The 57671-nt window shown below is 64.3% G+C and carries 44 protein-coding genes and 4 pseudogenes (2 of these 48 cut by a window edge); 24 read left to right on the top strand and 24 right to left on the bottom strand.

Going from position 1 to position 57671, the window contains the following annotated elements:
- Window positions 1-1023 carry the 3' portion of a cyclic peptide export ABC transporter gene (locus HAV18_RS20530; RefSeq protein WP_166959097.1) on the top strand. Its footprint begins 681 nt before the window's first position, so only the last 1023 of its 1704 coding nucleotides appear in the window; its start codon lies off the left edge, out of view; its stop codon occupies window positions 1021-1023.
- Between the two features lie 424 nt (window positions 1024-1447).
- Here HAV18_RS20530 and HAV18_RS20525 read toward each other — a convergent pair whose 3' ends face one another.
- Window positions 1448-2281, bottom strand: a complete 834-nt coding sequence (locus HAV18_RS20525) for a response regulator transcription factor (protein WP_166959095.1) — start codon at window positions 2279-2281, stop codon at window positions 1448-1450.
- A 908-nt stretch (window positions 2282-3189) separates the two neighbouring features.
- Between HAV18_RS20525 and HAV18_RS20520 the strand changes: the two genes are divergently transcribed.
- Window positions 3190-4938: a cholesterol oxidase substrate-binding domain-containing protein gene (locus HAV18_RS20520; RefSeq protein WP_166959094.1), complete on the top strand. Its 1749-nt coding sequence runs from the start codon at window positions 3190-3192 to the stop codon at window positions 4936-4938.
- Between the two features lie 425 nt (window positions 4939-5363).
- Window positions 5364-5483, top strand: a pseudogene (locus tag HAV18_RS20515) (ABC transporter substrate-binding protein); the annotation flags it as partial.
- Window positions 5484-5697: 214 nt separating this feature from the next.
- Here the strand turns inward: HAV18_RS20515 and HAV18_RS20510 are convergent.
- Window positions 5698-6807, bottom strand: coding sequence for a DNA alkylation repair protein (locus HAV18_RS20510; RefSeq protein WP_166959093.1), 1110 nt, complete (start codon window positions 6805-6807; stop codon window positions 5698-5700).
- 195 nt (window positions 6808-7002) lie between these two features.
- Window positions 7003-7962: a hypothetical protein gene (locus tag HAV18_RS20505; protein ID WP_347814778.1), complete on the bottom strand. Its 960-nt coding sequence runs from the start codon at window positions 7960-7962 to the stop codon at window positions 7003-7005.
- A 282-nt stretch (window positions 7963-8244) separates the two neighbouring features.
- On the opposite strand from HAV18_RS20505, the gene HAV18_RS20500 reads away from it, so the two are divergent.
- Together HAV18_RS20500 and HAV18_RS40205 are read left to right on the top strand one after the other, a co-directional pair.
- On the top strand, window positions 8245-8799 hold the full coding sequence (locus tag HAV18_RS20500; protein WP_243771737.1) for an alpha/beta hydrolase: 555 nt from the start codon (window positions 8245-8247) through the stop codon (window positions 8797-8799).
- 242 nt (window positions 8800-9041) lie between these two features.
- Window positions 9042-9167, top strand: a complete 126-nt coding sequence (locus tag HAV18_RS40205; RefSeq protein ID WP_279573937.1) for a hypothetical protein — start codon at window positions 9042-9044, stop codon at window positions 9165-9167.
- Between the two features lie 421 nt (window positions 9168-9588).
- On the opposite strand, the gene HAV18_RS20495 is transcribed toward HAV18_RS40205, so the two are convergent.
- The 3 genes from HAV18_RS20495 to HAV18_RS20485 form a co-directional block, all read right to left on the bottom strand.
- Window positions 9589-10608, bottom strand: coding sequence for a 3-keto-5-aminohexanoate cleavage protein (locus tag HAV18_RS20495; protein WP_166959090.1), 1020 nt, complete (start codon window positions 10606-10608; stop codon window positions 9589-9591).
- Window positions 10609-10634: 26 nt separating this feature from the next.
- Window positions 10635-12092, bottom strand: coding sequence for a DHA2 family efflux MFS transporter permease subunit (locus tag HAV18_RS20490; RefSeq protein ID WP_166959088.1), 1458 nt, complete (start codon window positions 12090-12092; stop codon window positions 10635-10637).
- Window positions 12093-12207: 115 nt separating this feature from the next.
- A complete protein-coding gene (locus tag HAV18_RS20485; protein WP_166959086.1) occupies window positions 12208-14724 on the bottom strand; it encodes a phosphoenolpyruvate carboxylase in 2517 nt (838 codons plus the stop codon).
- Between the two features lie 783 nt (window positions 14725-15507).
- On the opposite strand from HAV18_RS20485, the gene HAV18_RS20480 reads away from it, so the two are divergent.
- The 7 genes and pseudogenes from HAV18_RS20480 (at window position 15508) to HAV18_RS20455 (ending at window position 22189) form a co-directional block, all read left to right on the top strand.
- The gene (locus HAV18_RS20480) at window positions 15508-15747 is read left to right on the top strand and encodes a hypothetical protein (RefSeq protein ID WP_166959084.1); all 240 of its coding nucleotides are present in this window, start codon (window positions 15508-15510) and stop codon (window positions 15745-15747) included.
- Window positions 15744-16151 carry a hypothetical protein gene (locus tag HAV18_RS20475; RefSeq protein ID WP_166959082.1) on the top strand — a complete coding sequence of 136 codons (408 nt, stop codon included), beginning with the start codon at window positions 15744-15746 and terminating at the stop codon, window positions 16149-16151. The genes HAV18_RS20480 and HAV18_RS20475 overlap by 4 nt, the downstream gene beginning before the upstream one ends.
- Entirely contained in the window at window positions 16148-17272 is a 1125-nt protein-coding gene (locus tag HAV18_RS20470; protein WP_166959080.1) for a D-isomer specific 2-hydroxyacid dehydrogenase family protein, read from the top strand. Before HAV18_RS20475 ends, HAV18_RS20470 begins: the two co-directional genes overlap by 4 nt.
- Before the next feature lie 1569 nt (window positions 17273-18841).
- Window positions 18842-18994: pseudogene (locus HAV18_RS40400) on the top strand (double zinc ribbon domain-containing protein); the annotation flags it as partial.
- Window positions 18995-19492: 498 nt separating this feature from the next.
- Entirely contained in the window at window positions 19493-20248 is a 756-nt protein-coding gene (locus tag HAV18_RS40045) for a hypothetical protein (protein WP_243771736.1), read from the top strand.
- A gap of 19 nt (window positions 20249-20267) precedes the next feature.
- Entirely contained in the window at window positions 20268-20951 is a 684-nt protein-coding gene (locus HAV18_RS20460) for a hypothetical protein (RefSeq protein WP_243771735.1), read from the top strand.
- Between the two features lie 29 nt (window positions 20952-20980).
- The gene (locus HAV18_RS20455; protein WP_166959074.1) at window positions 20981-22189 is read left to right on the top strand and encodes a hypothetical protein; all 1209 of its coding nucleotides are present in this window, start codon (window positions 20981-20983) and stop codon (window positions 22187-22189) included.
- A gap of 223 nt (window positions 22190-22412) precedes the next feature.
- On the opposite strand, the gene HAV18_RS20450 is transcribed toward HAV18_RS20455, so the two are convergent.
- From HAV18_RS20450 to HAV18_RS20425, 6 genes are all read right to left on the bottom strand, one after another.
- Entirely contained in the window at window positions 22413-23027 is a 615-nt protein-coding gene (locus HAV18_RS20450) for a pyridoxamine 5'-phosphate oxidase family protein (RefSeq protein WP_347814777.1), read from the bottom strand.
- Window positions 23028-23168: 141 nt separating this feature from the next.
- Window positions 23169-24302: a TIGR03364 family FAD-dependent oxidoreductase gene (locus HAV18_RS20445; protein ID WP_347814776.1), complete on the bottom strand. Its 1134-nt coding sequence runs from the start codon at window positions 24300-24302 to the stop codon at window positions 23169-23171.
- Between the two features lie 482 nt (window positions 24303-24784).
- Complete coding sequence (locus HAV18_RS20440) at window positions 24785-25756, bottom strand: nitronate monooxygenase (protein ID WP_347814775.1); 972 nt, start codon at window positions 25754-25756, stop codon at window positions 24785-24787.
- A 4-nt stretch (window positions 25757-25760) separates the two neighbouring features.
- Window positions 25761-26315 (bottom strand): cytochrome b, encoded by a 555-nt coding sequence (locus HAV18_RS20435; protein ID WP_166959070.1) that lies wholly within the window; start codon window positions 26313-26315, stop codon window positions 25761-25763.
- 534 nt (window positions 26316-26849) lie between these two features.
- Window positions 26850-27731 carry an endo alpha-1,4 polygalactosaminidase gene (locus tag HAV18_RS20430; protein ID WP_166959068.1) on the bottom strand — a complete coding sequence of 294 codons (882 nt, stop codon included), beginning with the start codon at window positions 27729-27731 and terminating at the stop codon, window positions 26850-26852.
- Window positions 27732-28305: 574 nt separating this feature from the next.
- Entirely contained in the window at window positions 28306-29592 is a 1287-nt protein-coding gene (locus HAV18_RS20425) for a CdaR family transcriptional regulator (RefSeq protein WP_243771734.1), read from the bottom strand.
- A 478-nt stretch (window positions 29593-30070) separates the two neighbouring features.
- Here HAV18_RS20425 and HAV18_RS20420 point away from each other — a divergent pair, with 478 nt between their 5' ends.
- Entirely contained in the window at window positions 30071-30544 is a 474-nt protein-coding gene (locus HAV18_RS20420; RefSeq protein WP_166959066.1) for a MarR family winged helix-turn-helix transcriptional regulator, read from the top strand.
- A 92-nt stretch (window positions 30545-30636) separates the two neighbouring features.
- On the opposite strand, the gene HAV18_RS20415 is transcribed toward HAV18_RS20420, so the two are convergent.
- From HAV18_RS20415 to HAV18_RS20365, 11 genes are all read right to left on the bottom strand, one after another.
- Entirely contained in the window at window positions 30637-31569 is a 933-nt protein-coding gene (locus HAV18_RS20415) for a LysR family transcriptional regulator (protein WP_166959738.1), read from the bottom strand.
- Window positions 31570-31709: 140 nt separating this feature from the next.
- Entirely contained in the window at window positions 31710-32393 is a 684-nt protein-coding gene (locus HAV18_RS20410; protein WP_166959064.1) for a membrane integrity-associated transporter subunit PqiC, read from the bottom strand.
- Entirely contained in the window at window positions 32390-34012 is a 1623-nt protein-coding gene (locus HAV18_RS20405) for an intermembrane transport protein PqiB (RefSeq protein ID WP_166959063.1), read from the bottom strand. Before HAV18_RS20405 ends, HAV18_RS20410 begins: the two co-directional genes overlap by 4 nt.
- A complete protein-coding gene (locus HAV18_RS20400; protein ID WP_166959061.1) occupies window positions 34005-34634 on the bottom strand; it encodes a paraquat-inducible protein A in 630 nt (209 codons plus the stop codon). The genes HAV18_RS20405 and HAV18_RS20400 overlap by 8 nt, the downstream gene beginning before the upstream one ends.
- Complete coding sequence (locus tag HAV18_RS20395; RefSeq protein ID WP_166959058.1) at window positions 34631-35275, bottom strand: paraquat-inducible protein A; 645 nt, start codon at window positions 35273-35275, stop codon at window positions 34631-34633. Before HAV18_RS20395 ends, HAV18_RS20400 begins: the two co-directional genes overlap by 4 nt.
- Before the next feature lie 48 nt (window positions 35276-35323).
- A complete protein-coding gene (locus tag HAV18_RS20390) occupies window positions 35324-35728 on the bottom strand; it encodes a MarR family winged helix-turn-helix transcriptional regulator (RefSeq protein WP_243771733.1) in 405 nt (134 codons plus the stop codon).
- Window positions 35729-35802: 74 nt separating this feature from the next.
- Window positions 35803-37287 carry an MdtP family multidrug efflux transporter outer membrane subunit gene (locus HAV18_RS20385; RefSeq protein WP_166959054.1) on the bottom strand — a complete coding sequence of 495 codons (1485 nt, stop codon included), beginning with the start codon at window positions 37285-37287 and terminating at the stop codon, window positions 35803-35805.
- Window positions 37284-39380, bottom strand: a complete 2097-nt coding sequence (locus HAV18_RS20380; protein WP_166959052.1) for an FUSC family protein — start codon at window positions 39378-39380, stop codon at window positions 37284-37286. Before HAV18_RS20380 ends, HAV18_RS20385 begins: the two co-directional genes overlap by 4 nt.
- Before the next feature lie 7 nt (window positions 39381-39387).
- Window positions 39388-40440: a multidrug transporter subunit MdtN gene (gene mdtN, locus HAV18_RS20375; RefSeq protein WP_166959050.1), complete on the bottom strand. Its 1053-nt coding sequence runs from the start codon at window positions 40438-40440 to the stop codon at window positions 39388-39390.
- Between the two features lie 15 nt (window positions 40441-40455).
- On the bottom strand, window positions 40456-40857 hold the full coding sequence (locus HAV18_RS20370; RefSeq protein WP_243771732.1) for a YtcA family lipoprotein: 402 nt from the start codon (window positions 40855-40857) through the stop codon (window positions 40456-40458).
- Window positions 40858-41105: 248 nt separating this feature from the next.
- On the bottom strand, window positions 41106-42188 hold the full coding sequence (locus HAV18_RS20365; protein WP_166959048.1) for a porin: 1083 nt from the start codon (window positions 42186-42188) through the stop codon (window positions 41106-41108).
- Window positions 42189-42916: 728 nt separating this feature from the next.
- On the opposite strand from HAV18_RS20365, the gene HAV18_RS20360 reads away from it, so the two are divergent.
- The 11 genes and pseudogenes from HAV18_RS20360 (at window position 42917) to HAV18_RS20310 (ending at window position 57541) form a co-directional block, all read left to right on the top strand.
- The gene (locus tag HAV18_RS20360; protein WP_166959046.1) at window positions 42917-45739 is read left to right on the top strand and encodes a LuxR C-terminal-related transcriptional regulator; all 2823 of its coding nucleotides are present in this window, start codon (window positions 42917-42919) and stop codon (window positions 45737-45739) included.
- 106 nt (window positions 45740-45845) lie between these two features.
- Entirely contained in the window at window positions 45846-47087 is a 1242-nt protein-coding gene (locus tag HAV18_RS20355; protein WP_166959044.1) for a helix-turn-helix domain-containing protein, read from the top strand.
- Window positions 47088-47380: 293 nt separating this feature from the next.
- Window positions 47381-47734: a DUF3331 domain-containing protein gene (locus tag HAV18_RS20350; protein WP_208102047.1), complete on the top strand. Its 354-nt coding sequence runs from the start codon at window positions 47381-47383 to the stop codon at window positions 47732-47734.
- 110 nt (window positions 47735-47844) lie between these two features.
- A complete protein-coding gene (locus HAV18_RS20345; RefSeq protein WP_166959040.1) occupies window positions 47845-48648 on the top strand; it encodes an enoyl-CoA hydratase/isomerase family protein in 804 nt (267 codons plus the stop codon).
- A 90-nt stretch (window positions 48649-48738) separates the two neighbouring features.
- Window positions 48739-49971: a CaiB/BaiF CoA-transferase family protein gene (locus tag HAV18_RS20340; RefSeq protein ID WP_166959038.1), complete on the top strand. Its 1233-nt coding sequence runs from the start codon at window positions 48739-48741 to the stop codon at window positions 49969-49971.
- 86 nt (window positions 49972-50057) lie between these two features.
- Window positions 50058-50813, top strand: coding sequence for an acetoacetate decarboxylase (locus tag HAV18_RS20335; RefSeq protein WP_166959036.1), 756 nt, complete (start codon window positions 50058-50060; stop codon window positions 50811-50813).
- 24 nt (window positions 50814-50837) lie between these two features.
- Window positions 50838-52043 (top strand): acyl-CoA dehydrogenase family protein, encoded by a 1206-nt coding sequence (locus tag HAV18_RS20330; RefSeq protein ID WP_166959034.1) that lies wholly within the window; start codon window positions 50838-50840, stop codon window positions 52041-52043.
- Between the two features lie 29 nt (window positions 52044-52072).
- Window positions 52073-53008: a 3-hydroxyacyl-CoA dehydrogenase NAD-binding domain-containing protein gene (locus HAV18_RS20325; RefSeq protein WP_166959032.1), complete on the top strand. Its 936-nt coding sequence runs from the start codon at window positions 52073-52075 to the stop codon at window positions 53006-53008.
- Between the two features lie 450 nt (window positions 53009-53458).
- Window positions 53459-54928 carry a cyclic nucleotide-binding domain-containing protein gene (locus HAV18_RS20320; protein WP_166959030.1) on the top strand — a complete coding sequence of 490 codons (1470 nt, stop codon included), beginning with the start codon at window positions 53459-53461 and terminating at the stop codon, window positions 54926-54928.
- Window positions 54929-55411: 483 nt separating this feature from the next.
- Window positions 55412-56653 (top strand): CdaR family transcriptional regulator, encoded by a 1242-nt coding sequence (locus HAV18_RS20315; RefSeq protein ID WP_166959028.1) that lies wholly within the window; start codon window positions 55412-55414, stop codon window positions 56651-56653.
- 184 nt (window positions 56654-56837) lie between these two features.
- Window positions 56838-57541, top strand: a pseudogene (locus tag HAV18_RS20310) (response regulator transcription factor).
- An 87-nt stretch (window positions 57542-57628) separates the two neighbouring features.
- Here the strand turns inward: HAV18_RS20310 and HAV18_RS20305 are convergent.
- Window positions 57629-57671 (bottom strand): annotated as a pseudogene (locus tag HAV18_RS20305) (transposase); its annotated part runs 446 nt beyond the window's last position; the annotation flags it as partial.

The following is a 57671-nucleotide window of genomic DNA, read 5'->3' as shown; positions in this document are numbered from 1 at the left end:
TCACGGCGCGTGGCGGGCTACAACTTCATCGAACGCTTCTGGTTCATGACCGGCGACAGCATCGGCCAGGTCACCGTGGCGGTCCTGCTCGGATTCCTGCTGTTCGGCGTGCCGTCTCTCGGCGTCGTGGATCCCGCCGTACTCATGGCGAGCATCCTGGCCGTGCTCTACATGATGGGGCCGCTGACCATGCTGATCAACATTCTGCCGATCGTGGCCGAGGGCAAGACCGCCCTCGCCCGACTCGCGGAATTCGGTTTCCTGATCGACGACACGCCAGATTCATTCGGCAAGCCGCCCTCGCCCGGCATGGGGGAATCCACGCCGATCAGGTCATGGCAGCGTATCGAGTTGCGCGACGTCAAGATGACCTACCGTGACAACGCGTCGTCGGTCGACTTCGTCCTGGGCCCCGTCAACCTGACGATTCACGCCGGAGAACTGATCTATGTGATTGGTGGAAACGGCAGCGGCAAAAGCACACTGGCGAAGGTGCTCAGCGGCCTCTATGCGCCAACCGAAGGCCATATTGCCCTGGACGGAGAGGTCATCGACGACGATGCGCGGGAGCCGTACCGGAATCTGTTTTCCACCGTATTTACCGATTTCCATCTATTCAATCGCATCATCGGGCCGGACCATGAAAGCGCGAGCAGCGAGCGTGCGCGGGAATACCTCGAAACCCTCAAGCTGGCCGGCAAGATCGAAATTCACGACAAGACGTACTCGACGACCACGGCCTTGTCGACGGGGCAGCGCAAGAGACTGGCGTTGCTTTGCGCCTACATCGAGGATCGCCCGATTTATATCCTGGACGAATGGGCTGCCGACCAGGATCCGGTTTTCAAGAAATTCTTCTACGAAGTGCTGGTGCCCGATCTGCAAGCGCGGGGGAAATGCGTGATCATCGTGACCCATGACGATCAGTATTTCAGGCTGGCCGGTCGGGTCATTCGCCTGGATAGCGGTCGCATCTTCTCCGATTCGGCCAGGTGTCCCGTCAGCGCCGACATGGCAGGATGACCGGTGACCCGGGCCGCCGGGTGTCATCGGAGGCGGCGACGATGCGATGCGGGTGTTCGCGCGTACGACTGTCGAACCCTCCGTGCAACGAGCGGGCGTCCGGACGATGCCGCTTCGTCACGTGACGATCCCGTTTTCAACGAACGGCGGATCGCCCGGGCCGGCGACCGCTTCAAGGGCCGAATGCGTCGATCCGACCCGCGGCGCCGCGCATCGCACCGGATTCGATGGCCGGTGCTTCGTCGGTTTGCCCCGGATATCCGCGACAAATGGATGAGCGGCACGATGTTCGGATCATGTCGGCGCGCGGCGCGCGCGAGCGCAGCTTCAACGCCTCGTCAGGCGTCTTCCGACAGAGTTGAACAGAGGGTCGATGAAGCAGCCGAAGCCGGGACCGCGATCCGATTCGCGAAAGGAAGCGGCGTCATGCCGCCGATGCGCACGGCACGCAATTGTCGATCATCCATTTCGTGAGCCCGTGCCGGCCGCTGATGCCGAGCTTCACCGCGGCACGCTTGATGTACGTCTCGACCGTGCTCTCCTTGACGCCGAGCTCGCCGGCCATTTCGCGCAGCATCTTGCCCGCGAGCAGGCCGAGACACACTTCGCTTTCGCGCGCCGACAGCACGACCGAGGCGCGCGCAAGCCGCGATTCAAACTCGTGGCGCAGCGCCTCGACACCCGACCCGAGCGCCATCGCACCGCGCGGCGTCCCGCTTTCGCGCACGCCCTGCCGCCGCGTCGATGCATGCCACTCGACGAGCGGCAGCAGCGTATCGGCGAAATTTCTCAGGAACGACATCTCCTGCAACGAAAAGTCGTCATGCGACGCCGCACGATGCAACGAGATCACGTAGCGGCGATTCGCCTTGCGCGACACGAGGTGGCACTGGAATCCCACGCCCGCCCCACGCGGCGGCACGACCTCGCCGCCGTTGCCGCGCCGCATCAGCGGATCGACGTGAATGAGCTGCCGGTCGCAAGCGGCCACGATCCGGTTCCGCAGTGGATGCGTCGCCGGTTCCCGCTCGCCGTGCGCGACCGGTGCGCCGCCGCGTCCGTCGTCGCGCGTCGCGCCGAACGCACCGAGCGATTCCACGTGGACCACTTCGCCCGCCGGCTCATCGAGCGTCCATTCCGTCATCCTGGTGGTTGCGACCGGAATCGATCCGACCAGCAATGCATGCATGTCGGATGCGAACCGCTCACTGCCGGCGCTCGAAATCACCTTCCCGAGCTTCGCGAAGATCGCGACCATCTGACTCTCCTTGTTGTGCGTGCTTGAGGACGGCGGCGCAGGGATTGACGATTGCTGGCGAACCCTGCCATAAGCTGGAACATTTATTTCAGTCATTGAGTGTGGCGGAATAAAAGCGCGCTCTTGGCGTGTTTACCGAATAAAACGCAACAAAAAACGTCGAAACGATTCCTCTCATTGATTTGATGCACGAATACCCTAGCTGCGTATGATATCTACGATTTAAGATATTTTGCAGTCAATTGGATATTTTCTTCAGGCGCTTCGTTCAACAAAACTGAAATCGATTGATGTACCAGTTTTGAATGAATAGATTCGCCATTATTTGCCACGATATTTCGCAACAATCCAGCCATGCATTGCGCGCGGGAGCTTTAGTTTCTGTTTCAGTTCCGTTTGCGAAACATCGTTCGAGAGAAGCTGGGGTGGATTTCATCCAGGATTATTCGTTCTCCACCATGCTTTTGGCATCGAGCGCCGCTTGTCACACATCGAACAGATTGATACCATTTCGGCGCTGCAAGGGGTGAATCATCAACCGATCTTAAATTGCGAGTGATTTTATTTAAAAATGTGAAACATGAGAATAAATATTCACGCGCAATCGTCCTTTATTGATCGTCGCGGCTAGCGCTTCGTCACGCGATATTCAGTCGAATTCCCCTACTCGCCTGCCGACAGGACAGGCCGGCGCCAGTTGAATAAGAAACCGGGCAACTTCTGGATTTCCTTCCAGAGGTCCGCGGTGATGCGCGTCCGCGAATCGCCGAACCGGTCGCCTTTTCAATCCTGACCGGCCAACGCTTTACCTCGCATCGCTGCTGTTCGAATTGCCGCATCCCGGTATCAACGCGTCATCAGTCGTCTTTCCGATTGTCAAAACCATTCCGAAAAAACTGGAGCACACCATGAGTCAAGACTTCCGAGACGAACCTGCGTCGCGCCGCGCTTTCCTCGCCGATATGGCGAAGCTCGCGGCCGCAGGCGTCGTCACCGGCTGGACGCCGCTCTACCAGATTGCGGCCAACGCGCGGACCGCTGACGCGACGCCGCCCGGCTTCCCGGCCGATATCCCGCTTTACAAGCAGGCGTTCCAGAACTGGAGCGGCGAAATCGCGGTGCAGGACGTATGGACCGCCGCGCCGCGCTCTGCCGACGACGTCGTCGCGGCGGTCAACTGGGCGCGCGCGAACGGCTACCGGATCCGCCCGCGCGGGTACATGCACAACTGGTCGCCGCTGACGCTGGATCCGGCCGCCGGTGCCGCGAACCTGGTGCTGCTCGATACGACGAAGTCGCTGACGGCCGTCTCCGTCGACACGTCGGCACGTCCGGCGCGCGTCACCGCCCAAACGGGCATCTCGCTGGAGTCGTTGCTCGCGACGCTCGAGCAGTATGGCCTCGGCGTGATTGCCGCGCCTGCGCCAGGCGACATCACGCTCGGCGGTGCGCTCGCGATCGATGCACATGGCACTGCCGTGCCGGCGGCCGGTGAAACCTTGCAACCGGGCCACACCTACGGCTCACTGAGCAACCTCGTGGTCGCGCTCACCGCGGTCGTGTACGATCCGGCCCGGCAGCAATACGTGCTGCGCCGGTTCGAGCGCAGCGATCCCGAGATCGGCGCGTTCCTCACGCACATCGGGCGGGCGTTCGTCGTCGAAGTCACGCTGACGGCGGGCCCGAACCAGCGGCTACGCTGCCAGAGCTACGTTGACATTCCGGCATCCGAACTGTTTGCGCCGGCCGGCACATCGGGCCGCACGATCGCGTCGTATCTCGATCGTGCGGGCCGGGTGGAAGCCATCTGGTTCCCGTTCACCTCCAGCCCGTGGCTTAAGGTCTGGACGCCGACGCCCAGCAAACCGTTCCTGTCGCGCGCCGTCACGCAGCCGTACAACTATCCGTTCTCCGATTCGATCCCGCAGTCCATCTCGGACCTCGTCAAACGGATCGTGATCGGCGGCGAAGGCGCATTGACGCCGCTGTTCGGCCAGACGCAATTGGCCATCACGGCCGCCGGTCTCGCGCTCACGCTTAGCGGGGATATCTGGGGCTGGTCGCGCACCGTGCTGCAGTACATTCGACCGACGACGCTGCGCGTCACCGCGAACGGCTACGCGGTACTGGCGCGGCGCGCCGACGTGCAACGCGTGATCAGCGAATTCGTGCAGTTCTATCAGAACCGCGTCGACACGTACAAGGCGCGTGGCGAGTATCCGATGAACGGTCCCGTCGAAATCCGTATCACCGGTCTCGACAAGCCGGCCGATGTCGGCGCCGGCGCAGCCGTGCCCACCCTGTCCGCACTCAAGCCGCGCCCCGACCGGCCGGATTGGGACGTCGCCGTGTGGTTCGATATTCTGACGTTACCGGGCACGCCGTCTGCCGATCGCTTCTATCGCGAGATCGAGCAATGGATGCTCTCGAACTACACCGGTTCGTATGCGACGCTTCGCCCCGAATGGTCGAAGGGTTGGGGCTACACCGATACAGCTGCCTGGCAAGACGACACGATGCTCACCAGCACGATTCCGAACCTGCATCGTGAAGGACAGCCGGCGCAGAGCACGTGGGATGCGGCGCGCGCGACCCTCGAACGCTACGACCCGAACCGGATCTTCCGGTCGCCGCTGCTGGATCGGTTGATGCCGTAGCGATCCCGGCGGATGCCGGAGTCGAAATTCGTGGATTGTGCCGATGGCGTTCGCTTGAACGCCAATCGTGGCTGGACAGTCGCGACCCTGCCTCGATTTCACGTACGGCGCCTCATGCGGCGATCGACCCGGCCTTGTAGTCGACGGGGGTAAGGTGGTTGACGAGGGTCCGCTGTTGTCCGGATCCTGATTCCATCACCTGACACCCGCGCACGGGCATCTGCGGGCGAGGTATGCGGATTGCACGGAACAATTTCGCGGTCGTAGCGACTCGCCGACGTCGGAGACAGCGCTCACGGTTACATACACCACTGTCGGCCATTTTCATTCCAGTCGATGTGCTGGCCACATCACCCCGCGGCCAGGCCCGCAACGATCATTCGGCCCTGCCCATCCCGGTCTACTCGACGTTGTCCGACACATCCGTCAATTCGATCTATGGCTCGACGCGAAACGCGAATGCGTTCAACGTGCGCAATGGCGTGTACAAGCAGTCTCAGGACGTCGATGCGTATATTGATCCACGCTTCAGCGGGCTGCATTGACCATAGCGGCACGCTTGCAGGCCGAGCCGGGTATGCCGGTGGTTGATCCGGTTCGGCGACTGCAGATATCAGGGCGGACGTATTGCCGATGGAAGCGGCGGTACACGGCCGAGTCAAGCAATTGGCTACTCGCGACAACGAGACAGAACTCTGTCGACTCGGTCGCCCTCGCGCTGGAACGCACATGGCAACTTCCACCGAGCCCGCCCCCCACTCACACGGCGAGCTCGAAAAACGATCGCGCAACGACCTGGCCATTGACGATCAGCTCGACCTCATGCCGGCCCGCATAGTGCCGGCGCGTCGTGAAATCGCGCATCAGGCGACTATGCCGCAGCGTGATGCGCTGGCCGGGTTCGAGCGTCAGCCCCTTCAGCTTGAACACCTTCGGCGACGCGTCGCCATTCTGCTTCACATACGCGATACGGTAATCGACGACGAGCCGCTGCGCGGCTTCGGCCGTCGATTGCAGCTCGCAGGCAAGCGTGATCGACTCGCCGAGCACTACCTGCGCGGGCGTCACGTCGAACGGGCCGATTTCCAGACGCGGCGCACTGTCGGCACCCAGTATCGCGAGCGCTCGCGCATCGCCCTGCTTCACGAGCGTGCGGAGCGCATGACGGACGATCCATCGCGTATGCGGATGGTCGCCGCCCCATCGTTCGGCCCGATCGAGCACCCACGCCGGATGCGTCTTCGCCACATCGTTCAGGTGATTCGCGACCGAGCGGCGCACATACGCGCTCGAGTCCGAGCGAAGGTTGTCGAGAATCCGCGCGGCCAGCGCCGGGTCGGCCTCGATCTCACGGAGCCGGAACGACCAGGGCAGACGCGGGCGACTTCCCTCGCTTGCCAGCCGGCGTACGGCATCGTCCGCATCCTGCGACCAGGCTTCCATCGTTGCGAGCGCCCGCGCCTGGTCGATGCGCAGGAATTCGCGCACCGCGAATTCCGACGTGCCGAACGGCGTGAAGTATTTCAGCGCGGCCATCGAACGGTCGAAGGCGTGACGACCGTACTGCCCGACGTAATCGGGGGCGATCAGCGATATGAAACCCCGGCCCAATCGAGGCGCTGCCTCCTCCAACAAGGCCAGCACGGCATCGTACCCGCCCGGTAGCGGTCGTGCGCCCGTGTCGATCGCGACACTGGCGCGCCTGACGCGCTCCATCAGCGTCAAGCCGTCGAGGCCGTCGAGCGCCGTCGCCAGAAATGCCGGCCGGTCGAAGGCAGGCTCGATCGAATGCAGCACGTCGGACAGCGCGTGGAATTGCTGCTTCCCCAGCGATTCCTTCAGCGGGACGGGAACTTGAGTGGTTGTCATGGCGAGGGGATCCGACATGCGCCGCGGATCATCGGGTGCGAAAGCGCACAGTATCGCCGAAGCTCCTGCCAGACTCTGTCAGCAGACTTCGCGTGGCCGGCTTGCGCCGATGCCGGTGCCGGTGCCGGTGCCGGTGCAGCCGACGCGCGCGGATGGCGAACCGCGAGCGGGCGTGCGGTATTCATGCGTTGGTTCTTACCGCGGCTCACGGAATGGATCGTGCGAACCACCGCCCCAGAGCCGGTTTCGCAACTGACCGCCGGCGAAGGCAATCGCAATCAGCGCCAGATAACCGGCGACGAGGAGATGCCGCCAGCTGTCGAGCGCGGCGCGATGCGCAACCAGCGCCGCATCGGGCGCCGGTACGGCAAGACTTTCCGGCACGATCGCGCGCGTCATCTGCACGAAGCCCGCCGCCGACAGCACGGGCAGCAGGACGAGCATGGCCAGCAGCACGAACCTCGCGCGACGAAACAACGCATGCCGGCGCAGATGAAACCACAACCCGAGACTGCCGTGGACCCACCCCGGTGCGAGCAGCGCGATCTGCAGCCCCTGCGTGCCGCTCGTGAGGAGCGACACGATGACCCGTTCGTAGTTCGGCTCGAACCCGTAGAACGAGGTCGCCACACGGGTCCCGACCACATGGCGGATCAACAGCATGGGCAGGCTGAGTCCCGCCCAGAGACGCAGCCACTCAGCGGGCGGTAGCGACCAGTGCCGGCGGCCGTAAATGGTGCGGATCGCCAGCGCGAAATGCAGGCCGGCCGCGCCGTACAGCACGATCGTTCCGGGCACGCTTTGCCAGAGCCCGATCGCCAGGTGCAGCCCGCGCTCGGCGATATCGATCGACCAGATGCCGAGCGCGTGATTGACCATGTGAATGGAAATATAGAGCCACAGCAGGATGCCGGACCCGAGCTGCAGCCTTCGCGCGGTCTTGCGCATCCGGTCATGCGCCGACGCCGGTGGACCGGCATCGGGGCCATGCGTGTGCGGTGCGGGACGCGGTGCACGATTGCGCCGCGGCGGGCGCATGCCGGCGCCCTCCTGCAACCCCGATGACCGTTGGGCCTCGCCCACGTTCAGGGCGCCCTCGCGATCTCGCTGCGCCCGGCCCGCCGCGTCCCGGGCCTGTCGCTCCCTGTAGTGCATTGGCGCCTCCTCTCGATGCCTCCGGTGCGTGATCGACATACCGGGAAGCAGGCCCGTTTATTCCCGCGATGGTCGACATGTCGTCCGGGAAATACATCGATCTCGACATACGCGAGCCAACGCCGCACTGCGTCCGGTCTCGCACGGTCAACGTGCATTACGCCGGAATCCGTATTGACGCGTGACCAGTACAGGTCAGCCGCTTTGAACCAGTCTGTCTCTTTCCGGGGTATCGGGTGCGACCGACAATACGGCCAATGTTCACTGCAAGGAGTCACCGTGTTGACCGACGCGTTCGACATCCTCACACTCCCGGGTTGGCAAAACTCCGGTCCGGACAACTGGCAAAGCCATTGGGAGCTGGCCTTTCCGTCGATGCAGCGGGTCGTCCAGGATGACTGGGCGAAGGCCGACTACGAAGCGTGGGCGAAGCGCCTGTCCGGTCAGGTGGCGCAACGCACGCGCCCGGTGATTCTCGCTGCCCATAGTCTCGGAACATCGCTGGCAACCCGATGGGCACTGACGGAAAAGAGCGCGCTAGTGGCCGGTGCCTTTCTGGTCGCACCAACCGACCGGGACACGGACGCTGCATTGGCGAATCCGGCTATTACCGGTTTCACGCCAACGGCACTCCAGACGCTGCCGTTCCCGTCGATGGTCGTTGCCAGCAGCAACGATCCGCACGTATCTGTTGAACGCGCACGACAGTTTGCCGACGCATGGGGTTCACGATTCATCAACGCCGGTCGGCTCGGCCATATCGGCGCCTCCGAAAAATTGGGGATGTGGCCCCAGGGCCTGGTTCTCTTTGGCCGGTTCCTGGCCGATCTCGCGTAGCGTTCATGGCGGTTCTCGACGACCACCTTCCCGATTCGGTTTCGTGACGCAAGGTCCCAGCGGGGATATTCGCGCGATCACCCGGCGCGCACATGCGACGTATCGCGGGCGAATCGGCCCGAGGTAATGATTCAGCAAATCGCGCAGCGGTTAAGCCGCTAAAGCGAATGCCTCGGCCGGTGCCTTCATTCTCACCGCCCGGCGGGACCGCCGATGGTCGTAGCGCTGAATCCGTCCCGGCCATGGACGAACTCGCCCTGCCGGCGCTGCTGAAAGACGTGGAAACAGTCCCCGCCGGTAACTCGAACGTTTGCTCGGGCGCATTCTGCAGGCCTGTCGCAATCGCCGCCTACCAGTCGACCGATTGACCGTCATGCAACGTAATTCGGGCGTATGGCATCTCGACACCCTCCGTTATTCGGGCAACGCGGCCAGCGCATCGACCGCGGATGTCGTGGCAGGCCAACCGGCGTAGAGCGCGATACGGATTGCGTACGATCACGACATTGGCGATTACGGATTGCCGCCGGGTCGGGCCGGCGCACGACGGCGCGATGGAAATGGACGTCAGCAAACCGCTGCGCGCGGAGGCACTGCCCGAAGTTCGGCGCCTTCCGCGCGAACTGAAGCGAGTCACGACGGTGCGCGACATTCCCCAGAAAATCGCTCGGCTACTGCCGGAAGGTCCCGGCGTGAAGTACGCCTGGATTGCACGGCAGCGTGGCGGCGACGATTCCGCCGACAACACAACAGCGTTCAGCATGTCACGCCCCGTGCTCGTTCCCGGCGTTACGCGGCGGCAGTCGAAGCGGCCGACGTGTACGGCAGTGCTTCGGTCCCGATACGGATCGTGCCGCCGCTTCGCTCGATCAGCGCCAGCGTCCTGAGCACGATCTCGCGATTGCTTGCCGGCTTGCCGTCAAGATACGGAGCGTCCTCGAGCCCGATGCGGATCGCATCGATATGCGGATGCTCGACCGCGAAGCGGACAAATCGCTCGCGTTCACCGTCGGCGCCGGGCGTCGCTGGCGGCAATACGCAGCCGAGCGTGAGCATGCCGCCACCTTCGTTGCGTTCGATCACGCGGCGCGCACGCCGCACGATCTCGGCGAGCTGTTCCGGAACGAACGGAAACGACCGCGTAAAGCCCGGCAACAGAACAATGCTGACCGGAGCACGCAGGAACGACTCGTGCTGCAGTCTCTCGATCACGTCGATGCTCTGCGGCGTCGTGATCTCGATTTCCTGAAGCACGCGTTTCGCCGTGGCCACCGCGACGAGACGATGATAGAAATCGCGCGTGATCCGCGCACTGCGCGCCTCGGCAACGTGCCCGATCTCCGCATCCTCGGCATAGATGCGGACTTCGGTCGCGGTAAACGCCGTCAACAGGTCCGGAAGTTCGACCGGATCGTCCGATGCAACGCACGCGAGCCGGACACCTTCGGCGTCGAGCCTGGCATCGGCTTCGTCGAGCTGTTCCCGCAACACGCTCTCCTTCGCCCGGATCTGGTCGATCACCTCGCCGGAGCGGCTGGTCGCAAAACAGATACGTGCGTCCGGAAACCGCTGCCGGAATTCACGTGCAAATGCCTGATACCACGCCGGGTCGGCAACATGCTCGCCATTTTCGCCACGCGAATGCACGTGGAAAAACCGGGCACCGAGCGCGTGGCAGGCCGCCACATCCTCGAGCGCCTCGTCGACGGTGTACGGTAACGCAGGCAGCCCGTGCGGCACGACAGCCGAGGCGTCGCGACGCCATTTCGAACCGATCGACGCGATGTAGAGATGCAATTGCTTGCTCATGTTCCTGTTCTCCGGTTGGGTAGGTTTTACGAAGGCGACGACGCCGTGCGTCGATGTCCGCTCGCTGCCGCGCCGTCGCTGGCGGCAAGGCGTGCGAACCAGACGGCGGCGACGACGGGAAACAGGCCGAGTACCAGAAAAACGACGGAGAAGTCGCGCGGGCCGGGAAGGCCGTGGTCCCCAGCAAGCGCCGACAGCAACGTCGTTGCCACGGCGACGCCGAAACTCGGAAACAGCTGTTGGGCGATGCCGCCGAGTGTCGTCCCCTGACTCTGCATCGCGTGCGGCAGGTCGGCATAGGCAAGCGCATTCATCGTGGTGAACTGCAACGAACGCAAAAAACCGTAGACGCAGAAGAGCAATGCAAGGATCCAGTGCGCTGTCACTGAAGAGAGCGCCGACAGGCTCATCGTCAGTGCGCCCAGCAGCACACCGTTCGCACACAGAATGCTGCGCAAGCCGAACCGCGCGCTGATGATCGTCACGGTCGTCTTGAGTCCGATCGACCCGGCGGCGATCAGGAACGTCAACGAACCCGATTCGATTGGCGAAAGCCCGAAGCCGGTTTGCAGGTAGAGCGGCAACAGGAACGGTGTCGCCCCGAGGCTCACGCGGCACAAGCCACCCGCCAGCGTCCCGATCCGGAAACCGCGCTCGCGGAACAGGCGCAGGTCGACGATGGGATTCGCATGTCGCGGCATATGCCGTGCATAGAGCACCATGCAGGCCGCCGCCGCGAGAAACGCGGCGACCGGCACCCCGGCCGTTGCCGGCGAATTGCCGGCGTGGCGATGTACCGACTCGAACCCCGTCTGCAGTGCGCCGAGTCCCGCCGCACACAGCACGAAGCCGGGGAAGTCGAGCGGCTCGCGCGGCCTTCCCGGTTCGTCGTCGAGGTAACGCCATGCCAGGATGGCGCCAGCGAGTCCGACCGGCAAATTGATGTAGAAGATGCATCGCCATGATGCATAAGTCGCGATCGCACCGCCGACCAGCGGCCCGACGACCGGGCCGACCAGCGCCGGGATGGTGACGTAGCTCATCGCACGGATGTACTGCGACGCCGGAAATGCTCGCAGCAGGATGAGCCGGCCGACCGGAATGGCCAGCGCGCCGCCGGCACCCTGCACGATCCGGGCGGCGACGAGTTCAGGCAGCGTGTGCGCCGCTCCGCATGCGACCGAGCCGAGGGTGAACAGTACGCACGAAGCACAGAAAACCTTTCGCGTTCCGAACCGATCGGCCACCCAACCGCTTGCCGGAATAAACACCGCTACGCTCAGGAGATAGCTCGTGATCGCAAGATTCAACCGCAGCGGTGTCATCGCGAAATCGGCGGCGATCACGGGCAGTACTGTCGACAGGACGCTGCTGTCGAGCTGCTCCATGAAGAACGCACACGCGACGACGAACGGGACAAGTCGCGCATGCCGCGACAATACCCCCGGGGCGGCTCCATTGCGGCCAGTATCCTGTTGGTTCACTACGCGTATCTCCGGAGAAAGCGTTGCGACGTGAAATGTACCGCCCGCGAATCCGCTCGTTCCCCACGAGCGACGGGCGGCGGCGTGGCCGATCGCGACGGACGCCGAAGGCGCGTCAATACCAGCCCATGGCGTCGACGGCGTGCGGATGCATGATGCCCGTGTCCGTATTGGCGGCCGCGAGCAATCCGCTATAGAAATCGTGTACGGCATCGGAACGCAGGAAGCCCGGAGCGCGGCGCAAGTAAGCTAACAGCAGCCGGTAGATGCGCAGGTTGTCCTCCTTCCACGCCACTTCCTGCTGGAGCCCCGGCCAAGGGGCGAGCAGTGTGATCGCGGCGAGGCTCCACGCGTCGTCATAAGGTTCGTGGCCGTTGAGCGCCTTGTAGACGAAGCGCTTCGCGCGCACGACCTCGACATGGAGCGCCGCGAGCATTCGATGTGCCGGCTCGTCGATTCCCTCGCCCAGCTCCGCGCTCCATCGTTCGACGGCTTCGCGGCCCGGGATTTCGCCGAGCACCGTGAGCCACGCGCAATCCATGTCCGTGCGGGCGAGCGCATAGGCAATGTTCTTCACGTAGGCGCCGAACGACCGATTCGCGCGGCACGTGTTCGCCAGACGTGCGGGCGATTCGTCGGCCAGCATTCCGGCGCCGATCAGTTCGCTGTGAATGCCGCCGACGAGCAGCGCGCGCGTCCAGGGTATCGCCCGAATCGCGTCCGGGCGTGATTCGAAGTTCTGGATGTTGAAGATCCGCGACGGCGGCCGCGTGCCTTTCGCAGTCGCGCCGACGACATCGAAACGAGCCAGCACTTTCAGCAGATTCGGCAGCGCCGGATGCGCGAAGAAGGTCTTCTGGTAACGGTGCACGATGCTCGTCCAGAATCCTCGCTCGCGTTCGAGTTCGGCAGGAGACGCGTGTGATCGACGTGCATCGAGATGCATGTTGAACAACGACTTCAGGCAATCGACGGTTCGTTCGGGCGTCAACAGATGACTTCGCATTTCTGCGCAACCGGCCATCATGAAACGCGTTTCCCCGCTGTCGAGCGCGCCGTATTCGCGCATCGCCTCGTCGACCGGACCGTTGCAGCGCGCGTGCTCGTGGCCGAGGATGACATGAAGCACCGCCTCCACCCCGTGCTCGGCGGCGATGGCCTGATGCAGATTCGCGATCCGCATATTGGCCTTGTGCATCGCCTTGCCACCCTGCTTGCCCGTGTCGCTCGGCCCGAACGTGATGTACTGCCTTGCGCCACGCAACCGCAGATGGGTCTTGTAGACGGGATTCTCGTAAAGCTCGCGAATATTCGCGAGCGTCGTCTCCGCGCCGTGGATGTCCTCGGGTTGCAGCGCGACGTCGATGCCGTTACGCAGACCGGCAACTTCCATAAAAAACAGGACAGCGAGCGGACCGTCGATGCCGTCCGATTCGGCGATGCCGTGGATCGGCATGCGCTCGACGCCGTCCCGGATCATTTCGAAACGCTCGACCGTCGTGCGCGCATCGAACATTCGAATGTAAGCCGGGTCGGCCTTCAGCAGCTCGAGATAGTCGCCATGTTGATACTGCTGCCGCTTCGCATCGAATTCGGCGTCGGTCTTCTGCCGATATGCCTGCCAGATCGCGGCCGGACGCCGCTCGCTGCTCCCGTCCTGCAGATCCGTGAGCAGACGAACCTTGTCGCGCGTATCGAGCGCCGCGTAACGACCCGGCGCGCACCCGAGCGTAGCGCCAACCACCTCCGGCGCGACAATCTCGTCGAGCACCGCATCGAACATCCCCGCGTTCTCCCTGAACTCGAGCTTCGCGAAGAAGAAACCGAACGTGTTGATTCGCAGCACGAGGGCATCGAAGCGCGCGTCGCCGCGTGCACGCGAATCCTCGACGAGCCGCAACAGTTCGGCCGGTTCCTCGAAGGCATCGGATTCGGCACGATCCAGCCGCCGCAGCGCCTCGCCGAGGCTCGCATCACCTGGATAGGCATCGAGCAGGGCCGCGAGATCTTCGTGATAGCGTCCGCGCACCGCATCCTCCATCGCCAGGACGAGCCTGGCCGTGTGTGCGTTCGTGTCGTATGGCCTTCCGTCCTTGTCCGCATGGAGCCAGGTAAACGGATGAAGCCACGCACCGAGTTCGACCGGCTTGCCGGCTGCCGCCTCCAGCCGCTCGCGCAATTCGCGCGTCGCGCGCGGCAGGTGATCGTAGAGGCAATGCGCGTAGAGAATCTGGAAATCGGTATCGGTACCGTCGACCTCGTCCCATACGGCGTCCCAGAGCTCGCGCAACGCCACGTCGACAGCCGCGGCGGGCGCCTCGCGCTCGACCAGCGTTTCCAGTGCCTGCAACGCCTTTACCACGCCGAAACGGAGCTGCTCGGTTTCCTTGCTGAGAATGCCGAGGTTCAACCGCACGCTCTCCGGCGCCCTTGCCCAGTCGCCCGGCACACCGGGCGAATCGGCATCCGCTTGGCCACTGTCGTGCAGCACGACCGATGCTCGCAACGCGACCTCGGTGAGAAGTTGCTTGACGAGCAGCGCTTTCACCAGCGTGCGGCGCTCGTCGGGTTCCTTCAGCGTGAAGAAATCACGGCCAACCTGTTCGACGAGCTGCGCATTCTTGCCGCGCAAGAAATCAAATGCTCGAATATCCTGAAGCGCCCGTCGGCAATGAATATTTCTCTCGTCGCTTCTCACGATTTCCTCGAACGCAAACCATAGCCGCGCAAACATCTCTCGCGGCTTGACGATATGTTCAATCGACAAATCGTCGCAGAAATACCCTTGGAGCTGCAAATTGTCAGCAGTCATGATTCACCCGTTTAAATAGCTTCCATCCCGAGCCGAATTTATTCGGCACCCCACCGCGTAAAAACCATTAAGGGAAAACTAACACACGGGAAAAATTAACTCCACAAATTTTGCAAAACAATATATATCTATATATCAATATATAAATTTATTAATCTATAAATTAATCGTGAAATTAGCGAACGACGAGCGTTCAGGGGACACGGACAGCCGCCATCGATAATCCCTTCCCTGGTGCTTTACGACACTTCCGTACCAAGCCCATCGCCGCACTCCGACGGACAACCGGCTCGACCGGAGAGAGCGGCAGCCATATTCGCCCCGTCATTTCATTCCGAGCCCACACCAGGCGTCGGAACAACGCCCGAATCCTCTTCATATCGACTATTGGATTTGATATAAAGCACCGCGCAATTGACAGAAGCCACCATCCCCAATACGATTTATCCGCACGATCGTCGACTGACCTGCAGTTTTTCCACATACAACAGAGAGGGCACCATTTCAGTGCAAGCCCTCCCGGACAATCTCCAATTGAAAGCAATATGAAATGAAAGCGCACCAAATCCATTGGAATCGATTCATTTTTTACGGGGCCAAAACGTGAATCTCGAACGTGATATTGCTGCACCGATACTCTCCTCTAAACCGATCGACTCGTCAGGACGGAAGATGTCGACGACGATGGTGCAAAAGAATTTCCGGCTGCCATACGACCTTGCCCAGAAACTGAAGCTGTACGCGGTACAGCAATCCGTATTGCAGGGGAGCCGCGTGACGGAAACGGATGTCATCGAGGCCCTGCTCCGCGGCTATCTGAGCGACGGAATGAGTTCCGTATGACGGCCCTCCCTCTTCTGACGAGCACCGATCTCGATCGGCTGGCGACGCGCGCACCAGATTCGGGCCATCCGTGCACATGCCGGGGGACTGTGGCCGCAGGCTGGCAAAGCATGCCGCTTTCGTTGCCGGACACCCAGTTGCGCGACATCGGAACCCTGATCGACGGAGATCCGGAGGAGGCGTCCTACGCCGAGTTTCATCCTGCCGGCACGCGTTACTGGTCCGAGACGGCCCCGATCGCACCACGCTACTTTCCATACAACCGCTGCACGGTTTCCGAATGCGTCGCATGCAGTCGCGTATTTCTCCGCTATATGGAAGGCGGCGGTTACTTCGTCGACCGGCGTATTCGCGCACTCGACGCGAATCTGATCGTTGACGCCCCGCTCGGACAACACCCATGACTGCATCCTTCCTTGCTCGCGCGCTCGTGGTCGATGCATCGCCCGGGCCGCTGCTCTTCGACGAGATGAATGCGTTCCTCGACCACGGATTCGTCGTCACGTTGAACCTGAGAAACGTGCCGGAGCGAGACGCCGTCCGGCAGCACTATGGAGAGCGGCTGTCCTACGCCGATTTCGACGCTTTCGAGCCGGCGTCGGTGCTTGATGCCCTGATCCAGGACGGCATCGGTCACGCGGTGTTGAAAACGCGCGCCAATGTGCCGATCGACCGCGCGCTGATCGAGGGCGCCACCGCACACACGTTGCGGCACCCGCTTTCGGTGATCAGCCAGGCCGGCGTCGGCGTCGACCACATCGACATCGCCGCGGCCACCCGGCAACGCGTGCTCGTCACCAATACACCCGGCTCCAACGCCAACGCCGTCGCGGAGTTTGCGCTCGGCCAGATGCTGGCGCTGACACGCCGGATCGTCGCCTACGACACCGCGAGCCACGGCGGCGTCTGGGCGAAATCGAATGCGGGCCCGGTTGCGTCCGAAATGCCGGACCTCACGCTCGGGTTGGTCGGCATCGGCAACATCGCTCGCCGGTTTGCCGCTAAAGCACAACTGCTCGGCATGCGCGTAATCGGATACGGTTCTCCGCGCTTCACGGAGGAACTGGCAGCCACGCTTCACATCGAGCGCAAGGAAACGCTCGACGCGTTGCTCGAGGACGCCGACGTCGTGTCGCTGCATGCGCCGCTGACCGCGGCGACGCGCCATCTGATTGGCACACGTGAACTGGACTGCATGAAGCACGGCGCAGTTCTCATCAATACGGCGCGCGGCGGCCTAGTGGATGAACAAGCCCTCGCGGATGCCCTGTCCAGCCCGGACAGCCCGATTGCCGGTGCCGCGATCGATACCTTCGCGCTGGAAAAGACACGGTTCTCGTCGCCGCTTGTCGGGATCGACAGAGCCTTGCTGAGCCCGCACATTGCCGGCACGACAGGAAGCGCGATACGCTCGGCGGCACGGCAGGCCGTCGAGAACGCCGCGACAGTGCTCGTGGGCCGCGCCGGTGCATCGATCGTGAACCCGCAGGCACGGCCGGAGGCGTCACTACCGTTCTCGCATTGACGCCGCCCGCCGCGTGCGGCTTATGCCACCCCACCGTCACGCCGATCCCATACAGCGCGCTCCGGTACATCGGCATCGAGGCCGATGCCCGTCCGAAGTCTCGTCGTCGATCAGAATGCGCGTGATCCCGGCGGGTACTCGGAGCACCTGCGATTACCCAGGAAACGCTTCGCCTGTTGCAACGCCCCGGCACTCGCGACCGATCCTGTCCGGCACCTCGGCCGCAGGCAGCACCCTGGCGTATCTGCGAGAAGGGCTTCGGGCGGTCGCACGGGGAGAAACTTCCCAACGCCTTCGCGCCAGCGAAAGGCTTCGATGAGCCGGTCCGATCGAGGAAGAACGCGATGCCTACTCCGCGTATGGCGCGGTCGCGACGGATTTCCGCCCGTAGTTGTTCGTGGAAACCCTCTGCGAAGCGTCGATGTCCATGTAGGTCGCCAAATACATCAACACCGCGTCGAACTTCATGAAGGGCGGGCCCGTGGGCACATGTCCGCTGCCCACGTACGATGCCGAACGGCACGCTGTGGAGGACTTCATCACGCACCGGGTTAGACGCGCGCCCTGCCGTCGGCATCGACATGAAGATGAAAACCGTGCGCTGCTGCCTGCCCGGACATGCCGAAGCCCGGCCGCCCCGCGCTGCGCGAGCGGCTGGCCGCCCGGACCTGCTTGACGCCGCGGCCAGCGGTACTGGAGGCCATTCCGAAGGACCACAATATCCCCCGGGGCCCGCGGCAAACCCGAGCGTGCCTACAGCGGCCGGGCGATGACGAGCGCCGAGGTCGCGGGCTTCGTCTATCACGCGCAGTCAGTCGGTGAAGTTACGTGCGCCGGGACGAACTTGCCGCCTGCCACGCCCGGCGCACGGTCTGGCGCTCGCGATGCGCGCGGCGAACAGCAGGTTGGATGACGGTGATGCGCGGGCCCTGCGACATCGCGGGCGCCGGCTGCGGCACGGCCAGGGCGTTCCTCGGGTCAATGTCGGTCGTTGATCGACACGCCACTTGCGGTCGGACGCGAACTACCGGTCAGCATCTGTCAGTCGAGCACCGGGCGCAAGGCCAGCGGCCACGCAACCTGCCGCGCCCTCCGATCGACGCAGGATCTCGTTGCAGCCGCCTCGTCACGATCGGCGCATCCGGTCAGTTTTGCGTACGACAGCACGCCCCGTCACACGATTGGCGGATGGCAAAACCTTGTAATTTCAGTGTAATATCCGCTGCATAAGACCATTTGTATTATCAATCGAAATAATGAAAACAGTCTGCCGGATTCAACCTGGCGACTGAAACGGGGAAAGCTTGAACTCGCCATTCAATACCGGGGCATCCGGATCCGTTGGGCCGTACGTGCCAATTCACGTCGGCCGGATCTCTTCTTCTCTACGCCGCACTTCCTGTGCGGCCGTCCCGATTCCGACTGATATCCCGCGCTGAGCGGCCCGTTCCGCGTCGCGCGCCTTCGTAGCACGCGTCCGGTACGCCGCCATCCCGCGATTCGACAAACGTGCGCATGCCCGCACGGCACCCTCACGTCGATCGACAAAACGAAGAGGATTACTGAATTATGACTGCGTGTACCCACTGCGGGACCGATCTGCCCGGCGGTCTCAAGTTCTGCAGGCAATGCGGAACACCGGTTGCGGCCACCCGTAACGAAGCGGCCGGCACACCATGCCGGGGCTGCCATGCCCTTCTGACGCCAAACCAGCGTTTCTGCAACAAGTGCGGGACGCCCGTCGCATCCGCGAACGACGTTGGCGCGATCGACATCGATGTGCCCGCGCCGCCGGCCGAGTCGGCACGGCAACCCGCATACGCGGCCGCGGAATCGGCTCACGAGCCCGCGCACGGCATCGCAAACGCACAAAGTGCGCAAACGGATATCGACGTCGAATCACCGGCGGCGAACACCACCCCGAATGAAATCCCGCACGTCGCGAGCATCGCCGATCCGGAATCTGGTCGCGCGAGCGCACCGCTGCAATCGCACGACACTGCGGCAAACGCCACGCACACGGCAGCGGCGGACCATCGAGGCAACGCGGCCGCTGCATCGCATGTCGCGCCCGTCGTCACCGATGTGCAGTCCGGGCCTGCGGGTGCATCGGCAAGCATCGACGCGGCGCTCTCCGCCGACGAAATGAACGCCGTCGAAGCAGTTGCCGAATCTCAAGACGTACCGGATGCCGATACCCCGCCGGCGTCGGCCGAACCCATGCGTCCGGAATCCGACGCGGTACCCCGGCCGATCACACAGCCCGCGACGACGAACGACGATCCGTCGGCAAAACTCAAGATCATTGCAGCGGGCGTCGCGGTCGCCGTCGCCTGCGCGGGCGGCGCATTCTGGTGGCACGGCCGCCAGGCGAGCACACCCGCAACGCCCGAACCCGTCGTCGCATCCGCGGTTCCGGCCGTCACGGCCAACGCCGCATCCGACATTGCAGACGCGAGCTCCGTCACCGCCAGCGCGGTCGTTGCGACGACGCCGGCCGACGCACCAGCGTCCGCGCCGATCGATACGGCCACCGCCGCCGCAGCCACGACCTCGCCCGCGTCGGGCCCGGCCGTCGTCACGAATGTCGCGACGGCTTCCGCACCCGCGACAGCACCGTCGTCGAACACGGCGCCGGCCTCTGCGAACGCACAGCAAACGTCGCCCTTCGCGAAACTGCAGGACGACACGCCCGCGCCGCCTGCACCTGCCGCCGTTGCGGACGCATCGCGCAGCAAGCCGCGCCCTACACCGCCCGTGCGCCCCTCTACGGCGGCCAACCCTGCATCGCCCGCCGTCGACGGCCTGCTGAAACGCGCGCAGGGCGACCTGTCGCGCGGCCAGTACGACAAGGCCGTCGCGACAGCGGAAAGCGTCCTTGCGATCGAGCCCGGCAACCGTCCGGCGAAGACGCTCATCGACAAGGCGAAGGCGCGGCAGATGGATGCACTGCGCAACAACAGCACACTTGAATGAAGCGCCGGAGAACACCGACATGACCATCCAGAAAACCCTCGCCGCGGCCTGCGCGGTAACCCTGCTCGCCAGCGGCTGCGCCACCCAGAACGGGGCCGGCGGGATCTCGTCCGAATCCGTGCTGCGCTGTACGGCGCTCGGCGCCGGCGGCGCACTGGTCGGTGCGCTGATCGGCGGCACCAAGGGCGCGATCGGCGGCGCGGTTGCCGGGCTCGCCGCATGCGCCGTGATCGAAGTCGCGACGCGGCAAACGAAGACGGCGGCCGAAGTCGATCGCGATTACCGCGCGAACAACCGCAACAACCTGCCGCCCTACGCGAAGATCGACGCCTACACCACGGTCGTGACGCCGCGCTCTGCCGTCAAGACCGGCGAGCCGATCAAGCTGGCCTCGCAGATTCGCGCGGTGTCCGGCACGAACGAACCCGTCCAGGAGGTCAAGGAAGTCGTGACCGTTTATGCACCGTCGGGCGAGCAGTTCAAGCGTGGCGAGAAGGTCGTCAACGCGGCGCCGGGCAGCGGCGAATTCGACAACAGCTTCACGCTGAAACTGCCGTCGGGTGCGCCGCAAGGCACCTACACGCTGAAAAGCCAGGTCTACCTGAACGGCAAGCCGGGCTCGGTCCGGCAGTCCAGCATCCAGCTCGCGCAGGTCGACGGCGTCACCGTCGTCGCGCTGCTCGACGCCCCCACCGCACACTGACCGGCCCGCACCTGCAAGGAGATTCAACGATGTCAACGCTCGATCAAGCCCCCGTGTCGGGGAAGTTCGGACTACTGCGCGCTGCCGAGGCGGTCACGAACTGGCGCGCACTCGCGATGTGCGCTTTCGCGATCGTCGCCAGCATGCTGATGGCCATGCTCACGATCCAGGTACTCCGTCACAGCCCCGTGCTCGGCCTGCTGTTCATCATCGCGACCTTCGCGATCTCGCTGATCGGCTATTCGGCGGTCGGCATCGTGCTGATGCGCGATGCGCAGGGCGAGCCGGTCGGATTCGTCGACGCGCTGCTGCAAGCGACGTTCACCGTCCACCGCCTTCTCGGGATCGGCGTGCTGCTCGCGGTCGGCTGGATACTGTTTCTGCTCGCGCTGCTGATCGTGTTCCTGGTCTGCAAGATCCCGGGCCTCGGCCCGCTGCTGTATGCGATCGCGTATCCGATCGCGGCGATCGTCGCGGGCGCAATCTTCGCCGGCATGTGGTACGTCGGCTATCCGCTTGCCGCGCCCGCCATCTGGCAGGGCAACTCGACGCTGCAGACCGCCGCGCGCCTGCTGCAGATCGGCCGCCGCCAGTTGCTCGGCGTGATCGTCAGGATGTTCGGGCTGCTGCTGCTCGTCGGCGTCCTGTCCGCGATCGTATTCGGCATTCTCGGCACGGGCGCCGCGATCGCGTCGTCGATCTCGGCGGCAACCGGCACCAGCCCGTTGGGCGGCCTGATGGGCTCGCTCGGCGGCCTGGGCGGCCTCGGCCGGCACGCCGGCGCCTACGGCCTCGGCGCGGATGCAGCGGAGGGCGGGCTCGGCGGCCTGGGCGGATTCGACTACCGCAGCATGGCCTATCTGGGCGCGTACGGCTTCGGCAACGGCCTGCTGTTCGCGATCGGCCTCGTGATTCCGTTCCTGACCTTCGTCAACGGCACGTGCCTCATCTATCTGCAGACGGTCAGCGGCGTCGATTTCTCCGCGGCCGAAGAGAAACTGAGCCAGCACGTCGCGGACGCAAAACGCCACGCCGAACAGGCACGCGAGCGCGCCGCCGATCACCTCGCGAAGGCTCGCGATTCGCACACGGCCGGCGCGACGGGCACGGCTTCGCTGCCGACGCCGGATACGGGGTCGCCCGCTGCGGACGAAGCCGCAGCGTGTGCGCAATGTCACAAGCCGATGGCCGCCGACGACCTGTTCTGCGGCGAATGCGGGGCGCGTCGTCACGCGTGACGGCTGCATGATCGCGGATCAACGCGCGGCCCGCGGTCAGGTATTGCCGCGGGCCGCGGGCCTCGCGCAAACGACAGGCACGCTCCGGCGCCTGACGTAGCCGTTCCCGGCCTGCGCCGCGGGCTCTCGTACGACTTCAGTCGTGCAACGCGGCCGTGCAATGCGACGTGCGATCCGCGCCGTCGATCTGCTTCGATGCGCGCGTGGATCGCCGTCGCCGCGCTCAGTACAGCCCAGCGACGGTGCGAGCCGGGAGTTCGCGATCGTACGATTCGCCGTCGAACGTGCCGCCGCTCAGCCGCCGATGCATCGCACCCGCGCTCGGCAGACTGTCACGTTCGATCCGCGCGCCCGGATCCCAGAGACGCGAACGCACGAGGGCCTTCGAGCAGTGGAAATAAGCCGCGTCGATATGAATCAACAGCACCGTGCGCGGCATTTTCCCGTCGACGGCAAGGCGCGCGAGCAGGTCGGGCTCGGCGCTGATCGTCGCGCGGCCGTTCACGCGCAACGTCTCGCCGACCCCGGGAATCAGGAACAGCAGCGACACGCGCGGATCGGCCACGATATTGCGCAGCGTATCGATCCGGTTGTTGCCCGGCCGATCCGGCAGCGCGAGCGTTTTCGGATCGACGATCGACACGAATCCCGCGCGATCGCCGCGCGGTGAAACATCGGTGCCGTGCGGCCCGACCGACGACAGCGCGACGAACGGCGACGCGCGCACAAATGCCTGATAGTCGTCGTTCAGGTGATCGATTTCCTTCCACATCGCACGTTCGTGCGGTGTCCCGTAGATCGCCTCGAGTTGCGCGATGGTCGTGATCTCGTGATTCACATCAGCATCCTTGCGTCGACGTTGCAGCGCGGGGATGAACCGGACGCGCCGTGCTGCCATCGTACACGCGCTGCCCGCTCGCCGTTTGCCCGTTCATGCCGTCGCGATTCCCCGGACTGCGCAACGCGCCTGTCCCCGCCCTCACCACGCGGCAAACACGTCCTGCGCGATCCCGAAGCCCGTGCTCATCCCGGCGCCGCTCGTCACGACGACGACGCGCGTGCCGTCGTCCGGCGCTTCGATCACGCAATCGGCATCGGATGCCGACGGATAGCTGCCGGTCCAGCGTTCGACGACATCCAGTTCCGGCACATCGAGCGTTTCGTGCAGCAGGCGCAGGACCTGCGCATCGATCTCCTGCGTCGCGAACGGCAGCGGTGCGGCGCCGTATTCATGCGAATCGCCCACCACGAGACTGCCGTCGGCGCTTTGCACCGCGATCAGGTGGATGCCGTAACCGAGGCACACGGGCTCCTCCGCGTTCAGGCGCGTTCGCAACGCGCCGGCTGCGGGCAGCACCGCGAAACCCGAATACCGCAGCAGGCTCAGGTCGCTCATCACCGCGGCGCGCAGCGCCAGCGGGCGGCGCGGCCGCACGCGCAGCATCTGCAACTGGCACAGGCGGACCTCGTGCTTCGCGAACCAGTCGCCGTACAGGTGTCGGCTGTCCGCATTGCCGCAGACGATCACGCGCTCCGCGTGCAGCACGCCACGCGACGTACGCACGGACGGCGTGCGCACCTCGTGCACCATCTCGCCGTAGCGAAACCGCACGCCGAAACGTTCCGCCAGCCATGACGCCAGCAACCCGATCGCGGTACGCGGCTCGATGCGCAATTCATGCGGGCTGTGCAGGACGCCTTGCGCGCCGTCCAGCCGCAGTTCCGGCGCCACGGCCGCCGCTTCGCCGGGTGTCATGACCCGGCAGCCGTCGGCCATGCCGGTCTGCATGAAAGCGTCGATCAGGTGCATCGCCTCGGGGCGACGCGCAATCAGGTGAAGGCCCTTGTGAAGCACATCGATGCCGGCTTGCGGCGCCACGTCCGCCCAGACCTCGCGGCTCGCCCGCGCACGCCGCCAGCTGTGTTCGGCGTGCTGCCCGGTGACGGTGACGAAGCCGAAATTGCGAATCGACGCGCCCACGCATGCGGCATCGCGTTCGATCACGCAGACGCGCAGTCCCTTGAGTGCCGCCGTATAGGCATGGGCCAGGCCGACGATGCCGGCGCCGACGACGATCACGTCATAAGCATCTGCCGCTGCGATGGCGTTCACGATTGCATGCTCCTTCTGTCGAGATGACACGCACCGCCCCTTCGGGGCCGGTGCGTCGGTTGCCGCTCGCCGCGCCCCATGGACGGATTCCCGGGAGCGGGGCGAACGGGCCGGCTCGCGCCGTTCAATCCCGGGCCTTGTCGCCCGATCCCGCACTATCGCGACACGAGATGACACTCGCGTGAAATACCACAAAACAGCATGAATTGGCACATTTCGCCATCGCATGACAAGGCGGAAATTCGCACCGACGTGTCGGTGCGGCGCATTCGCATGCGCTGTAATCACGTTGATGAAACCCCGTGTCGGCATACGGATGACGCGCCGAAAGACAGCGACGTATTGCGCAAACGCGATTCGCACGCACATCGGAACAGCATTCCGCGCACCGCGCGCCTTCCCTTGCCGCGCGTCCGTACCGGATCTCCGCAGCCCGCATGACGACGTGGCCATTCAAGCCACTTCTGCTGTTTTGCGGTTTCTCAGCGCGTGTCACCGAGGATCGCGACGCTGTCCGGCAACGGCGCGAGCCCGGCCGCAAGCTCGGCCACGCGTTCGGCCGCCGGCACGATGCACGCGATCTTGCCTACCCCCTGCCCCGCATAGAGCGACAGCTTGCGTGCCATGCGCGGGGGGTCGATCGCGCGTGCGCCACCGCCGATGAAACGCAACAGGTTCCATTTGTCCCGGTTCGGGATCACGCGATGCGGGGTGCCGTAGGCCCAGCCGTACGAGTAGCCGGTCCGGTATTCGGTATCGTCCACCGTGGCGTCCACGATCTTCTGCTTGTACAGCGGATGCGCAATCGATTCGTCGGTCGCGACGAACGCCGTGCCGACGAGCACGCCCGATGCCCCGAGCGCCATCGCCGCCCGCACGTCGTCCCGCGTCGTGATGCCGCCCGCCGCCAGTACGTGCCGCCCCTCGGCGATCTCGCGAATCGCCGGCAGCAACACAGTCAGCCCGATCGCGCCGCGGTTCATGTGTCCGCCGCTCTCGCTGCCTTGCGCGGCGATGATGTCCGCGCCGCACGCGATCGCCTTGCGTGCCAGCGCAACCGACCCCACCTGAACCATGACCAGCATGCCCGCGTCTTTTGCGCGCGGAATGATGTCGGCCGCTTCGTCTTCCGCGTAGAACAGCGACAGGAGCTTGGGCCTTTGCTCGAGCACCACCCGGAACTGGGCCTCGAATACGGCGGGGCCTCCGAATTGCGGCACGAGATTCACGCCGAACGGCTGGTCCGTCAGTTCGCGGGTCTGCCGGATCCACTTGCGCAGCGCGAGCGGCGGCAGCCGCAACCCGCCGAGGATGCCCAGCCCACCCGCATTGCATACCGCACTGACGAGCTGCGGCCCCGAGAGCGCGGCCATGCCGGCCAGAAAGACCGGATAGCGCACGCCGCACAAGCGCTCGATCGTGGGCGCGCCGGAGGATTGTTCGATGGATTCCACGGCGTCAAAGCTCCACGTGTTTGCCAAGCATCCGCTTCAGCGTGTCATTCTTCTTCACGACATGATTCTTGAGCGCGCCGAACAGGTGCAGCGCCAATCCGGCAAGAAATGCGACGGCGCCGATGCCGAACAGGATGTCCACCACATGCCGCACACGCGGGCTGGGCGCGATCAGCGCGGGCACCGCGTACCCGAACGGCAACGCAATCACTTCCCCGCCGGCCGATCGTGCGAGCCAGACGGCGACAGGCAGCAGCACCATGGCCAGCGCCAGTGCCACCGCCACGGACCGGCTGACGATCACCTCGACCGGATTCGGCGTACCAAGCGGCAACGGATGGAAGGACGACAGGCGCGCCCACAGTCGATGGATCGACAGCACGAACAGCACGACGCCCAGCAGGTTCTGCCACTGCATCATGCGCATGCGTTGCGCGACGTCGGTCGCGTGGGAAATGCCGATCGCCATCCCGATGATCGAGAACAGCAGGATCGCAACCGTCCAGTGCAGCGCGATCGTCATGGGCGAGAAGCGCAGGCCGTTGTCTCGAAGTTGCATGCTCCGTCTCCTGATCTGACGCGGCGAATGGCGGCGCGCGGTTCACGACGGGGCGCATCGCCACGCTCCGCTCGAACATGCGGCGGCGGGAACCCGGCGACTCGTCGCCCGGCACACCGGCCCGTTGCGCGTGTGCCCGACCTGCGCACGACGTCGTCTGTGTTGGCTATGACGATAGGCGCCGTGCAGGGTCACTTCAAATGAATATTTGTGATCCAGATGATCTGTTTTGGTGAACACTGATCGTCACGACGAAAGCCGGTCTTGAATCCCGGCCGTCATCGCTCGTTCACCCGGCGCCGCATCGAACGACGCCTTCTCCCCGTCGACTGCCTTGCGATATCGTCCCGGCGCGATGCCGGTCGGGTACTCGAACGCAGGGCTGAACGCGCGTTCGGACGTATGGCCCACGGACCGTGCGGCCTGCGCGCATCCGGACGCGGCCACCCGGGTCGGGCAACGATTCACCACGCCGGACGGGGACGATCGCGCGCCCCGTCGTCGCGCCGCGCGACGATCCGCGCGGCCCGCCGCTCACTCGAACCGGCAGGCCGCGCGCGGCAGCGCCGAGAGCGTGTCGCTCGACAGTTTCAGAATGCCGTCGAAATTGGCCTGGTTGTCCGCAGGACAGAAATCCGCGAGCGTCATGCCGTCCGGACGCGTGTACTCGACATTGAACACGGCCTTGTTCAGCGCGACGAAGCTCGCGTAGCTACCGCACTCGTGAAACCTGTTGCATTGCTCGTTGAGCGCCCAGTCGGCCACTTTCGCCATCGCGGCAGCGATACCCGAGCCGTTCTTGAGGCCCATCGACATCCCGCGATCGTGCGCGGCGGCGATCAGCGCCGTGTTGTATCGCAGCTGATCGTCGCGCGTCAGCGGAAAGCCCGTTTCCTGGCGATAGCTGTCGTCGAGATCCGGCTCGATGCCCTCGCAGCCCTTTTTCTTCGCCATGTCGAGACGCGCCAGCATCAGGGGCATCAGGATCGCGGTCTGTCGAATGTCCAGCCAGCGTTCGTGATCCTCGTAGCCTTCGACGGGGTTGCCGAGCACGCTGTCCGGAAACTTGCCGGCATCGCCGCGGGTGTCTTCCCGCCCGCCCACCTCCATGTAGCACACGACGGTGATGCCCTTCGCCTTCAGGCGCCGGATCGTATCGGCATCGGTCAGTTCCATGTCGACGTCGATCATCTTGCGGGGGTTGTTCACGCCGTCCAGCACCTTCTCGTTGATCGTGTTGCCGTCGATCTGCCATTGCCAGCTCGTGCCGGGCACGAGCGGTTTCCACGCGGCGGCTTGCGACGTGCGCGCCGAGGCCGCCGCGATCATGCTGCCCGGCACGGCCGAATCCGAGTCGCCTCCGCACGCCGCGAGCAGCAGCATCAGCACGAATGGAGCGAATGATCTTGCGGACATGGCGAATCCTTTGCCTGTTGGCGGCTTGTCAGGATGCGAGGGTGCGAGGAAGTCACGTGCAGCGGAATGCGGGCGATGCATCTGCCGATGCTGCGGCGGTACGGGAATGCGCGAGGCACGTCGGGATGGTAGGCGGGAACACCGCGCCCATCTGTTCCGTTTTGTCGATTTTTGTTGTCAGGGCACGCAGCCCCGGCTTGCGGGCGATCCGCATCGCTACCTGCCGGCAACTGCACCGAGCACCCGCCCGGCCCGATACATCCGCACGTCGACGAAGGCCATCACCCCATGCACATCCTCATCACGTCGACTTGCGCTGCGGACAGCCGCGCCCTCAAGCAGCACCGCCCCCTTGTCCGCGCTCGCTCAACGCATCGCCCGGGTTTCTCGGCGGGCAATCCTTCATCGACAGGCACGCATCAACCGATGCACCCACCCATCCGGTCACGCAACCGGGTAAGCTTGCGTAGCCGCGATCTGATCCAGAAATCCTGGACACAAATGAGTGTTCGCGTTTCGGAGGCAATTTTCCCAACAGGGACGGGAGGCCGACGCGCCGAACCCGAACGCACGCTCATCGGCTCCGCTCGCCCATCCCCTGCAGTTTCAAGGCGATTTCCAGCTTCGCGATCCACGCTGCGTCGTCGAGCCTGGCACCCAGGATTTTTTCAATCCGCTCGAGCCGGTGATCCAGCGTATTCGGATGAATGCCGAGCGCGGCGGCGGTCACTTTTCGGCGCTGCAGGTTCGAGAAAAAACTCTTCAGTGTCAGTATCAGGTCCTGCTCGCCGGACAACTCCTGCATCAGCGACAGCAGGTAGTTGAGTGCACTGTCATCGCTTCGGATGCACTCGCCGATGACGATGTCCGAGTAGCGGTGCAACTTGCCGTCGCCGCCACGGTGCCGGCCGAAGTCCAGTGCCCGAATCGCCTCGTTGGCCGACGTTGCCCACCCTTTCGCGCCGGCACCCGCCAGCCCCATGCCGACGGCGCCGATCCCGCCCGCGCCGCCAAGCCATGACGTCATGCATTCCTCCAGGCGCCGGTCGCTCGCGCTCGCCGATTCGCCGCTATGGCATGGCGCCCAGATGACGAGGCAATCGCGATGCCAGACATCGACCAGATCGTCCTTCCGGCACTTCAGGTATCGCGCCACCGACAACACGACGCGTTCGAGCTCGCTGTCCGATCGCATCGCCCCGCGATCGAGCCGTTCGCATTCGATCGCGAGCGCAATTCTCGACGAAGCGGGGTCCAGGCCCAGTGCCTTGATCGCCTTGCGGAACGCATCGTCATCCGTAGCATGACTGAAGACGATCTCGTGCAGTTGGTGACGCAGCGCGTCGCGCCATCGCGCCTGCTGATATTGCTCATCGAGGTAGGCCCGCGATATCAGCTGCACCATGAAGTCGAAGTATTCCATCAGATAGGGCGACAGCGCGAACAGCAGCTCGTCGCGCAATTCGTCGTGCTGGCTACCGAGTTCCGCGCAGACTCGCCACAGCTCGCGCGGCCCGACCCAAAAGGCCCGCACCAACGCGGACAACGGGATGCCCTGGTGAACGCGTCGACGCCCGAATTCCTGAAGGCCTTCCAGGTCGGCGGATGACGGAAACTGCCCCGTCGACACCGATTCGAACCACAACCGCTGCGACACCTCGATCGAGTCCATGATGTCTTTGCGCATCGAGGAAGTCAGGCCGTCGTAGCCTCCGATCCGGGTCAGTGCCGCGTACGTGCGTTCGACGACGGCCGATGGGTCCGCGCCAAGTTCTCGCACCTTGTCACGCATCAGCGCCGACGTGACCGGAACGTCGACGGGCCTCATGGTCGATTCAGTACCTCTGTTTTCAGCAGCCATCCGCCATCCTCATCCATTTGATTCACCACGCGACAGGCGGCGCTTCACGAAACATCGTCCGCACCCCGCATGACGCACCGGCGCGCACGTCGCATCACGTCGCGTTCACGCCCCTCCCGGGCCTCGACAGGAGGTGTCGCCCGGGGATTGTGAAAAACCACATCGTTGACCCCAACCTTTCCCATATCGCGCATCCCGACGCTCGGATAACGTTGTCGGCATCGACATGAGCGCTCCGCACCCTGACCCGCCGCCGCAGGCGCAATCGGCCCGGTGCGCCAGCCATTCAGGCCGCATGCCGTTCCGGCGATCGGCGGTTTTTCCCGATGCGGCGCCGCCCCGGCGGAGACAGTGATTTTTTCAGAATTCGGCGCCCCGGTCATGGCGCCGGATATCGACACGAGCGGCACGCATCGCGCTGTCGCTACGTCAGAACCCGCTTCAGCCGGGTCACGCAACGAACCGGAGCCGCCACGTCATGAACCATGCCACCCCACCCAACGACTCCGGTACAGGAACGCGGCCGGCCAGCGACGGGCTCGGCCATCTGCTGAAACGAACCAAGGCCGTCATGTGCCGCACGATCTCGCGGCGCACTGAAGCCGAACTGGGCATGACGGACACTCAGGCGCGCATGCTGCTCTTGCTCGCCAACCAGTCCGCCCGCACGGCGGCCGATCTCGCCCGGGAATGCGATGTGGATGCCAGTGCCGTCACGCGAATGATCGACCGCATGGAGCAACGCGGCCTGCTGACGCGCACGCGTTGCGACGAAGACCGGCGAATCGTCAGACTACACATCACCGAACCGGCCCAGGTGCTTGCCGACCGCGTTCCGGCGATCGTCTCGGCGGTTTCCGACGAGTTGCTGTCTACCTTCGACGCGGACGAGATCCATTCGCTCAAGTGTCTGCTCGGCCGCATTGTCGCGAACGGAATGCGTCACGCCTAGCGCGCGGCGGGTGAACGACGTGGGGCAAACCGGTTTCCTTCAAGAGCGCCACCGCGCCGACAACCGCGCTCGCACGCGGCCCGCCCAGGCGTTCACGCCGCCACATGCTCCGGACATCGAAGGGTTGCTTCATCGGCACTCAGCAATGCAGGAAACGCGTCCTCGATGAAGTCGATCCAGGTTCGAATCGTGTCGTCTCGATAGCGCTGCGGCGGATACAACGCGTAAGCGTTCGTCACACACGCGCGGTAATCCGGCATGATCCGCACGAAGTCGCCGTTGCGTAGCCCGGCAGCCGCCGAGCCCATCGGCAACACCGCGACACCCATGCCTTCCCGAACGCCCGTTGCCAGCGCTTCCGCGACGTTGGTTTGAAATGCCGGCCGCAGCGGCACCGTCGTCTCCGTGCCGTCCGGCCCGGCAAGCACCCACTCGTCCGGCCTGAAACCCGGCATCGTGATGCCCAGGCAAACGTGATCGGCCAGATCGCGTGGACGTTGCGGCACACCCTGCCGTGCGATGTAGTCGCGCGACGCACAGACGATGCCGAAAACTTGTCCGAGACGCCGCGACGCCAATCCCGGTTCGGGCACGTTCCGTCGAAGCGCCAGGGCCGTGCATGCACCTTCGCCGAACAGGTCCGGCAGCGCGTGCGTCAAGATGAGTTCGACCCGAACGTCGGGATAGCGTCGCCGGTAGCGAGCGATCAGTGACATGAGGTCATGCTGGCCCAGTTCCGGCGAAGCATGGATCCTGAGCTTTCCGGCCGGACGCACGCCACCGCCTGCGGCTTCGGCTTCGGCTTCCGCCGCGTCCACGCTATCGAGAATCTGTTTGCAGTGCCGGATATAGCGTTCGCCGGCTGGCGTGAGCAGCACGCGTCGAGTCGAACGATCCAGCAGGCGTGCACGCAGCGATCGCTCCAGCGCGGCAACGATGCGGGAGACCGACGTGACCGAAACGTTCAACTGTCGAGCGGCCTCGGTAAAGCCGCTGACCTGCGCCACCCGCACGAAGATCCGCATCGCTCGCAGCGTGTCGAAACCCCGCTTCCTTGCTCCGTCACGACTGGTTGGCTCGACGAATGCGTCGGCATCGATATCGCGGAGCGCCGGCTGTGCGTCGGCGACGGACCCGTGCCCCACGCCGGACGAATGCAGGGTCATCAATTTCGGCATGACTGCCCCGGCACCGGCGAGGATCGGCCCGGCGAGCCGGTCGCCGCGGCATGCGCGTGCGCTTCGTCCATGGCCCGCACACCTGCCGCGATCCGCTCCGCCAACTCGACGAGCGCCCGCCGGTGGCCCACGACGAGCGCATCGTAACCGTCGCCGACCGGTTCGGCGACGCTCGTGCGGCAGGTCATCACCGACTGCGTGCCAATCGCACGCACGCTCCACACGGCGTCGATCGCCGCACGATTGCCGGGCCACGACTCGAAGCGCCGCACGTTCACGCTGATGCGATACACGGGCACGCCCGGAGGATACGCGGCATTCGCGACGTCGATCGTGCCGAGCCGCGCGGCGAGATCGTCGGACAACGCGCGCCGGATTTCATCGGCGGGCGGCGACGCCCAGCGCGCCTGTTCGAGCACGTCGACCTGTGCGGCGTTCTTCTGCACGACAAGCTGGTTCTTCGCAACCTGCTCGGGCACGTCGACGGCCGGCACTTCAATCAGGAACGGCGGGTTGGCGGGCGCGGCGCGCACCGGGGCCGCGGCATCCGCGGAGGTGAGCGTGTAGAACCGCGCGGGCGGCGAGCCGCACGCGGCGAGCGCCAGTGCGGCGGCCACCGCGCACACGGCAAACGTCGCGCCGCGGACGCGTCGAGGCTGGCGAACGATCATTTCTTGTCTCCGGGTTTCCCTTGCAGTAACGATTCCGGATGCCGTTCCAGATAATCGGCCAGCGCGTTCAGCGACTGCAGCGTGTGCGTGAGTTCCTTCAGCGCGCCGCGCACGTCGGACTGCAGCGGCGAATCCTGCTGCAGCGTCGCCTCGGCCGCAACGAACGTCTGCTTCGCCGCCGACAGCGTGTCGCGCGCCTCGGGCGCGACCTGCGTGTCGAGTTGCGTGAACAGCTTGTTGGCGTTCACCAGCGCGCTGTTCAGGTTCGCGCCGATCTGGTCGAATGGCACCTTGTCGAGCTTCTTCGCGATATCGGCGAGCTGAAGTTGCAGTTCGTCGAGCGTGTTCGGCACGGTGGGCAGTTCCATCACCGGTTTCGTGATATCGATCGACTCCGCCCGCGCCTGCGGGAAGAAGTCGAGCGCGACATACGACTGGCCGGTCAACAGATTCCCCGTACGCAGCTGGCCGCGCAAACCATAGCCGGATACCAGTCGCTTCAGGACCAGCCGGCGCGCGGCATCGCCCTGGTAGCCGACCGCATCCCGGAAGTGCTTGCCGAGACGATCCGGATAGAGGTTCATCGTCACCGGCATCGTGAAGTTCTTCGTCTTCGGATCGAAGTCGATACCGATGTTCGTCACCTCGCCGAGCACGATGCCGCGGAAGTCCACCGGCGCGCCGACGGCGAGCCCGCGCAGCGACTGGTTGAAGTTCATCACGACCTGTACCAGCTCGCCATCCGGTTCGCGCATCGCGTCGGCCTCGTCGGAGGCCAGGTGGAAGGTCGTGTCGTTCGGTGCGGTCGTACCGCTGCCCTGGCCGGGTGGCGTCTGGAACGCGATACCGCCGAGGATGACCGTCGCGAGCGACTGCGTGTTCAGCTTCAGGCCGCTCGAGTCCAGCCGCAGGTCGACGCCGCTTGCCTGCCACCAGCGCGAGTTCACGCCGACGTACTGGTCGTACGGTGCATTGACGAACACGTTGAACGTGACGCCCGTGCCGTCCTTGTCGAGCGAGAAGCCGACCACCTGGCCGACCTGCACGCGCCGGTAATAGACCGGCGAACCGATGTCGACCGAGCCGAGCGAATCGCCGCGCAGCACGTACTGCGTGCCCTTCTGGTCAGCAGTGACGGCAGGCGGTGTCTCGAGCCCGGCGAACGATGGTGTGATCTCTTTCGAACGGCCCGCGTCGACGCCGATGTACGCGCCCGACAGCAGCGTGCCGAGCCCCGACACGCCGGACGCGCCGATGCGCGGCCGCACGATCCAGAAGCGCGAGCCCTTGACAGCGAAATCCTCGGCTTCCTTCTTGAGCTGCACCTGGACGAGCACGCGCGACAGGTCTTTCGACAGCTTGATCGTCTTGACCATGCCGATCTCGACGTCCTTGTACTTGACCTGGGTCTTGCCGGGCTCGAGCCCTTCGGCGCTGTGGAAGCTGATCGCGATTTCCGGGCCGCGCTCGCGCACGGACTTGATCACGAGGCCGATGCCGATCAGCGCGGCGATCAGCGGCACGAGCCAGACGAGCGACGGCAGCCAGCCGCTTTTCGTCGAGATCGTCGGATCGGGCGGCCGGGGCGCGTCGTGCTGCGGGCCTTGTGGACTATTCATGGTGATTCCCTGAGGTTTCGACTGGATCCCAGATCAGGCGGGGATCGAACTGCATCGACGCGAGCATCGTCAGGATTACGACGGAACCGAACGCGAGCGCGCCGGGGCCGGCCGTGATGGTAGCGAGCGAACGAAAATGGACAAGCGCGACGGTCAGCGTCACGACGAAGATGTCGAGCATCGACCAGCGGCCGATGCGCTCGACGATCCGGAACAGGCGCGTGCGCTGCAGCGGCCGCCAGGCGGTGCGGCGCTGCGCGCTGATCACGAGGATCAGCAGCACGCCGAGCTTGAGCATCGGCACGAGGATGCTCGCGACGAACACGACGACGGCGAGCGGCCAGTCGCCCGATATCCAGAAATAGATCACGCCGCTCATGATCGTGTCTTCCTGCGAGCCGACGATCGACGCGGTGCGCATGATCGGCAGCAGGTTCGCCGGAATGTACAGGATCGCGGCCGCGAGCAGCAGCGCCCACGTGCGCATCAGGCTGTTCGGCGTGCGGAAATGGAGCGCGCTGCCGCAGCGCGCGCAGTGTGCGTACGGATGGTCGAGCGTCTGCACGAGCCCGCACGTGTGGCAACTCGCGAGGCCCGAGCGGGCGGCGGTCGGCGTGGTCAACGGCGCACCTCGGGGAGCGCCGTCGTATCGCGACCGGCGCGCAGGTCGTCGACGAGATCCCACAGCAGCATCGGATCGAACATCAGCACGACGGCGGTCATCAGTGTGAGCGCGGCGAATGCGAACAGCGCGGCGGCCGGTACGACGCGCGCGAGGCTCACCATCTTCACGATCGTGACGAGGATCCCGAGCATGAACACCTCGATCATCCCCCAGGGCCGCACGAGCTGGATCGCGCGCAGCACCAGGTTGAAGCCGGGCGGCACGACGCCGTAGCGCATCGGCAGCAGCAGGTACAGCAGCGCGGCCATCTCGACGAGCGGGAACAGCACGGTCGAACAGAACACCATCACGCCGACGATCGCCATGTCCTGGCGCCACAGCGCGTCGATCGCGCCGAGCAACGTCGTCTGCACGCGATTGCCGTTCACGTCCATTTCGAGAATCGGGAACGCCTGCGCGATCGCGAACGTGATCAGCGCCGCGAGCGCAAGCGCGCAAATCCGCTCGATCTCCGCCGGGCTGCTGCGGTAGAGCAGCGCGCCGCAGCGCGGACAGTGCGCAACTTCGTGGCCGCCAAGGCGTGGCTTGTGCAACAGTGCGTCGCACTCGTGGCAGGCGATCAAAGCGGGTTTAGACACGTGACGTCAATCGATCCAGGTGTTTCAGGAAGTTCGCGGCTGCCGGAGTCAACCGGGTTGCCGGTCGATTTCCCCGAGCATCCGCTCGAGGAACCGTTTGAGAACCGCACGCTCTTGCGCCGACAAGCGATTCAGGGCGTCATGCCGGGCTTCCGCCAGCGCCGACGGGATGCGTGCCGCGAGCGCCCGGCCAGCCGGCGTCAGCGCGAGCTCCAGCGCGCGGCGATCGTCGTCGTTGCGTCGGCGCACGATCCATGCCCGCTTCTCGAGGTCATCCGCCAGGCGCGACAGGCGCCCCGTGCCGTACCCGAGCGAACTTGCCAGCGCCTGACACGACACCGTCTCGCTGCAGGCGAGATGGACGAGCGCACAACACTGGGAGAACGAAATCCCGAGCGAAGCCGACGTTCGCTGGTTGAAGTGCCGCTTGATCGACACGTAGACGCCGAGCATCGAGCAAACATCGCCGATCTCGCGCGATACGTCGCGGCAACCCGGTGCAGACAGTCGGTCGGACATGTTCCGCCCTACCGGGGATTCAACGTGACCGGGGCATCCGCCCGATAACCACCGCCCAGCGCCTTGGTCAGCGCGATGTCCTGGCTGATCCGTCGTCCGTCGATGTCGAGCAGCACCATGCGTTCCACGAGCACCGCCTGCTTCGCCTCCACGGCGGCAAGCCGGCTCGCCAATCCGGTTCGGTAGTGCGCGTCGACACTGTCCTGTGCGAACCGCACCGCCTGAATCTTCTCCGTCTGCAGCTTCGCCTCGGTGTCGAGATCCTGTAGCTGGCTGCCGGTCATCGCCACGTCGCGCACCGCGTTCAGCACTGCCTGGTTGTACTGCAGGATCAGCAGGTCGCTCGCCGTGCGCGCGCCGCCGAGATTCGCGTTGAGCCGGCCGCCGTCGAAAATCGGCAAGGTCAGCCCGGGAATCAGGTTGATCTGCTGGCTCGCATGCGTGAACAGGTCGGCCAGATGCAGTGCGTTGACACCGAAGAACGCCTTGATGTCGAAGCTCGGATAGAACGCGGCCTTCGCCGCGTCGATCCTGTCGAACGACGCTTCGACATACCAGCGCATCGCCTGCAGGTCCGGCCGTCTCGCGAGGAATTCGTACGAGAGCGTCGTCGGCAGTGAAGACGGCTGGGACGGCAGCGGCACGGGGCGAATGTCGCCCACGTCGTCAGCACGCGCGCCGACCAGCGCACGCAATGATTCACGCAACTGCGTGATGCGTCCTCGCGCCGCCACGATCTGCCGCTCGGTCGCCAGTTGTTGCGCGCGCGCCGTTTCGGTCAGCGTCTGCGGCTCCAGGCCACGCGCCGCGCGCGCGCCGTGCGCATCGACCGAGATGGTCGCGATCGCGTGCAGTTGCTCCAGCAGATCGACCAGCCGATAGGTCGTCTGAATTCCGTAATACAGCTGCGCGACGTCCGAAGCGATTTCCAGTTCGACAGCCGATATCTCGACCACGCGCGCATTGCGCACCCCCAGCGCGGCGGCCACCTGCGCGCGCTCCTTGCCCCAGATATCGAGATCGAGACTCGCGCCGAGGCCGACGATGCCTTCCGTGTACCAGGGCCCCGTCGCCCCGATCAGCGGCTGATTGCCGGAATAGGCCCCCAGGAAGCCGTTGCCCGACACGCGCTCGCGGTCCACCGAACCCAGCGCGGACACTTGCAGATTCGTGCCGGCTTTCACGAGATCGACGTTGGCCCTGGCCTGGGAGACACGCGTGCGCGCGATCGCCATCGTCGGCGAATCGCCGAGCGCGCGCTCGACCAGCGCGTCGAGCTGCGGATCGCCGTAGCGCGCCCACCAGCGGGCCGACGGCCAGCCGTCGTTCGCCAGATGGATGTCGTCGGCCAGGCGAATGCGCTCGGGATCGAGCGCCGCGGCCGGCCGGGTGTCGTGGCGAATCAGCGCGCACGCGGACAGGCCGCACAGCAGCGCCGCGACGGCGACACAACGCAGCGACGAAGAGGAAAATCGGATCAGCGAAACGGTCATGCTTGCGAAGCTCGCGAGGTAAGTGCGGGGCTGACGGGGTCGTCTGCCCAGGCGGGCAGGATCGATATCTGGCTGGCCAGGTTCCCGGCCCGGGTCAACAAGCGCTCGTGGGCGGCTCGCAGCGCAGCGGCGGGTTGCGTCGACAGGTCGGCCGCGCTGCACGCCGACAACGCGTTCAATGCGGGACGAGGCGGCGCGTCGACCGTCAACGGATGGTCGGCCAGCCCGTGTGCGTAATCGTCCAGCGACGCAGCGAGCGCTCCTTGAAACGCGATCGCGGCAGCCTCGGTCCGATCCGCCAATCGCAACGATCGCCGCTCCGCCCCGAACGCGTCGGTCGCCAGCAGGATTTCCCTGACGTGCGCCAGCAGGGTCTGCATGCGCATGGTCAGCCCTTCCTGCTGGCCTTCAGCCATCTGCCAGCCCGGCTCCAGTGCGACACGCGCGGCCATCGCCTCGCAATCGGCCAGCTCGGCCCAAAGATCGGCGGGAACAGGGCCTGTCGCGCCCTGACGAAGGTGCGCGCCGATCCGGCGCAGCAGCTTCGCCACGCGCTGACGAAGCGATTCGCCCTCGGCCTCGGGCCACAGCAACGCATGGACGGCTGTCGACACCGCGACGCCGAGCAGGATGCCGACCATCCGGTCACGGATCTCGGTCAGGTTGGTGGTCGGGCCGAATTGCTCCAGCAAGGCCAGCGCAAACGTAAACATGATCTGGATGCCGGCGTAACTGATGCGTTCGGAGCCTGCCGCCACCCACGCACCGAGCGCGATGACCGGCAATGCCATCAGCAACAGGCCGACGATCCCGTCGAGATGCGGCACGACCCACACGACCATTGCGAGCGCCAGCGCGCTGCCGACGATCGCGCCGCCGATCCGCAGCACGGCGCGCTGGGTGGTCGCACCCAGGCTCGGTTGAGCGACGATCAGGCAGCTCAGCATCATCGTATGGATACCTTGCCAATCGGTCGCGATATAGAAAACATAGCTGAGCAAGGCCGCCATCAGCGTCTTCAGCGCGAACTGCGCATAGACCGGATTGTCGAGCGCATCGGGCACCAGCAGGCGGCCCTTTTCGGCCGGCGATTCGGCGTCCGGCGGCGCTGCGGATCGATCCGCGAATGCCAGCAGCGCGTCGCGCATTTCCGCCAGCGCGCCGGGCAACCCGTCGGCCGGCAACTCGGCCAATGCCGTGGGCGCGACATATTGCGTGCCGGTCCCGATCGCATCGCCGAGGCCCCGGCATGCGTCACGCAGCGCGGGAATCACGTCGGCCGGCAATCCGGCCGCGGCGGCCGGCAGGTGGCCGGTGGCGGCGTACAGGCGCGACACGGTTGCCGCGCGCGCCAGGTGCAATGCCTGACCCTTGCGATACGCCGCATCCCGCATCGTTGCGAAACGCAGCAGCTTCTGCAGCGTCAACGCGCCGGCCTGGATGGCGCGCGCCCCCGGCACGCCGGAAGCCGACGTGCCGTGTTCGAGATCTGCCAGGGTCGTGTCGATCGCGTCGAGTTGCGCGCGCATCGCGGCTTCGAGCTGGCGCACGGGTTCGGCGGGCAGGAACAGCGTATTGATCACGAGCGTCAGTGCGATCGCATAATTGACCGCAACCCAGACCCACAGCACCAGGCGCACCAGCAGTTCAGCCTGATCCGTCTGGTCGACGAAGGTCTGCACGTAGATGACGATCAGGCCGACGATGAAGAACACGACGCCGATCCTGGCCACGCGCATCATGTAGACGCTGACGAAGAACAGTGCACCGGCCAGCAGGATCCGCAGCAGCGGATAGTCGTAGGTCAGCTTCAGCACCAGGATCGTGCAGACGATCGCCGCGGTCGATCCGATGATGAACAGCGTGCCGATCATGCGCGTCACGACGACGTTGGCTTGCGTCACGTAGAACACGACGATCAGCGACAGCGCGAGCAGCGGCACCTGCAGCGCCATCGACGTGACGATGACGAGCGCGCTGGTCAGCACGCAGCGCAGCGTCACGTTCATGCGCCCCGGATACGGGCGGATCTCGCCGCCCACGAAGCGCGCGAGACGTTGCAGGCCGCCCGACAGGGAAGGTTCGGCGTCCATGTGTCGCTCAACGGGACGCATCGTGCGCGTGGTCGTCGCGGCGCAGCGTGGCGACCGCCGACGTGCCGACCCGGAATATCGCCGGATCCGGATTCTCCACCGCGATCTTGACCGGGAAGCGCTGCGACACGTGCACCCAGTTGATGCTGCGCTGCACGCGCGGCAACCCGTCCAGCACCACGCCGCCGTCGTCGGGAAGCACACCGTAGCTGATCGAATCGACCTGGCCCGCGAAACGCTTCCCGGTGTCGCTCATCAGGTAGACGGTGGCCGGTATCCCCGTACGAACGCCCTTCAGATCGGTCTCGCGGAAATTCGCGATCACATACCAGTGACGCGTATCGATCAACGTGAAAACCGGCTTGAGCGCGGAAGCGAACTGACCCAGCGTCGTGCGCAGAGCCGCGACCCGCCCGTCGAACGGCGCACGCACCTCGGTAAACTCGAGATTCAGTTCGGCGATCGCGATCTGCGCGTTGACTTCGGCGCGTTGCGCGACCAGCGCTTCGACGCCGCTCACCGCCGCCGCGGCTTGCCGGGCCTGCAGCATCGCCGCATTCAATTCCGCTTGCGCCGCCCGCTGCGCGGTGCGGGCCCGATCGACGTCTTCCGCCGACGTGTAGCCATGCGTCAGCAGCGGCTCGATACGGTGGAGCGTATCGGTGGCCTGATTCGCCTGCGCGCGCGACCGCTCGACCGCCGCCTTCACGGATTCGGCGTTGTATTGCTGCGCATTGACCGAACGCTGCGTGAGCGCGATCTGCTGGTCGAGCGTCTCGAGCCGCGCCCGCGCCTGATTCAGCGCATCCTGGTACGGCCGTGGATCGATCCGGAACAGCAGGTCGCCCCGCTTCACCTGCTGGTTGTCGCGTACCGGCATCTCGACGATGCGGCCGTTGACTTCCGGCACCACGTTGATCGTGTCCGCATAAACGTACGCGTCGTCGGTGCTCGGTGCCTGGTCGATCCGCCACAGCACGATGCCGAGCAGCACCAGTGCGGCGACGACGAGCAACGCGGGAAGTAACTTTTTGCGCGAGGCGCGGGAGGCATCGGACATAGACGGTACGCGTGATCAGTGGGGGAAGAAGAGCAGCCAGCAAGCCATCGCGAGCAGCGCGCAAAGCGCCGGGTAACTGATCGCGAGCGGCGCGAGCAACGCGCGCTTGCCGCGCTTGCCCAGCACGACATGAACGATGACGGTGCCCAGCACGCCGAAGACGATGCAGAATAGCCAGTCCGGAAATGCAGCGCCGAACACGGCGACCGACGGCGCCGGCACACAGCCGCCAAGCAACAGGCTTGCGGCGAGCGGGACGAATTTCCGGGTGATGGATGAGCGCATCTGCAAAGGACTCACGACAGCGGGCAAGAAAGGCATGATCGAATGCCGCAAGGTTGACTCGATGATTGAATGGGCACGACGGAACAGGGCTCGGGCGAACTGCCGCCCGCCTGCCGCGAGAGCCGGGCGCATGTGCGGCACCGGCGGGAAGAACGGGGGCCGGTAACGGGCCCCGTGCGACTCGATCCCTGATGGTAAGCGCGCAGGGAGGGCGAGAGAACTGGAAAAACCGACAACGCGGTTGTAGAAACTCACAATGCGACGGGGCGCCATCGCACACCGCCACGCGGCTCCGACACACGTCGTTCGCACATGCCGGCCGCGGCGGATCGGGTCCGCGCACGCTGCACGCCGGTGCGGCGCACCGCGTGCGCGTAGCCCTAGAACGTATGACGCATGCCGAGCACCGCGCCCACTGTCGTGCCCTGGACCTCGTGCAGCGCGCCGTTGATCGCCAGCCCGGTGTTCATCAGGCCGTTGTTGTGCACCAGCCCGACCTGTCCGTAGAGCGTCGTTGCCTTCGACAGGAAATACCTCAGTCCGATCGCGGTCAAGAGCGAGTGATTGCCGGTATCGTTGCCGTCGCTCGTGTACCAAGCGCCGGCATCGACGTCGACCGCGGGCGTGATCAGGTAACTTGCCCCGCCGCCGTACACCCGGTTATCGAACGATCCGCTCACCTTGTAGAGCGCATAGGACACCTTGACGGTCAGATTGCCGAAATCGTACGCGGCGCCGATCGAACGACCCGTGAACGGCACGGTGCTGGGAACCGGCGTCGCCGCCGTGCCGCCTGCGTTGCCGTTATAGAGGGCCGCCGCGACGAGCAGGCCGCCCATCTGGTACTTCAGGCTTGCCGAATATTGCCGGCCCGACTGGAAATCGCCGGCCTTGCCGCCGAGTCCCAACATCGCGCTGCCTTGAAAGCCCGCGATTACCGGGCTCGTATAGGACACGGCACTCTGATTGAACAGCCCCGTCACCAGCACGTTGTCCACATAGATCACTGCGCCGCTGCCGAAATACGCGATGTCGCGCGGATCGGTCGCGATCTGGGCGAGCACGAACGGCGAGTATTGCAGGCCGGCCTTGACCGTCCCGAAGTCGCCGCTCAATGCGACCCATGCCTGGCGGCCGAACAGGTTGCCGTTCGAATTGCCGAACCCGCCGCTCGGAACGTCGATGCCGCTCTCGAGGACAAAAGTCGCCTTCAGCCCGCCACCGAGATCCTCGACCCCTCTCAAGCCGAATCGCGATGCCGATGCGGCGCCGTCGACCAACGCGAACTTGTGACCATCATTCGCTCCTGTCGTCGTGTTCAACGACTTGTTCGTGTACAGCACGGCCGCATCGACCACGCCATACAACGTGACGCTGCTCTGAGCGTGAACCTGTCCGGACGCTGCACCCAGCGACGCCGCAACGACGAGACCCAGTGTTCGCGGGCACGTTGACGATTTCATCCACAATCTCCAATAAAGATAGTTATTTTTTGATTCAGGCCTTCTACCCGTACGGCGTTTAACGACTCCGCGCAGGTCACGACAACATCGTTACGACCCGGGCCCGGGTCCGCTCTCCGGCAGCACCGATGTGGCATCCCGCGGCGAGTCGTCGTCAATCAGGCAGGGTTTGACCATGGACGCAACGTCGCCCGCGCGATTGACGATGGAGGGATGGCGACCATCGACGACTTTCAGCCTGGCCTTCCGGATCATCCTGGCAAGCAGCGTCGAATTGACGAGCCACGCGATCGAATCGCCATGCCCCGCGATCGATTGAAAACGGCAACTGCGACCATGCGGCCGGCGAACACGCGGCGCAGCCGCTCCGGGTAATCGCGGAAGACGCCACCGTATGGATCGGCACCCACTTTTAGAGCGCGTTCGCATCCGGGATGCGGAAGCGGCGGCTACGCGTGATGCCTCTACGTGCTGTCGAAACGCGCTCGACCGGAAGCATCACGCCTTCCGGCGACGGCGCGGAACATGGACCGTGCGGTCGTACCGCACGAACGCGAGCCCGGAGCAAGATTACGAGCAGGCGGACAGCCGTGCGCGCGACCGACGGGGAGGGTCGGCCCCGGGCGTCGGGGGGGTGAAATACGGCGCCCCCCCTCCCGTGGGAAAACCCTCATCGCCCGAATCGCGGCGCGGATTATGATGGGCCGGCATCTACCGGGTATATCGCAATGAACCTTCCGACCGATCCTGACGAGCAACGCTGGGATCTCTCACTCATCCAGACAAAGATGGCGCCGCCTCGGCCGCCCCGGCACCGCGTGACACGGCGCCCGCTGCTGAAGAAGCTGGCCGCCGCGGCCGAACACCTGGTCACGCTGATCGTCGCGCCGGCAGGGTTCGGGAAAACGACGATGTTGTCCGAATGGTGCGAAGTGCTGCGCACCCGGCACCAGCTCGTCGCCTGGCTCAGCCTGGACGGCGACGACGACGATCCCGATCAGTTCGGCGCTTACCTGGTCGCCGCACTGAGCCGTGGAACGGGCGGTGTCGGGCGGCACGCCGAGCGGTTGCTGCGCAAGGATCCGCTGACGCCCGGCAAGACCGTCGTCTCGGTCCTGCTCAACGAAATCGCGACCTGCGGCAGGAAGGTCTTTCTGGTCCTCGACGATTTCGACCGCCTCTCGTCCACCCCGGTGCGGGCCACGGTCTCTCGACTGTTGCGCTATGCCCCCGAGAACTTCCATGTCCTGCTCGGCGCGCGCAGCGAGCCCAAACTGACGCTTACCCACTTCCAGGCCCAGGGGCAGCTCCTGCGGATCGACGAATCCGATCTGCGCTTTTCCGCCGACGACGCACAGGCGTTCTTCGCGCGCGCGGGTACCGCGACGCTCGACCGCCCCGCCGTCGAACTGCTCCACGATGCAACGGAAGGATGGATCGCCGGCCTGCAACTCGCGTCGCTGTCGCTGCAGGACGCAACGGACGCCGCCAAGGTCGCCCGCGATCTTGCCGGCAACCGGTTCGGCATCGATGCGTATCTCGACGACGCGGTTCTGGCCCGCCTGCCGCCCGCCGTCTATCAATTCCTGCTGCGCACGTCGATTCTCGATCGGCTGAGCCCCGGCGTTTGCGACGCCATCATGGGCGCCGGTGCACGCAGTTGGGAGAAGCTCGACTGGCTGGAGCGCCACAACCTTTTCATCCGCGCGCTCGACGACGAACGGCAATGGTTCCGGTATCACGCGCTGATGTCCGACGCACTCAGGCGGCGAGCGGCCCGGCAACTCGCCGACGAGATGCCGAAGCTTCACCGTCGCGCCAGCCAGTGGCTCGCGGCCGAGCGTCAGTGGCCGGAGGCCGTGCGCCATGCGCTGGCTGCCGGCGACGCGCAGCAGGCCGCGACCTGGGTCGAGCACTGCGCGATGGCACTGATCGATCGCAGCGACGTCAGCATGCTGTTGAACCTGATCGGCAAGCTGCCTCGCCAACTGGTGGAATCGCGGGTGCGGCTGCGGCTTGCCAACGCGTTGGCGCTCGCCTTTCTGATGCACACGCCGGAAGCCGACAGCATGCTGCAGTCGGTGACCGCCGATCTCGCGCGCCCCCCCGCCGACGGCACGCGGTCCTCAAGCGGAAACGACACGCTGTTGCAGATCGAGGCGGTTGCGGTGGCCGCCGCCGTCTCCGGCTTTCGCGACGACAGTTACCGGTCGCTCGATCTCGGCCGCGAAGCGGCGGCTTCTCCGCTGCCGGTCCCGGCATGGGTCCGGCGGATCGGCGAATCCGCGCAAATCTTCGGCTTGACCTACGACGGCCGCTTCGACGAGGTCGAACAGATCCGGCACGGGAGAGCGGTCGCTCCGATCGTCGATCGCGAACCCGTCTACGCGAGCGTCTACCGCGAATCGATGTTTGGACTGAACGTGCTGGTCAATGGCCGTCTTTCGGAGGCGGCCGAGCTGTTCGAGGCGGCCCTCGCCTATGCGGAATCGAACGTTTGCCCGAACTCTGCCGCGGCGGCGGTTCCGGCAGGCTACCTGGCCGCAGTCCGTTACGAGCAGAACGATCTGGCCCGTGCCCGGCAACTCGTCAACGACCGATCGGCCATCACCGCGCAAGCGTGTCCGCTCGGGTCGCTGTCGAGCTACTGTCGCACCGCGGCCCGGCTGCACGCGAGGAATGGCGATATCGCGTCGGCATTGCTGTGCCTCGAACAAGGGGTGGAACTGGCCGCCTCCCGGCGCTGGCTGCGATTGCGTGCATCGTGCGATGCCGACATCGTGCGCTTGTGCCTGCAACGCGGCTGGCTCGATCGCGCAGCGGAAACCGCCGACGGGCTGCAAGCACTGATGCCCGAGCAGCCGCCGGAGCCGATGGGCAGTTTCCTCGAGACCTGGGCAAGCTGGTGCGAGGTGAAAGCGCGACTCGACATCGCCACGGGTCGATCCGATCGGGCCGCCGAGTCGCTCGACGACCTGAAGAACGCGTTTGCCCGGGCCGGCATGACCTACCTCGAAGCACGAACCTCGCTATTGCGCGCGCTGGCGCTCGAGCAGGAAAACGCGCACGACGCGGCATCCGCGGCACTGGAAGACGCACTGCGTTATGCGCAGTCGAACGGCATGGTCAGCAGTTTCGTCGACGAAGGCGAGCCGTTGCTGCGCCTGTTGACGAGATGGGCCCGCGACACGTCCGATCGCGCGGGCATTCAACGGACCTTCGTCGACCGGCTGCTCGCCGCGTTCGACCCTCGGCGAGGGTCGGCAGGCGACAACGCCCCGCCTGCCGCCCGGCATCTGCTCAGCGCGCGCGAGATCGAGATCCTCGGCCAGATCGCTCGCGGTTTGTCGAACAAGGAAATCGGACGGGCGTTGCAAGTAGCGCCCGAGACCATCAAGTGGCATTTGAAGAACATCTTCGAGAAACTCAAGGTCGGGTCGCGGTTCGAGGCCGTCCAGAGCGGACTGGGCGTGACGCCGGTCGATCGCGGCGACGCGCAAGAGTCCGATACGATGCAGCCGCGTCGACCTCGCGCGACGCAAAGTCCGTAAGGCGCCGTGGGTCGCCCGGACGTGGCGCGGCATCAAGCACGAAACAGCGCCCCGCCCCCCGTCCGAACGGACGGACGAGCGAAGCCATTTCCAGGAGCACGAAGACGTGACAGCCCAGATCCCTGAAATATCGCCGGCCTTGCGCGAGTGGACCGAAGGCGTGGTCGCGAATCACGCGGACGTCATCGATCGGGTATGCAAGGCGGTCATGAACGTCAAGCCGTATGTCGATCTCGATTCGCCGACCAAGCTGGATATCCGCCATTCGATCGCGTTGTCGTCGCGGTTATGGCTCGACACGCTGTTGTCCGGCAGTCCACCATCGGAGGCGGCATTCGAGAGCTTCCGCGAATACGGTCGCCGGCGGGTCTACCAGAGCGTCCCCCTCGAAGCGCTGCTGCGCGCGTTTCGACTCGGGTCCCGCGAACTCTGGTGCTGCTACATCGAACTCGACGAGCAATACGCCGGCCTGCGCGACGAACTCCTGTTTCGGGTGTCTCCGCATTTGATGGAGTTTTTCGACACGCTCGCGCAAATCATTTCCCAGACCTACCTGGAAGAACAATACAAACAGGCGCGCTGGCGGGAATCGCTGCGCTATCAGTTACACAGCATCATCTGCAATTTTCCCGACGACACCGATGGATTCTCGAAGACCGCCGCCGCGCTGCGCCTGAACGGCGCCATCCCTCGAATCGCGTTGGCGATCGATGTCGATTCGATCGACAGCAATTCGCCCACCTTCAAGACCGAGATCGACCGGATCGTCGCCGCGACCGCGCGGTGCCTCAAGTTGCCGCTCGACGACGTCTTCGACATCTGGTTCGGTGGACGATTGCTCGTATGGATCCCCGTCCTGATCGGCGACCTGATGGGCATGAGCGATCGCCAGGCAGGCAAACAGATTGCGTCCGTTGCCGATACCCTGCGCGAGGTCGCGGCGATTGGCGTCGGCCTGCCGGGCGAAGGCGCGCCGGGCTGGGCCATGTCCGCGGACGAGGCAAGCCGCGCGCTCAGTTTCGGTCGAGGTCGGGCCGACCAGACGCGGGTGCGCCTGTATTCCGAGATCGCCCTCGAAGAAAGCGTACGCGGCACCAAACGCGTGCTGAGCTATCTGGTCTCGCTGGTCGAGCAGCTTGCCAGTGAACCGGAATTGCTCGAGACGCTTCAGACCTACTTCGATCAGCTTCAGCGCCGCAAGGCAACCGCAAGCGTGCTCGGCATTCATCCCAATACCCTCAACTACCGGCTGGAGCGCATCGAAAAAATCCTCGGCGCGCGGCTGGACGATGCCGGCTGGATATCGAAGCTCGACATGGCCATCAAGCTGCGCAACGCGCGCAAATAACAGCGGCCCGGCACCCCTCCCTCGTTTGAACAGAAAAACAGCGCAAGGATCGAGTCCCTGCGCTGTCTCGTCGCGCCTGTTGCAGGCACCGCCATTCCAGGTTGCCCACCGGTCGCGCCGGAATTGGAAAAATAGCTAACTTCATTGTGTGTTGTGACATAGGCGATGGATCGGCATCTCCTTAAGATGGGTCGTACTCGGTACCGCTAAGTTGAACTGATCTCAATGTAAGGGGATGTAACAAGGTGGGAATCAGTACGCCGAATTGTCCGATCTGGGAGCACATGGTGGGCATGCTCGACGCCGACGGGAGGCATGCCGGCCTACGCCGGTTGTCCGGTTCGAGCGCCGGGCGAAGTGCCCGAGCAACCGATTGCCCTGCGGTCCATTCGGCCAGGATCCTGGAACGGCTGAGCCGCTCGACGATCAGCGTTTCATGGCAAGACCCGACCTCATGTCGATATGCGGATCAGATCTGGAAGGTGGCGATTGCGCGGCGCCCCGGTATCTGCGCGCTGACGCATGCCGCGATCGAAGTCGGCGACCTGATCTATCGACCGGTTCGTGCACGGCATACGAACCCGGTCAATCTGAATTTCCTGATTCTCGCCACGGTCGTCGAGGACGCGCTCGCTCTCGATTCCTGAGACCGCGGCCCCTCGGTCTCTCGTTCGACGGTGCCAGCCGGCGCAAGCCCGAGTTGTTTGAAAAGCCTGCCTTGAAAAGGCACATGCCATCTGTTTGAGAAGCCGACCCCATGCCACACGATTCCCCTGCCCCCCTCTTCGACACGGTTCTCTACGAGAAGCGAAATGCGACGGCCTATCTCACGCTGAATCGCCCCGAGGTGATGAATGCACTGAACCAGAAAGCGATCGCGGAGCTGCGCACCGCGTTTGAAGATGCGCGAGACGACCCGCAGGTTCGCGGGGTGATCATCACCGGGGCAGGCAATCGAGCGTTCATCGCCGGTGCGGACATCAATGAGTTGGCCAACGCGACAGCGATCGACGCGGAACAGCGTACACGTGCCGGCCAGGCGCTGCTCGATCTCGTCGAGCGTCTCGGCAAACCCGTGATCGCCGCAGTGAACGGTCTCGCACTCGGCGGCGGATGCGAGACCGCGCTGGCCTGCACGATCCGGCTGGCCAGTCCGAATGCAAAGTTCGGACAACCTGAAATCAGGCTTGGCCTCATCCCCGGCTTCGGCGGCACGCAACGGCTCCCTCGCCTCGTCGGCAAGGGTATCGCGTTGCAGATGATCCTGACCGGCGAGATGGTGTCGGCCGAGGAAGCGTATCGAATCGGCCTCGTGAATGAAGTCGTCGAATCCGACGCGCTGATCGCCCGGGCCGAAGCCATCCTGGCTCAAATTGCCGCCAACGGGCCCCTGGCTGTCGCGTATGCGATGGATGCGGTCAACCTCGGACTCAACGCGGCGTTGCCCGAAGGGCTCGCGCTGGAAGGAAAGCTCTTCGCGCTGTGCGCGGCAACCGACGACAAGAAGGAAGGCACTACCGCCTTTCTCGAGAAACGCCCGCCGAAGTTCGCGGGGCGCTGACATCCAACTACCTCGTCGTCCTGGCTTGCAGCTGGAAAAAACACCCGCCTGCGTTGCCTGAATCCCCAACCCTGAATTCGGAACACTTCAATGACTGACGGACAACACGTATTTTCCGGTCTCAAGGTGCTCGATCTCGCGAGCTACATTGCCGGGCCGGCGGCCACGACGATCCTCGCAGACTTCGGTGCAGACGTCATCAAGATCGAACCGCCCGGCACGGGCGACGTCTACCGCTTTTTCTCGAGCATTCCGCCGAATCCCGTCGCCAGCACGAACTATGCGTGGCAACTGACGAATCGCAACAAACGCAGCATCGCACTCGACCTGAAAGCGAGCGACGCCCGGGAAGTGCTGACACGCCTCGTCAAGTGGGCAGACGTCGTGGTCGTCAACTTCCCGCCGCGCGTAAAGGAGACCTTGGGGGTGACCTACGAGGCCCTCTCGCCGCTCAATGCTCGGCTGATCTACGCCGATATCACCGGATACGGCTCCGAGGGGCCCGAGGCCAACACGCCGGGTTTCGACGTCACGGCCTACTGGGCGCGTTCCGGCCTGATGGAAGTCACCCACGACGCCGGCAGCCCGCCGACGCTTCCGATTCCCGGGATCGGCGATCACGCCACGGCGACGACGCTTTATGCCGCGATCGTCACTGCACTATACGAGCGCACCAGGACGGGCAAAGGCAGCCATGTGACGACGTCCCTGATCGCCAACGGCATCTGGGCAGCGGCGGCCTGGGTCGAAGGTGGCTTGAACGGCGGCAGGTTCTTTCCCCAACACGACCGCAAGAATCCGCCCAATGCCCTGCTCAACCCTTACCAGACGGCGGACGGACGGTGGTTCCTGCTGGTCGCCGCGCAACGCAAGGAGTGGGCAGGCTTTGTCCGGGCAATCGACATGCCGGAACTGGCGGGAGACCCGCGCTTTATCGACGATCAGCAGCGCATCACGCATTCGGCTGCATTGGTCGACATTCTGGATCCGCTGTTCGCCAGCCAACCGCTGGCATTCTGGAAAAAGGCCTTCACCGCCGAACGCGTGATCTTCGGCGTCGTGCAGGTTGCCGAGGAGATCATCAACGACCCTCAGTTGACGATCAACGAGATCGTCGTGCCGCTCGATGTGCCGGGCAAGCCCGCCACGCGCACGGTCAGCAATCCGATCCAGATCGTTGGACGACAAAAGGTCAAGCCCGGCGTGGCGCCGAATCTCGGCGAGCACGGGACGGAAATCCTGTCCGAAATGGGTTTCGACGATGCCGAAATCACCCGCCTTCAGAACGCGGGGGTTGTCGCGCGATTTGAAAGCGAGACCTGAATCCCGATGTGCCAGGCGGCTCGCAAGAGCCTCTCTGGCAACCCTACAGCGGCCGGCGATTGTCCGCCGCCCCCCCGGAGCCATTCATGACAGAAGACGAAATCCGCGCCCGCGCCTACGCGATGCCGATCTGCAGCCCGGCCTATCCCAGGCCGCCTTTCCGGTTTGTCGATCGCGAATTCATCATCGTGACCTATCGCACCGATCCGGAAGCGCTCGCCCGCGTAGTGCCTGCACCGTTACTTCCAGCCGAACCGATCGTCAAATACGAATTCATCAAGATGCCCGATTCGAGCGGGCTGGGTTCCTACACCGAGTCGGGTCAGGTCATCCCGGTATCGTTCAACGGCGCAGCCGGCGGTTACACCCACGCCATGTACCTCGACAGCGAGGCAGGCATTGCGTCCGGACGAGAATTGCTTGGCTTTCCTAAAGTTCTGGCGCAACCGAAGCTCGAAGTTCGCAACGATGCGCTGGTGGGAACGCTCGACTACAACGGCGTGCGCGTCGCGACCGCGACGATGGGCTACAAGTACGAGCCGCTGGATCTCGCCGCCGTCAAGAAAACCCTCGAGGCGCCCGGCTTCCTGCTGAAAATCCTGCCGCACGTGGACGGGTCGGCCCGGGTCTGCGAACTGGTCAGGTATCACGTGACCGATGTCACGGTCAAAGGCGCGTGGACCGGGCCTGCGTCGCTGGAACTGCATCCGCATTGTTTCGCGCCGGTCGCCAAGCTGCCGGTGCTCGAGGTGCTGTCCGCGATCCATATCCTGACCGACCTGACGATCGCAGGCGCCGAAGTCGTCCACGACTATCTGCGCGCCCCATCGAACGCATCCTGATCAACGCTTTTACAGGAAATCATCATGACTGCCAGCGCGAAGCCCAACCACCCGCTTCCGGCCCCCGACAGCGACTTCTATCTGATTCACGAACTCCTGAGTGACGACGAACGCGCGCTGCTGAAGCGCGTCCGTGCTTTCATGGAGGAGCAGGTCGCACCGGTGATCAACAAGTTCTGGGCCGCGGATGCATTCCCGTTCGAGCTGATCCCCGGGATCAGGGATCTCAACATCGCCGGCATCGGTTTCGAAGGCTATGGCTGCCCCGGCGGCAGCACGCTTCTCGACGGCTTCATCGCGATGGAGCTGGCGCGCGTCGACTCGTCGATCTCGACCTTCTACGGCGTCCATAGCGGCCTGGCCATGGGGTCGATCTATCTCGGCGGCTCGGAGGAACAGAAGCAGAAATGGTTGCCTCCGATGGCACGGCTCGAAAAAATCGGTTGCTTCGGACTGACCGAGCCGCTGGTCGGCTCGGGTGCCGGCGGCGGCCTGCTGACGACCGCCAAGCGGGAGGGCGATACGTGGGTGCTCAATGGCCAGAAGCGCTGGATCGGCAATTCCCCGTGGTGCGACCTGTCGATCATCTGGGCTCGCGACGTCGACGACAACCAGGTCAAGGGTTTCATCGTCGAGAACAAGACCACGCCGGGCTTTTCCGTCGAAAAGATCGAGAACAAGATCGCGCTGCGCGTCGTGCAGAACGGCGTGATCACGCTCGACAATTGCCGGATACCTGAAGAGAACCGCCTCCAGGGCGACCTGTCGTTTCGCGACACGGCTCGCGTGCTGCGGCTCACCCGTCAATACGTCGCGTGGGAAGCCGTCGGTTGCAGCATGGGCGCCTACGAACACGCGCTGCGTTACGCGCAGACCCGCGAGCAGTTCGGCAGGCCGATCGCGTCGTTCCAGATGGTGCAGGACCACCTCGCCAAAATGCTCGGCAACATCACCGCGTCGCAATGCATGGTCGTACGGCTCGCCGAACTGCAGGACCAGGGCAAGCTGCTCGACCAGCAATCGTCGCTGGCCAAGGCATTCTGCACGAGCCGCATGCGCGAGACCGTTGCGTGGGCCCGTGAAATCTTCGGCGGCAACGGCATCGTCCTCGACTACAACGTCGCGCGCTTCTTTGCCGACGCGGAAGCGCTCTATTCCTACGAAGGCACACGCGAAATGAACCACCTGATCGTCGGCAAGGCGGTTACCGGTTTCAGCGCGTTCGTTTGACCCCCACTCCATTCGAAGGATTGTCAGCCATGGGCAAAGATATCAACCGTATTGCCATCATCGGCACCGGCGTCATTGGCGCGAGCTGGGCCGCGCTGTTTCTGGCCAGGGGCCTGGACGTCGTCGCGACGGACATCGCCCCGGATGCGGAGCCGAAGCTCCGGGCATTCGTCGACGCGGCCTGGCCTGCCCTGGAGCAGTTCGGGCTCGCGCCGGGCGCGTCGCGCTCAAGACTGCAGTTCACCGCCAATCTCGACGAAGCGGTGACCGGCAGCGATTTCGTCCAGGAAAACGGCCCTGAGCGGATCGACTTCAAGCAGGATCTCTACAAGCATCTCGACGCCATCCTGGCGCCGGACGCGATCATCGCGTCGAGCTCTTCCGGCCTGACGATGAGCGAGATCCAGTCGGCCTGCGAGCGCCATCCGGAGCGCTGCGTGATCGGCCACCCGTTCAACCCGCCGCATCTGATTCCGCTGGTCGAGATCGTCGGGGGCACGAAGACGTCACGGGAAACGATCGAGCGCGCGACCGCGTTCTATACGAGCCTCGGGAAGAAGACCATCCAGCTCAACAAGGAAGTGCCCGGCCACGTTGCGAATCGTCTGCAGGCGGCGCTCTGGCGCGAAATCGTGCATCTGATTGCCGAAGATGTCGTGAGCGTCAAGGATGCCGATACCGCCGTGTGTTGGGGACCGGGCCTGCGGTGGGGCATCATGGGGCCGAACATGCTGTTCCATCTCGGTGGCGGGCAAGGCGGCATCGAGCACTTCTTCGACCAGTTCACCGGCCCGATGACCGCCTGGTGGAAGGTTCTGGGTTCGCCGCAAATTACGCCGGAACTTCGCCGGAAAGTGATTGCCGGCATTCAGGACGAGGTCGACGGTCGATCGATCGATCAGTTGGCGGCTCGCCGCGACGAAGTCCTCGTCGGCCTCCTTTCCCTTCGGCGAGAAGGAACCTGAAGCCGTCACCGCCCTTTCGCGGCGCCAACTCGCCGGGTAGCGGGACGGCGCAATCGTCACGCGATCCCGGTAACGGGAGCGAGCGGTGACGATCGCTCCCGCAACGGCCATGACGGGCCGGTCGAGACACAAGCACACGCCCGCCCGGGATCGGACTTGCCGGGCATGTCGAGCAGGCGCGCCCAACGGGGCGCGCCGTCGCTTGCGTGTCCGGCGCGTGCGCTCTTCGTATTGTCTCGAAACCGTCCGGTATTCCGTCGGTTCGGCACGGTGTCGACAGGGTCGGCGTTCGACGCTGCCCACCCGCCCCTCACCGGCCACGTCAGCCAGCATTCGCAAGACAACCCTGACTCGACTGCCGTCGACGGCACAGATGACAGGTGGCCGCAGGTCGGCACGCGCAACCGGACCGCCGGCAACGAGACGTGACCCATCCGAACGAGGACCGTGGTGAATCTGACGCTTATCTCTGCCGCCACGTTGATCGCAATCACGATCGCCGGCGTGCTCGGGCTTCGGCGCTTTTCGGATGGCGTCCGGATTACGTTCGACGCAATCTGCTTTCTCGCCATCAGTTTCTATTTTCACAAGCAGGGAATCCACCTCCCGGTGTTCCCTCCTTTGCAGGATCATGCCGACAAGGGTGGCATATGGCTCCGTGCGATAGGGGGCGCGTGGTGGCTGCTCGGATCGCGGATCGTGGTCGCGGGGCTCTCGTTCGCACGCCATCGCGATCGACGCACGCGAGGCGCCAGGCTGTTCTCGGACCTCTTCGTCGCTGCCATCTATCTCGCAACCGCGGCCATCGTCCTGAACTCGGTCTACGCGCTACCGGTGACAGGCGTGGTCGCCACCTCGGGCGTCGTGGCGATCGTTCTCGGTCTCGCGCTGCAAAACACGCTGGCGGATGTTTTTTCCCGCATCGCGGTCGGCGTCGAGGCACCGTTTGGCGTGGGGGATCGGATCCAGATTGCGGACAGGATCGAGGGCATCGTGACGCAGATCAACTGGCGATCGATCCGGATTCGTACCGATGACGATGACATGGCGATCATTCCGAACAGCCTGATCGCCAAAGCCGAGATCGTCAACAAGAGCATCCCGAGTCGACGCAGAGCGGCATTCGTCGAGGTAGCCTGCCCGGCCAGCGCCGTTCCGGAACACGTGATCGAAGCCCTGTCGCACGCGGCGCTGCTGTGCCCCGACATTCTGCGACTCCCCGACCCGAGAGCTGTCCTGACTCAGCTCGGGACGGAACGGAATGCCTATCGAATTTCATTTTCGGTTGCCGACGCGACGCAACTGTCGTCCGCAACCGACCTCCTGCTGCGAACCGTTCGTCGCCAACTGCACTACGCGGGCTTGCTCGCTCACGACAATCAGGACGGCGCCGCAAGTGTCAATGTCTCGAGTGAGGTGCTCGCCGTGCGCCGACTGCTTCGCGACATCGTTCTGTTCGAATGTCTCGACGAACAGCAACTCGACAGTCTCGCCCGTCTTGTCGACGTGCTCAGGCTCGAGCCGGGAGAAACGCTTTTCCTGCAAGGCGCCGTGGATGAGGCGCTCTATGTCGTGACGTCGGGGATCGTGGAACTGACGCAACAATCCGGCGCCGTCTGCGGGACGGTCGGCCGCATCGGTGCGGGAGAATATGTCGGCGAGATCGGCATGTTTACGGCGGCGCCGCATGCCGCTACCGCTGCGGCTCTCACTCATTGCACGATTCATCGACTCCCGCGCGATGCAATCGCGCCATTGCTGGCGAAAAACGCCGAACTGGCGGCGGCCTTCGACAAGTCGGTACGGCGTGGAATGCAGATACTTCATCGCGAGATAGCGGTTCGCGCGTCGCCCGACCTTGGCCCGAAGGGGCAATTCCTGCAGCGCATCCGAAGCATATTTCGCTTCGACGCCGATTGACCTTGTGCACTCCGCGGGCTTCGCTGCGGTACCGGCCGCGTCGACTGCGTCAGTTCGAATTCGAGAAAGTCGCGGTCGGATCGCGATTCGAGGCCGTTCAAAGCGCGCCGGGCGTGACGCCGATTGATCGTGGCGATGCAACGGAATCCGATGCGGCGTCGCCTTGGAATCGAACGACCCAAGTTCCCGATCCAGGTGGATCGTGCGACTCAGGATTCGTCGCTCGCGTGTGTCGTTAAACCGGGCACTGTGAAGTGCCTCCGAAGGTGCTCAAGTCGGTAACGACACCGTCACGCCCACGGGGAACTATCGGCTGTACGTACATGGTGGCCGGCTTCGATCCTGACAGACATTACATCAGGCGATAAGCGATTTGCACTACGAAATGAAAACTATCCGCGCACGTGGTCTCCTCTGAACGATCGACTGACTAATCCCGGAATGCCGTCCGAACGAGTGAATGAAGTGCAAGGAACAGCGACAATGACATCCAAAATCCCCAAAATCTCTCCGATCTTGCGCAAATGGACCGAAACCGTTCTCTCGAACCACGCAAGCGTCGTCGAAAGGGCATGCAAGGAGATATTCCATGTCAAACCATATATCGATCTCGACTTGCCCACCAGGCTCGACATCCGAAATTCAATTTCCTTCTCTTCGAGACTATGGCTGGACTCCCTCCTGTCAGGAAATCTGCCGTCGAACGATGCACTTGAGATATTTCGGGAGCATGGCCGCCGCCGTGTTTATCAGAATGTTTCCCTCGAAGCACTGCTTCATGCGTTCCGACTGGCATCTCGAGAAATCTGGTGCTGCTATATCGAAGTGGACGAAAAATCCAATGACATTCGAGACGAACTCCTGTTTCTGATTTCACCCAACTTGATGAGGTTCTTCGACGGCATGTCGCAGATCATTTCTCAAACCTATCTCGAGGAACAGTGCAAACAGGCTCACTGGCGTCAATCGCTTCGATATCAATTGCACAGCATCATCTTGAATTTCCCCGACGATGCCGAGAGCTTTTCAAAAGCCACATCCGCACTGCACATCAACGGCACCATTCCACGAATAGCATTGGCCATAGAAGTCAACTCGATCGACAGCAATTCGTCTACCTTCATGAGCGATATCGAGCGTATCGTTGCGGCAATCGCCCGTTGCATCAAACTGCCGGTCGACCAGATTTTCGATATCTGGTTCCACGGACGGCTGTTTGTATGGATCCCGATTTTGCTTGGCGACTTGATGGGAACGAGTGATCGCCAGGTGGGCAAGCAGATCGCGTACGTCGTGGATACCGTATCGGAAGTAAGCGCGATCGGCATTGGCCTGCCAGGCGATGGCGCGCCAGGCTGGTCGATGTCCGCGGATGAGGCGAGCCGGGCGCTCAGTTTCGGCCGAGGCCGCGATGGCCTGACGCGTGTGCGTCTGTATTCCGCGATTGCCCTCGAAGAGGGCATACGTGGATCGAGACGGGTATTGAGCTATCTGGTATCTCTGGTGGAACAGCTCGCACACGAACCGTATTTGATCGAGACACTTCAAACTTACTTCGATCAACTGCAGCGACGTAAAGCGACCGCCAGCGTGCTCGGCATTCATCCCAACACCCTCAACTATCGCCTCGAGCGAATCGAAAATATTCTCGGCGCACGGCTGGACGATGCCGGCTGGATATCGAAGCTCGACATGGCGATCAAGTTGCGCGGCGCGCGCAGATAGAGTTTTGGTTGGCTATCAGGCCGTAGAAATACCTCGCCTCATCTTGCAGGACGCATGTCGTGATCTAGTGAATCCGGAACCCGACCTGGCCGGCCACTCAATCTGACAGGTCAACGCAAGTAACGAGAAACGGATCCATCCGTGTGGATCGACGTAACAATTTAGGTATCCAATACGAATTGTCATGAGAATCGCCATTCTGGAAGATGATCTCCACGAGTCCGTGTTCATCTGTCACGTGCTGACGATCGCGGGTCATACCTGTTATGGGTTCACGGAAGGCTCCGCCTTGAAGCGACGCCTCCAGCGGGAAACGTTCGACATGCTGGTGCTGGATTGGAACGTCCCCGGCCTGTCCGGCGCCGATCTCATGACGTGGGTACGCTCCCGTGAAAGCGGGAAGCACCTGCCGATCCTCTTTCTGTCGCTGCGACGCGACGAGGCCGGAATTGCGCAAATCCTGAATGCCGGCGCCGACGACTACATTGCCAAGCCGGTATCGGGCAACGTCCTGCACGCCCGTGTCGCCGCGCTTCTGAGGCGCTCTTATCCGGTCAATGTCGAAGGCGCGATCCGGGAGTTCGGCCGGTTCCGGTTCGACACCTCGGCGAAACAAGCCTATGCCGACAACCAGCCGATCGGCCTGACCCGGAAAGAGTTCGAGCTTGCGTTGCTGTTGTTCCAGAACATCGACAGGCCATTGTCGCGCACCTACCTGATCGACCTCGTCTGGAAAAGGGTGACGGACCTTCCTTCACGGACGCTGGATACCCATTTTCAAAGCTGCGCACGAAACTCGGCCTGCGTCCCGAGAACGGCTACCGGCTGGCGCCGGTACACGGCTACGGATATCGACTCGAATGGCTGGTGGACAGAAACAACGAGTGAGCCGTGCGCTCCGGTATGCGATGCCCGCCGCCCGCTACCGGAAGTCACGGTTCTTCGGCCGGATGCGCAGGCAGGTCAATTTTTGGTTCATCGTGGATTCCCGGGGAATGCGGCGCGGATCTTGAGGAAG

This window comes from Burkholderia sp. D-99 (assembly GCF_011605345.1).
Taxonomy (GTDB): domain Bacteria; phylum Pseudomonadota; class Gammaproteobacteria; order Burkholderiales; family Burkholderiaceae; genus Burkholderia.
The sequence above is the reverse complement of the archived record's forward strand: the minus strand, read 5'-3'. Positions and strand labels throughout refer to the sequence as shown.

What these genes read in the sequence shown, in the direction of transcription:
- HAV18_RS20525 (WP_166959095.1), bottom strand. Translation starts at nt 2,281, where the DNA reads ATGGTCGCGATCTTCGCGAAGCTCGGGAAGGTGATTTCGAGCGCCGGC.
- HAV18_RS20520 (WP_166959094.1), top strand. Translation starts at nt 3,190, where the DNA reads ATGAGTCAAGACTTCCGAGACGAACCTGCGTCGCGCCGCGCTTTCCTC.
- HAV18_RS20510 (WP_166959093.1), bottom strand. Translation starts at nt 6,807, where the DNA reads ATGACAACCACTCAAGTTCCCGTCCCGCTGAAGGAATCGCTGGGGAAG.
- HAV18_RS20505 (WP_347814778.1), bottom strand. Translation starts at nt 7,962, where the DNA reads ATGCACTACAGGGAGCGACAGGCCCGGGACGCGGCGGGCCGGGCGCAG.
- HAV18_RS40205 (WP_279573937.1), top strand. Translation starts at nt 9,042, where the DNA reads ATGGACGAACTCGCCCTGCCGGCGCTGCTGAAAGACGTGGAAACAGTC.
- HAV18_RS20495 (WP_166959090.1), bottom strand. Translation starts at nt 10,608, where the DNA reads ATGAGCAAGCAATTGCATCTCTACATCGCGTCGATCGGTTCGAAATGG.
- HAV18_RS20475 (WP_166959082.1), top strand. Translation starts at nt 15,744, where the DNA reads ATGACGGCCCTCCCTCTTCTGACGAGCACCGATCTCGATCGGCTGGCG.
- HAV18_RS20470 (WP_166959080.1), top strand. Translation starts at nt 16,148, where the DNA reads ATGACTGCATCCTTCCTTGCTCGCGCGCTCGTGGTCGATGCATCGCCC.
- HAV18_RS40045 (WP_243771736.1), top strand. Translation starts at nt 19,493, where the DNA reads ATGCGTCCGGAATCCGACGCGGTACCCCGGCCGATCACACAGCCCGCG.
- HAV18_RS20460 (WP_243771735.1), top strand. Translation starts at nt 20,268, where the DNA reads ATGACCATCCAGAAAACCCTCGCCGCGGCCTGCGCGGTAACCCTGCTC.
- HAV18_RS20455 (WP_166959074.1), top strand. Translation starts at nt 20,981, where the DNA reads ATGTCAACGCTCGATCAAGCCCCCGTGTCGGGGAAGTTCGGACTACTG.
- HAV18_RS20435 (WP_166959070.1), bottom strand. Translation starts at nt 26,315, where the DNA reads ATGCAACTTCGAGACAACGGCCTGCGCTTCTCGCCCATGACGATCGCG.
- HAV18_RS20430 (WP_166959068.1), bottom strand. Translation starts at nt 27,731, where the DNA reads ATGTCCGCAAGATCATTCGCTCCATTCGTGCTGATGCTGCTGCTCGCG.
- HAV18_RS20425 (WP_243771734.1), bottom strand. Translation starts at nt 29,592, where the DNA reads ATGGCTGCTGAAAACAGAGGTACTGAATCGACCATGAGGCCCGTCGAC.
- HAV18_RS20420 (WP_166959066.1), top strand. Translation starts at nt 30,071, where the DNA reads ATGAACCATGCCACCCCACCCAACGACTCCGGTACAGGAACGCGGCCG.
- HAV18_RS20415 (WP_166959738.1), bottom strand. Translation starts at nt 31,569, where the DNA reads ATGCGGATCTTCGTGCGGGTGGCGCAGGTCAGCGGCTTTACCGAGGCC.
- HAV18_RS20410 (WP_166959064.1), bottom strand. Translation starts at nt 32,393, where the DNA reads ATGATCGTTCGCCAGCCTCGACGCGTCCGCGGCGCGACGTTTGCCGTG.
- HAV18_RS20405 (WP_166959063.1), bottom strand. Translation starts at nt 34,012, where the DNA reads ATGAATAGTCCACAAGGCCCGCAGCACGACGCGCCCCGGCCGCCCGAT.
- HAV18_RS20390 (WP_243771733.1), bottom strand. Translation starts at nt 35,728, where the DNA reads ATGCTCGGCGTCTACGTGTCGATCAAGCGGCACTTCAACCAGCGAACG.
- HAV18_RS20385 (WP_166959054.1), bottom strand. Translation starts at nt 37,287, where the DNA reads ATGACCGTTTCGCTGATCCGATTTTCCTCTTCGTCGCTGCGTTGTGTC.
- HAV18_RS20380 (WP_166959052.1), bottom strand. Translation starts at nt 39,380, where the DNA reads ATGGACGCCGAACCTTCCCTGTCGGGCGGCCTGCAACGTCTCGCGCGC.
- mdtN (WP_166959050.1), bottom strand. Translation starts at nt 40,440, where the DNA reads ATGTCCGATGCCTCCCGCGCCTCGCGCAAAAAGTTACTTCCCGCGTTG.
- HAV18_RS20370 (WP_243771732.1), bottom strand. Translation starts at nt 40,857, where the DNA reads ATGCGCCCGGCTCTCGCGGCAGGCGGGCGGCAGTTCGCCCGAGCCCTG.
- HAV18_RS20365 (WP_166959048.1), bottom strand. Translation starts at nt 42,188, where the DNA reads ATGAAATCGTCAACGTGCCCGCGAACACTGGGTCTCGTCGTTGCGGCG.
- HAV18_RS20360 (WP_166959046.1), top strand. Translation starts at nt 42,917, where the DNA reads ATGAACCTTCCGACCGATCCTGACGAGCAACGCTGGGATCTCTCACTC.
- HAV18_RS20350 (WP_208102047.1), top strand. Translation starts at nt 47,381, where the DNA reads ATGCTCGACGCCGACGGGAGGCATGCCGGCCTACGCCGGTTGTCCGGT.
- HAV18_RS20345 (WP_166959040.1), top strand. Translation starts at nt 47,845, where the DNA reads ATGCCACACGATTCCCCTGCCCCCCTCTTCGACACGGTTCTCTACGAG.
- HAV18_RS20340 (WP_166959038.1), top strand. Translation starts at nt 48,739, where the DNA reads ATGACTGACGGACAACACGTATTTTCCGGTCTCAAGGTGCTCGATCTC.
- HAV18_RS20335 (WP_166959036.1), top strand. Translation starts at nt 50,058, where the DNA reads ATGACAGAAGACGAAATCCGCGCCCGCGCCTACGCGATGCCGATCTGC.
- HAV18_RS20330 (WP_166959034.1), top strand. Translation starts at nt 50,838, where the DNA reads ATGACTGCCAGCGCGAAGCCCAACCACCCGCTTCCGGCCCCCGACAGC.
- HAV18_RS20325 (WP_166959032.1), top strand. Translation starts at nt 52,073, where the DNA reads ATGGGCAAAGATATCAACCGTATTGCCATCATCGGCACCGGCGTCATT.
- HAV18_RS20315 (WP_166959028.1), top strand. Translation starts at nt 55,412, where the DNA reads ATGACATCCAAAATCCCCAAAATCTCTCCGATCTTGCGCAAATGGACC.